At 60.9% G+C, this 44,509-nt stretch carries 49 protein-coding genes and 1 pseudogene; 34 read left to right on the forward strand and 16 right to left on the reverse strand.

The annotated features are described in order from the left end of the window. Nucleotides 1-383: 383 nt before the first annotated feature. The 3 genes from AC1DVM_RS09665 (at nt 384) to AC1DVM_RS09675 (ending at nt 5,198) form a co-directional block, all read left to right on the forward strand. Nucleotides 384-2,003 carry a tyrosine-type recombinase/integrase gene (locus AC1DVM_RS09665; RefSeq protein WP_477254037.1) on the forward strand — a complete coding sequence of 540 codons (1,620 nt, stop codon included), beginning with the start codon at nt 384-386 and terminating at the stop codon, nt 2,001-2,003. Beyond that, a complete protein-coding gene (locus AC1DVM_RS09670) occupies nt 2,003-3,052 on the forward strand; it encodes a tyrosine-type recombinase/integrase (RefSeq protein ID WP_477254106.1) in 1,050 nt (349 codons plus the stop codon). Before AC1DVM_RS09665 ends, AC1DVM_RS09670 begins: the two co-directional genes overlap by 1 nt. A 79-nt stretch (nt 3,053-3,131) precedes the next feature. Continuing rightward, nucleotides 3,132-5,198: an ATP-dependent helicase gene (locus AC1DVM_RS09675; protein ID WP_477254039.1), complete on the forward strand. Its 2,067-nt coding sequence runs from the start codon at nt 3,132-3,134 to the stop codon at nt 5,196-5,198. A 382-nt stretch (nt 5,199-5,580) separates the two neighbouring features. On the opposite strand, the gene AC1DVM_RS09680 is transcribed toward AC1DVM_RS09675, so the two are convergent. Continuing rightward, complete coding sequence (locus tag AC1DVM_RS09680) at nt 5,581-5,766, reverse strand: DUF3565 domain-containing protein (protein ID WP_477254040.1); 186 nt, start codon at nt 5,764-5,766, stop codon at nt 5,581-5,583. A 350-nt stretch (nt 5,767-6,116) separates the two neighbouring features. Between AC1DVM_RS09680 and AC1DVM_RS09685 the strand changes: the two genes are divergently transcribed. The 8 genes from AC1DVM_RS09685 (at nt 6,117) to AC1DVM_RS09720 (ending at nt 14,738) form a co-directional block, all read left to right on the forward strand. Continuing rightward, a complete protein-coding gene (locus AC1DVM_RS09685; protein ID WP_477254108.1) occupies nt 6,117-7,547 on the forward strand; it encodes a DUF5939 domain-containing protein in 1,431 nt (476 codons plus the stop codon). A 242-nt stretch (nt 7,548-7,789) separates the two neighbouring features. After that, the gene (locus AC1DVM_RS09690) at nt 7,790-8,422 is read left to right on the forward strand and encodes a tyrosine-type recombinase/integrase (protein ID WP_477254041.1); all 633 of its coding nucleotides are present in this window, start codon (nt 7,790-7,792) and stop codon (nt 8,420-8,422) included. A gap of 161 nt (nt 8,423-8,583) precedes the next feature. Continuing rightward, on the forward strand, nt 8,584-9,555 hold the full coding sequence (locus AC1DVM_RS09695; RefSeq protein WP_477254043.1) for a complex I NDUFA9 subunit family protein: 972 nt from the start codon (nt 8,584-8,586) through the stop codon (nt 9,553-9,555). A gap of 500 nt (nt 9,556-10,055) precedes the next feature. After that, complete coding sequence (locus tag AC1DVM_RS09700) at nt 10,056-10,709, forward strand: OsmC family protein (protein WP_477254045.1); 654 nt, start codon at nt 10,056-10,058, stop codon at nt 10,707-10,709. A gap of 1,079 nt (nt 10,710-11,788) precedes the next feature. Further along, nucleotides 11,789-12,178, forward strand: coding sequence for a hypothetical protein (locus tag AC1DVM_RS09705; protein WP_477254047.1), 390 nt, complete (start codon nt 11,789-11,791; stop codon nt 12,176-12,178). Nucleotides 12,179-12,691: 513 nt separating this feature from the next. After that, entirely contained in the window at nt 12,692-12,973 is a 282-nt protein-coding gene (locus AC1DVM_RS09710) for a DUF7768 domain-containing protein (protein ID WP_477254048.1), read from the forward strand. Nucleotides 12,974-13,641: 668 nt separating this feature from the next. Continuing rightward, nucleotides 13,642-13,854: a dodecin gene (locus AC1DVM_RS09715; protein WP_477254050.1), complete on the forward strand. Its 213-nt coding sequence runs from the start codon at nt 13,642-13,644 to the stop codon at nt 13,852-13,854. A gap of 731 nt (nt 13,855-14,585) precedes the next feature. Further along, nucleotides 14,586-14,738: a hypothetical protein gene (locus AC1DVM_RS09720; protein WP_477254052.1), complete on the forward strand. Its 153-nt coding sequence runs from the start codon at nt 14,586-14,588 to the stop codon at nt 14,736-14,738. A 359-nt stretch (nt 14,739-15,097) separates the two neighbouring features. Here the strand turns inward: AC1DVM_RS09720 and AC1DVM_RS09725 are convergent, their stop codons facing one another. From AC1DVM_RS09725 to AC1DVM_RS09745, 5 genes and pseudogenes are all read right to left on the reverse strand, one after another. After that, complete coding sequence (locus AC1DVM_RS09725) at nt 15,098-15,502, reverse strand: hypothetical protein (protein WP_477254053.1); 405 nt, start codon at nt 15,500-15,502, stop codon at nt 15,098-15,100. A 51-nt stretch (nt 15,503-15,553) separates the two neighbouring features. Beyond that, nucleotides 15,554-15,962 (reverse strand): annotated as a pseudogene (locus tag AC1DVM_RS09730) (recombinase family protein); the annotation flags it as partial. Nucleotides 15,963-16,067: 105 nt separating this feature from the next. After that, nucleotides 16,068-16,661 (reverse strand): cupin domain-containing protein, encoded by a 594-nt coding sequence (locus tag AC1DVM_RS09735; protein ID WP_477254055.1) that lies wholly within the window; start codon nt 16,659-16,661, stop codon nt 16,068-16,070. A 257-nt stretch (nt 16,662-16,918) separates the two neighbouring features. After that, a complete protein-coding gene (locus tag AC1DVM_RS09740; protein ID WP_477254057.1) occupies nt 16,919-17,329 on the reverse strand; it encodes a cupin domain-containing protein in 411 nt (136 codons plus the stop codon). A 129-nt stretch (nt 17,330-17,458) separates the two neighbouring features. Then, a complete protein-coding gene (locus tag AC1DVM_RS09745; RefSeq protein WP_477254059.1) occupies nt 17,459-18,424 on the reverse strand; it encodes an ABC transporter substrate-binding protein in 966 nt (321 codons plus the stop codon). A 181-nt stretch (nt 18,425-18,605) separates the two neighbouring features. On the opposite strand from AC1DVM_RS09745, the gene AC1DVM_RS09750 reads away from it, so the two are divergent. From AC1DVM_RS09750 to AC1DVM_RS09780, 7 genes are all read left to right on the forward strand, one after another. Next, complete coding sequence (locus tag AC1DVM_RS09750) at nt 18,606-18,782, forward strand: hypothetical protein (protein ID WP_477254061.1); 177 nt, start codon at nt 18,606-18,608, stop codon at nt 18,780-18,782. A gap of 154 nt (nt 18,783-18,936) precedes the next feature. Beyond that, the gene (locus tag AC1DVM_RS09755; RefSeq protein ID WP_477254063.1) at nt 18,937-19,317 is read left to right on the forward strand and encodes a PRC-barrel domain-containing protein; all 381 of its coding nucleotides are present in this window, start codon (nt 18,937-18,939) and stop codon (nt 19,315-19,317) included. Between the two features lie 309 nt (nt 19,318-19,626). After that, nucleotides 19,627-20,277, forward strand: coding sequence for an alpha/beta hydrolase family protein (locus AC1DVM_RS09760; RefSeq protein ID WP_477254109.1), 651 nt, complete (start codon nt 19,627-19,629; stop codon nt 20,275-20,277). After that, a complete protein-coding gene (gene xth, locus AC1DVM_RS09765) occupies nt 20,274-21,101 on the forward strand; it encodes an exodeoxyribonuclease III (RefSeq protein WP_477254065.1) in 828 nt (275 codons plus the stop codon). Before AC1DVM_RS09760 ends, xth begins: the two co-directional genes overlap by 4 nt. 1,302 nt (nt 21,102-22,403) lie before the next feature. Next, a complete protein-coding gene (locus AC1DVM_RS09770) occupies nt 22,404-22,817 on the forward strand; it encodes a hypothetical protein (protein ID WP_477254067.1) in 414 nt (137 codons plus the stop codon). A 370-nt stretch (nt 22,818-23,187) separates the two neighbouring features. Then, nucleotides 23,188-23,259 carry a hypothetical protein gene (locus AC1DVM_RS09775; RefSeq protein ID WP_477254111.1) on the forward strand — a complete coding sequence of 24 codons (72 nt, stop codon included), beginning with the start codon at nt 23,188-23,190 and terminating at the stop codon, nt 23,257-23,259. 295 nt (nt 23,260-23,554) lie between these two features. Next, a complete protein-coding gene (locus AC1DVM_RS09780; protein ID WP_477254113.1) occupies nt 23,555-24,085 on the forward strand; it encodes a YqhA family protein in 531 nt (176 codons plus the stop codon). A 74-nt stretch (nt 24,086-24,159) separates the two neighbouring features. On the opposite strand, the gene AC1DVM_RS09785 is transcribed toward AC1DVM_RS09780, so the two are convergent. Then, complete coding sequence (locus tag AC1DVM_RS09785) at nt 24,160-24,510, reverse strand: sunset domain-containing protein (RefSeq protein WP_477254069.1); 351 nt, start codon at nt 24,508-24,510, stop codon at nt 24,160-24,162. Nucleotides 24,511-24,825: 315 nt separating this feature from the next. On the opposite strand from AC1DVM_RS09785, the gene AC1DVM_RS09790 reads away from it, so the two are divergent. Both AC1DVM_RS09790 and AC1DVM_RS09795 read left to right on the forward strand, forming a co-directional pair. After that, nucleotides 24,826-25,317, forward strand: a complete 492-nt coding sequence (locus AC1DVM_RS09790; RefSeq protein WP_477254071.1) for a thermonuclease family protein — start codon at nt 24,826-24,828, stop codon at nt 25,315-25,317. After that, nucleotides 25,295-25,579: an excalibur calcium-binding domain-containing protein gene (locus AC1DVM_RS09795; protein ID WP_477254072.1), complete on the forward strand. Its 285-nt coding sequence runs from the start codon at nt 25,295-25,297 to the stop codon at nt 25,577-25,579. Before AC1DVM_RS09790 ends, AC1DVM_RS09795 begins: the two co-directional genes overlap by 23 nt. A 13-nt stretch (nt 25,580-25,592) precedes the next feature. On the opposite strand, the gene AC1DVM_RS09800 is transcribed toward AC1DVM_RS09795, so the two are convergent. After that, on the reverse strand, nt 25,593-25,784 hold the full coding sequence (locus AC1DVM_RS09800) for a hypothetical protein (RefSeq protein WP_477254073.1): 192 nt from the start codon (nt 25,782-25,784) through the stop codon (nt 25,593-25,595). Between the two features lie 133 nt (nt 25,785-25,917). On the opposite strand from AC1DVM_RS09800, the gene AC1DVM_RS09805 reads away from it, so the two are divergent. Both AC1DVM_RS09805 and AC1DVM_RS09810 read left to right on the forward strand, forming a co-directional pair. Then, nucleotides 25,918-26,067: a hypothetical protein gene (locus AC1DVM_RS09805; protein ID WP_477254074.1), complete on the forward strand. Its 150-nt coding sequence runs from the start codon at nt 25,918-25,920 to the stop codon at nt 26,065-26,067. Nucleotides 26,068-26,751: 684 nt separating this feature from the next. After that, a complete protein-coding gene (locus AC1DVM_RS09810) occupies nt 26,752-27,300 on the forward strand; it encodes a PilZ domain-containing protein (protein WP_477254114.1) in 549 nt (182 codons plus the stop codon). Nucleotides 27,301-27,365: 65 nt separating this feature from the next. Here AC1DVM_RS09810 and AC1DVM_RS09815 read toward each other — a convergent pair whose 3' ends face one another. Together AC1DVM_RS09815 and AC1DVM_RS09820 are read right to left on the reverse strand one after the other, a co-directional pair. Continuing rightward, nucleotides 27,366-28,178: a DUF72 domain-containing protein gene (locus tag AC1DVM_RS09815; RefSeq protein WP_477254075.1), complete on the reverse strand. Its 813-nt coding sequence runs from the start codon at nt 28,176-28,178 to the stop codon at nt 27,366-27,368. 12 nt (nt 28,179-28,190) lie between these two features. After that, nucleotides 28,191-28,670: a hypothetical protein gene (locus tag AC1DVM_RS09820; protein ID WP_477254076.1), complete on the reverse strand. Its 480-nt coding sequence runs from the start codon at nt 28,668-28,670 to the stop codon at nt 28,191-28,193. Between the two features lie 353 nt (nt 28,671-29,023). Here AC1DVM_RS09820 and AC1DVM_RS09825 point away from each other — a divergent pair, with 353 nt between their 5' ends. Together AC1DVM_RS09825 and AC1DVM_RS09830 are read left to right on the forward strand one after the other, a co-directional pair. Next, nucleotides 29,024-30,007 carry a phasin family protein gene (locus AC1DVM_RS09825; protein WP_477254077.1) on the forward strand — a complete coding sequence of 328 codons (984 nt, stop codon included), beginning with the start codon at nt 29,024-29,026 and terminating at the stop codon, nt 30,005-30,007. Between the two features lie 253 nt (nt 30,008-30,260). Next, entirely contained in the window at nt 30,261-30,731 is a 471-nt protein-coding gene (locus AC1DVM_RS09830) for a cupin domain-containing protein (protein WP_477254079.1), read from the forward strand. A gap of 214 nt (nt 30,732-30,945) precedes the next feature. Here AC1DVM_RS09830 and AC1DVM_RS09835 read toward each other — a convergent pair whose 3' ends face one another. Then, nucleotides 30,946-31,788, reverse strand: coding sequence for an FkbM family methyltransferase (locus AC1DVM_RS09835; RefSeq protein WP_477254081.1), 843 nt, complete (start codon nt 31,786-31,788; stop codon nt 30,946-30,948). A 192-nt stretch (nt 31,789-31,980) separates the two neighbouring features. Here AC1DVM_RS09835 and AC1DVM_RS09840 point away from each other — a divergent pair, with 192 nt between their 5' ends. After that, nucleotides 31,981-32,313, forward strand: coding sequence for a GYD domain-containing protein (locus AC1DVM_RS09840; RefSeq protein ID WP_477254082.1), 333 nt, complete (start codon nt 31,981-31,983; stop codon nt 32,311-32,313). Between the two features lie 1,389 nt (nt 32,314-33,702). On the opposite strand, the gene AC1DVM_RS09845 is transcribed toward AC1DVM_RS09840, so the two are convergent. After that, entirely contained in the window at nt 33,703-34,530 is an 828-nt protein-coding gene (locus AC1DVM_RS09845; RefSeq protein WP_477254084.1) for a class I SAM-dependent methyltransferase, read from the reverse strand. A 223-nt stretch (nt 34,531-34,753) separates the two neighbouring features. Here AC1DVM_RS09845 and AC1DVM_RS09850 point away from each other — a divergent pair, with 223 nt between their 5' ends. Next, a complete protein-coding gene (locus tag AC1DVM_RS09850) occupies nt 34,754-35,167 on the forward strand; it encodes a hypothetical protein (protein ID WP_477254086.1) in 414 nt (137 codons plus the stop codon). A gap of 21 nt (nt 35,168-35,188) precedes the next feature. Here AC1DVM_RS09850 and AC1DVM_RS09855 read toward each other — a convergent pair whose 3' ends face one another. Together AC1DVM_RS09855 and AC1DVM_RS09860 are read right to left on the reverse strand one after the other, a co-directional pair. Then, nucleotides 35,189-35,416 carry a hypothetical protein gene (locus tag AC1DVM_RS09855; RefSeq protein ID WP_477254087.1) on the reverse strand — a complete coding sequence of 76 codons (228 nt, stop codon included), beginning with the start codon at nt 35,414-35,416 and terminating at the stop codon, nt 35,189-35,191. A 115-nt stretch (nt 35,417-35,531) separates the two neighbouring features. Then, nucleotides 35,532-35,849, reverse strand: a complete 318-nt coding sequence (locus tag AC1DVM_RS09860; protein WP_477254088.1) for a hypothetical protein — start codon at nt 35,847-35,849, stop codon at nt 35,532-35,534. Nucleotides 35,850-36,062: 213 nt separating this feature from the next. Here AC1DVM_RS09860 and AC1DVM_RS09865 point away from each other — a divergent pair, with 213 nt between their 5' ends. The 3 genes from AC1DVM_RS09865 to AC1DVM_RS09875 all read left to right on the forward strand — a co-directional run bounded on the left by AC1DVM_RS09865 (nt 36,063) and on the right by AC1DVM_RS09875 (nt 40,450). Beyond that, nucleotides 36,063-37,868, forward strand: coding sequence for a PAS domain S-box protein (locus AC1DVM_RS09865; RefSeq protein ID WP_477254089.1), 1,806 nt, complete (start codon nt 36,063-36,065; stop codon nt 37,866-37,868). Nucleotides 37,869-38,577: 709 nt separating this feature from the next. Beyond that, a complete protein-coding gene (locus AC1DVM_RS09870; protein WP_477254090.1) occupies nt 38,578-39,372 on the forward strand; it encodes a TrmH family RNA methyltransferase in 795 nt (264 codons plus the stop codon). Between the two features lie 97 nt (nt 39,373-39,469). Further along, nucleotides 39,470-40,450 (forward strand): MBL fold metallo-hydrolase, encoded by a 981-nt coding sequence (locus tag AC1DVM_RS09875; protein ID WP_477254092.1) that lies wholly within the window; start codon nt 39,470-39,472, stop codon nt 40,448-40,450. 46 nt (nt 40,451-40,496) lie between these two features. Here the strand turns inward: AC1DVM_RS09875 and cutA are convergent, their stop codons facing one another. Continuing rightward, nucleotides 40,497-40,817 (reverse strand): divalent-cation tolerance protein CutA, encoded by a 321-nt coding sequence (cutA, locus tag AC1DVM_RS09880; protein WP_477254093.1) that lies wholly within the window; start codon nt 40,815-40,817, stop codon nt 40,497-40,499. A gap of 39 nt (nt 40,818-40,856) precedes the next feature. Here cutA and AC1DVM_RS09885 point away from each other — a divergent pair, with 39 nt between their 5' ends. From AC1DVM_RS09885 to AC1DVM_RS09900, 4 genes are all read left to right on the forward strand, one after another. Further along, nucleotides 40,857-41,630, forward strand: a complete 774-nt coding sequence (locus AC1DVM_RS09885) for an NAD kinase (RefSeq protein WP_477254095.1) — start codon at nt 40,857-40,859, stop codon at nt 41,628-41,630. A 17-nt stretch (nt 41,631-41,647) separates the two neighbouring features. Beyond that, complete coding sequence (locus AC1DVM_RS09890; protein WP_477254097.1) at nt 41,648-42,148, forward strand: MaoC family dehydratase; 501 nt, start codon at nt 41,648-41,650, stop codon at nt 42,146-42,148. Next, nucleotides 42,148-43,020, forward strand: coding sequence for an HpcH/HpaI aldolase/citrate lyase family protein (locus AC1DVM_RS09895; RefSeq protein ID WP_477254099.1), 873 nt, complete (start codon nt 42,148-42,150; stop codon nt 43,018-43,020). The genes AC1DVM_RS09890 and AC1DVM_RS09895 overlap by 1 nt, the downstream gene beginning before the upstream one ends. 188 nt (nt 43,021-43,208) lie before the next feature. Continuing rightward, nucleotides 43,209-43,382 carry a hypothetical protein gene (locus tag AC1DVM_RS09900; RefSeq protein ID WP_477254101.1) on the forward strand — a complete coding sequence of 58 codons (174 nt, stop codon included), beginning with the start codon at nt 43,209-43,211 and terminating at the stop codon, nt 43,380-43,382. Nucleotides 43,383-43,416: 34 nt separating this feature from the next. Here AC1DVM_RS09900 and AC1DVM_RS09905 read toward each other — a convergent pair whose 3' ends face one another. Then, nucleotides 43,417-43,587 carry a hypothetical protein gene (locus AC1DVM_RS09905; RefSeq protein ID WP_477254103.1) on the reverse strand — a complete coding sequence of 57 codons (171 nt, stop codon included), beginning with the start codon at nt 43,585-43,587 and terminating at the stop codon, nt 43,417-43,419. Nucleotides 43,588-44,282: 695 nt separating this feature from the next. Between AC1DVM_RS09905 and AC1DVM_RS09910 the strand changes: the two genes are divergently transcribed. After that, on the forward strand, nt 44,283-44,509 hold a 227-nt coding region (locus tag AC1DVM_RS09910), incomplete at its 3' end, for a hypothetical protein (protein WP_477254104.1).

Genomic DNA, 44,509 nt, shown 5'->3' on the forward strand with positions numbered 1-44,509 from the left:
GGAGACCGCCGGCGGTTGAACTCGTTGAACTCCGTAAGACCAAAAAGCTGCTATCTCCCGAATCGGACCCCCTGTCCGCCCCTGTCATCCCGAGACCCTGATTGTCCCAAGGAGACGGTCCCGATGTCCCAGATGAGCTTCGATTTCCTCAGCAGTGACAACGTTGAAGTTGATGCCGAGCCGGTGTCGGCGACTCCGCGTCGCAAGGCTGCCGTCACGATCCGGACCCGCGCCAAGCGGACCCGGCGCGACGCCGTCGTCTCTGTCACGTCGCCCATCGTCACGAGTGCGGACGCTTTCCTCTCCCCGGCGCCCCTGTCTCTCGTGATATCAAGGCCAAGGCGGAGGCCGATACGAGCCTCACCGCCACCCAGCGGCGAGACATGGTGTCCGGTCTAGCCCGGATCGAGAAGGTATTCGCCACCCCGCTGGATAAAATCGAGGCCAGTCCGCGCCGCCTGCGCACGCTGTTTGCCGCCAGGAGCGCGGCGCAACTCGGGCTGTCCGACAAGAGCTTCGCCAACATCCGCTCCCTCGYCATCCMGGCGCTGTCCCGTTACGGCGAGCCGGATCTGCCGGTCACCCGGCGCTTTGCGATGACGCCGGCCTGGCGCGAGCGGCTCGATCGYATCGASAAGCCCTACAATCGYCAGACCCTCCATCGTCTTGCCATYTATTGYTCGCGCGTCGGGCTCTCAATCGAGGACGTTTCGCCGGACATCCTGACCGGGTTCAAGGCGGCGCTCGAGGCCGAGGAGRTCGTGAAGGACCCGGCCGAGATCGTCAGCAATACGATCTCGAAGTGGAACGGCGCGGTGCGGGATGTTTTGGGCTGGCCGCAGCAGAAGCTTTGTGAACCGAACAAGGAGATCCCGCTCGCCCGCCCCTTGGGCGACTTTCCGGCGAGCTTCCAAGCTGATGTCGCGACCTGGCACCAGAAGATGTCCGATCCCGACCCGCTCGACGAGGATGCGCCCGTCAAACCCTTGCGCCCGGCGACCCTCGCGCACCGGCTCTATACCTTTCGCAGTTTTGCATCGGCGCTGGTGGCATCTGATCATTACGCTCTGGCGGAGATCACGTCGCTGGCTGTTCTGCTGCAGCCCGACGCCTTCAAGGCCGGCCTCCGCTTCTTCCATGACAGGAGTGGGGGCAAGACCCAGCGCATCCACAACCTGGCGCGCAATCTCCGGCTGATCGGCAAGAACCATTGCCGGTTCGACGCGGTGACGCTGGCGCAGCTCGAGGTAATCTGCCGGCGGCTCGATGCCGGCAAGCGCCATCAGACGACAGATCGCACCCGCCAGAGGCTCGCCCAGTTCGACAACAAAGCGAAGGTCGCAAGACTCCTGCACTTTCCCGAACGGGAAGCGGCATGGGCATTGTCGCAGTCCAACCCCTTCCGGAAAGCCAAGGGCATGGAGCGGGCGGTGGCGGTCGCGATCCTGATCTTCTGCGGCCTGCGAATCACGACGTTGCGGACGCTCGAGCTCTCGGATTTCCGCTTCATCGACAACGGCCGCTGCATTCTGTTCGTGCCGGCGGAGCGGACGAAGGGCGACCGGGCGCTCGAGCACGACCTCAATCCTCAGGTCACGGCGTTGCTTCGCCGCTTCATCGAGCATCACCGGCCGCTGTTGCCGGGCGCAAAGGGTCCGTGCCTGTTTCCGGGTGACGGTCGTCCGGCGCGTTCCCAGACGTCCATGGCGAAGGCGATCTACGAGGCGATGCGGCAACGAGCGGGCCTCGACATGAACGTCCACCTGTTCCGGCATGCGATCGCCAAGATCGCCGTCGAACGCGATCCCGGCGCTTATCTGTCGGTCTCGCGGGTGCTCGGCCATACCAGCCTCGACACCACCATGGCGCATTACCTCGGCACCGAATCGAAGGCCGCCGGCCGCCACCTCGATCGTCTCCTGACGGATACCAAGGCGGACATCAAGAACGTCCAGCCCAATCGTAACCGTCAAGGCAGGCGCACGCGCGGAGGGACTGCGTGATGGGCATCGTCGTCGATCCCGTTCGTCGGGCCCTGCCGCTCGATGAATGGCCCCCGGCCGATCAGGCGCTCTGGCGTGCCGCCCTCACCGCCGGCGATCTCTTCGATCATGGCGGCGGTGAGGCCCATTGGGCGGTCAGAACCCGGCAGACCAATCTCAAGCACTATGGTCGCTGGCTCGGGTTTCTCAGGTGGACCGGCACCCTTGACGCCGACGCCGCGCCGGCCGACCGCGTCACCCGCGACGCCGTGCGGGCTTACCACCGGCATCTCGCGACGCTCGTCGCCCCGATCACCCGCCTGTCGATGCTGGTCGGTCTCAAGGTCATGCTGCAGGCGATGGCCCCTGACCGCTCCTGGCGCTGGCTGCAGGATGTCTGCAACCGCATCCAGATCACCGCGCGACCGAGCAAGGACAAACGCTCGCGCATGCGGCCGACCGCCGAGATCGTCGCGGCGGCCCTCCGTGAGCTCGAGAGCCTCCCCTGCCCGGTCACGACGATCAAGCAGGCGCTCGCCTACCGCGACGCCTTCATGCTCGCCCTCATGGCGGCCCGTCCGTTGCGGGTGAAGAACTTCGCCGGCCTCGAGCTGGAGCGCCATCTTTTCCGCACCGAGCACACCTGGCTGATCACCATTCCGGCCGCCGAGACCAAGACCAGGCAACCGATCGCCTTCGACGTCCCTGAGATGCTCCTGCCCTGGCTGGAGCGTTACCTGTCGGAAGTGCGGGTGCTGTTTCCCGGGGCGGCCGAATCCTCAAGGCTCTGGATGGGCAAGGACGGCGCGCTGACCGATCAGCAATCGATTAGCGACCGCATCACCAGACTGACCAGGCGCCTCTTCGGCACGTCGATCAATCCGCATCTGTTGCGGGACTGCGCCGCCTCGAGCCTTGCCAACGACTCTGTCGAGATGGCGCAGGCAGCCCCGGCCCTCCTCGGACATCGCCACCGCTCGACGACTGAGAAGTACTACATCCAGGCCGACAATCTCGCGGCGAGCCGGACGCTCGGAACGCTGCTCGACTCCATCAGGAGCCGCAAGTGACGCTCGCCGCTGCAAACCGCGGGGTTTGCGAACAAACCCAGAATCTGAGACTCTYGACCATRCYYGGAAGGATTCGGCYTTGAACAGTACRGCGTCCTCACTYGAKACCCTCAATCYCCACCAACGRCAGGCAGTCGAACACGGCGTGGTCGAGGGTCGGTCCACCATGGCCTCGCCGCTTCTGATCATCGCCGGCGCGGGYTCGGGCAAAACCAACACCCTCGCCCATCGGGTGGCTCATATCATCGCCCATGGTGCAGACCCCCACCGCATTCTCCTGATGACCTTCTCCCGTCGAGCTGCCGCCGAGATGTCGCAAAGGGTGCAGCGCATCTKCCGGAAGACCCTGGGTGACGGAGCGGGTCATCACCTTCTTCCCTGGGCCGGCACCTTYCACGGCATCGGCGCAMGSCTTTTGCGTCATCACGCCGAGCAGATCGGGCTAAACCCTGATTTTACCATCCACGACGCGCGGGACTCCGAAGACCTGATGAACCTCGTTCGACATGAATTGGGGTTCTCAAAAACCCATGAGCGGTTTCCGAAGAAGGCGACTTGCCGTGCGATCTATTCCCGGGTCATCAACACCGAGGCACCGATCGAAGAGGCGGTGAAGCGGTTCTTTCCCCGGTGCGCGGGGCTCGAAGGCGATCTCAAGAARCTCTTTGCTGCCTACGTAGAGGCGAAGCAGGTCCAAAATGTCCTCGATTACGACGATCTSCTGCTCTACTGGGCGCAGGCCATGACCGACCCCTTGCTGGCGGCGGAATTCGGCGGACGCTTCGATTATGTCATGGTCGACGAATACCAGGATACGAACCGGCTCCAATCCTCCATCCTGCTCGGCCTCAAACCGCAAGGCCACGGGATGACGGTGGTCGGCGACGACGCCCAGTCGATCTATTCGTTTCGAGCGGCGACCGTCCGCAACATCCTCGACTTCCCGGACCAATTCCAACCMGCCGCTTCGATCATCACCCTCGACCAGAATTATCGTTCGAACCAACCGATCCTGAACGCCGCGAATGCGGTGATCGAACAGGCGAGCGAACGCTTCACCAAAAACCTCTGGTCCGACCGCATCTCCGCTGAGCGTCCGTATCTTGTGACCGTTCGCGACGAAGCGGATCAGGCGCATTATGTGGCCGATCAGGTTCTCGCCTATCGCGAAGAGGGTCTCGATCTCAAGCAGCAGGCCGTCCTGTTCCGCACCGCACACCACAGCGGTCCTTTGGAGGTCGAACTGACGCGCCGCAACATCCCGTTCAAGAAGTTCGGCGGGCTGAGGTTTCTCGACGCCGCCCATGTGAAGGATATGTTGGCCACCCTTCGCTTCGTGCAAAATCCCCGGGACAAAATTTCTTCCTTTCGGGTGCTGCTGCTCCTGCYCGGCATCGGACCGCGTTCGGCCAACGACATCATCAACACGATGACCGACGCGCCCGACCCTCTCGCAACGATCTCAACCTTGTCGCCACCGCAGCGCACAGGCGAGGCATGGGATCACTTTACCGCCCTGCTCCGCGACCTCAAACCGGGTGCGATTGGTTGGCCTGCCGAGATCGAGCTCGTCCGGGACTGGTACCAGCCCTATCTAGAGCGGACCTACGAGGATGCGATCGTGCGCAACGACGACCTTCTGCAACTGGTGCAGATCGCATCAGGCTACCCGTCGCGGGAACGCTTTCTGACGGARCTGACGCTCGATCCGCCGGACGCCACCAGCGACCAGGCCGGCATCCCCCATCTCGACGACGATTATCTCATCCTCTCGACCATTCATTCCGCCAAGGGCCAGGAATGGAAATCGGTCTTCATCCTCAACACTGTCGATGGCTGCATCCCCAGTGATCTTTCGACCGGGACAAAGACCGAGATCGATGAGGAACGCCGTGTTCTCTACGTCGCCATGACGCGGGCGAAGGATCATCTGCACCTCGTCATGCCGCAACGATTCTTCACTCACAACCAGCATCCGCGCGGCGACAGGCATGTCTATACGCCGCGGACGCGCTTCATTCCCTCAAAGCTCCTGAAGCTTTTTTCATGCACGAACTGGTCGAGCGAGGCGGCTGAAACTGCACCTCCGACCACGCGTGCTCCGCAAGTGGATGTCGCCGCGCGGATGCGAAAAATGTGGGCTTAAGCGAATGCGGAACTCCAATCTGGTGGTAGGAACCGCAGTCGTTGGAGGCATGGCACTTTCTGCCCTCTATGACCAATATCTGAGACCTGTTGTCACCGACAAGGCCGACGAGAAATTCGAACCAACCTCCGATTCACAAGCCAGTCCCAGTCTAAATCGCGGGACGTTGATCAACGGCGGTAGCGACGACGTGCTGCATGGTGGCCGAGGAAAGGACAAGACCAAGAGAATGCCGGGAACGATGACATGTGGGTGCGCCGCCAACGACATCCTGACCGGAACAAAGACAAGGATGCATTTTCTTCGAAGCCGATGATCCTGATCGGTTCGAGGGCCCATGACCGGGACGAGCGCTGGAGGGAAGAGCGGGCTCGCCCGCCGCTCAGACCGGCGGCGCGCCGACGTCGCATTTCTTGCATAGCGCCTTGTCACGGCCTTTCTGCGTAATAACCCACGGACGATTAGTCCATGGAGGGTTATGGCGCACATGCTGGTAGTGACCGCATTCAAGTTCAGCCACCCACTGTTGTTCTTCGTCTAAGTGAAAACCGACAATCCGTTTCTTCATGTTCCACTAAAACGTCAGGCGCCGCGGTCCGTCGTGGAGCTGGGGGAAGAAAACCAAGCGGCACAGTATACAGAAAAATCAATGAGATTGGGCGAGCGCCGAACCCGCTTTGGACCAGCTTTGTGTACCCAAAACCCTTCCGCAACTTGACTACAGCGCTTGGCACGCATGACTGCATTCGACCTCAGAGCGGAAGTTTGGCTTACTTCTGCTCCGTGCCAAGAGCGGTCATTGAGTTCAGTGCCGACAACCTCCTGCCTGACAATCCTTCGTACCTTCAACGACGGAAGCTTTGCGCCGTGCTAGAGTCACGTGCTGCAAGCGAGRAACTCGTGAGATCGGGCATGGCAATGATTGACGRAAAGCTCCTCGAGGAGCGGCTGGCGGCGCTTGAATCGGCGCGGAGCTGGAGYCCGCGGCTTGTCTCCAAGCTCGAGAGTYACATCCGATCCGCGAGCGACGTGGAGCTCCTGCGCATCAATCCAATCAAATTYGCGACCGACAAGAGCCTCAGGGAGGAAGAGGCGATCGATCTCTTTCTCCATGCCGCCGCGCTCGGTCTCTTCCAGATGACCTGGATCCTGATCTGCCCGATCTGCTCGTGCGTCATCGACAGTTTTCGGGCGCTCAAGAATCTCCGCAGTCACTGCCGCTGCACCCATTGCCATGTGGAATTGGTGGCGGCTCTCGATGACATGATCGCGATCACCTTCACCGTGAACCCGGCGATCCGCCGCATCGTCTATCATGATCCAGAGACGCTCTCGGCGGAGGATTAKCTTTACCGCTACAGGTCGGCGAATGAGGGTTTGATCCCGGACGGCACGCCTTTCATCAAGATGCGGGAGATGCTGAGCCGCGCCTTGGCCTATGTCGAGCCGGGCAAGACGACCGCCTTTGAGATCAGCGCGGAGGCCGGCGCCTTGCATGGCAGCAGYTCCGACAGCAATGCAGGAATCGATTTTATTGTCGATCCCGCGCTTCCGCCCGGCGAGCAACGCATTGCAGTCCGTCTTGACTTCGAGTCCAGCACCCCGAACACGGGCACCGTCGGGCGCGGCAAGGTGATCTTCGAGCTGACCAACGTCGCGGACAAACGCTTCGAGTTCGGGTTCCTCCAGCTGCCGCCCGGAGTCGACCGGCCGCCACCACTCCACTTCGCGCCCTTTCTTTCGGGCAAGCGGCTGCTCACAACGCAGACGTTCCGCGACCTCTTCCGCTCCGAGGTGACACGCGTCAGCGAGGGGCTCCGCGTCAAGGACATTGCTCTCCTATTCACCGATCTGAAGGGCTCGACCGCGCTTTATGATCGKATCGGAGACCTGAATGCCTTCGCGCTCGTGCAGCAGCATTTTGACCGCCTGCTGGACGTGACAGTCCGCCACAACGGCGCGATCATTAAGACGATCGGCGACGCGGTGATGGCGGCGTTCCTCGAGCCAGCTGACGCAGTGCAGGCGGCGCTCGACATGCGCCGCGAGATCGCCTCCTTCAACGAGCGGCAGCCCGACAAGGCGCTGATCCTCAAGATCGGKGTCCACACAGGCGCGGCTATCGCGGTGACGCTGAACGACCGGCTAGACTATTTCGGGCAGACGGTGAACATCGCCGCACGCGTACAGAACCTCGCCAACGCGGACGAAATCGTTGTGAGCCAAGACGTCTATGACGCGACCGGTGTTCGCGACGGGTTGGCGGGTTTTACGGTGGAGCCGCAGACGGCGCAGCTGCGTGGCGTGCAGCAGGCGCTGCCGGTGTTCCGGGTGGGGACGGCTGCCTAAAWCAGATGATCGCCTGCCTCGCAGGTGGGTAGGAAGCACCCTGTGCCAGGCAGATCGGCAGGACGATGCTCAGGACTGGTGACGACCGCAACGGGTCAAACCTTGGATTCGAGTGAAGGGAGCCGAAGTCCGGTTCGCCCTGGGGAGTTGCCGAATCCGTCCTGGAGCTTCGGCCCAAGTGGTTTTCCGGCGGGCTCGACAGCCAAGCTTTATCGCAGGGGCTTTGTTTCAGGAGCACTGCGATGCGAGACCGTTCTGTCATTCATATGAACCGAGCCAGAGCCCCGTGGAACCGCGGGAAAATGATCKGACCCAAACCACCCCTCAAAGTCAGGGAGATCTGGTCCATACGGATCAGGCTCCAAGTGTCAAAGCGGACCCGGGATTTGGCTTTGTTCAACTTAGCGATCGATRGCAAGCTGCGCGCCTGCGACCTAGTTGCGCTCCGAGTCGACGATGTGGCGCTCAATGGAAAGGTTCGCTCCCGCGCCACCGTGATACAGCGGAAGACGGGTCGGCCCGTGCAGTTCGAGATCACAGAGCAGACGCGCGAGGCGGTGGAGCGCTGGCTCGAGAAGAAGAACTTGCAACGGGGCGAGCCGCTCTTTCCAAGCAGAGTTGACCGCACGAGGCCGATGACGACGCGTCAGTATGCCCGTCTGCTGGGATCATGGGTTCAGATGGTCGGTCTAGATCCCCTCGCYTACGGCACGCACTCTCTGCGGCGTACGAAGGCCTCAATGATCTACCGACGAACGGGCAATCTCCGGGCAGTTCAACTCCTGCTAGGTCATACCAAGATAGAGAGTACCGTACGCTACCTCGGCATCGACGTCGACGATGCGCTCACGATCGCGGAACAGGTTGAAATCTGAACCCCAGGGGGCGGCTCAACGACGAGCCGCCTTCGTTGAGAGGGTCCGGATCSGAGGCTTAAGCGGACGCAGCAAGAACGACCGCCGCGTGCCACTTCCGGACCTTCGGAGCGAAAAACATGGTATTGAGGTGGCAGGGCTACGACGCCGACAGCATTCGAATGGCCACGGTGCGGCGCTCCGCCCAGGCGACGCCTGTCAAAGGCGACGCAGCGATGCAACAGGTCACGGTTTTCGGCGGGTCTGGATTTATCGGCCGGCATCTGGTCAACCATCTCGCCAGAACCGGGGCCTTAATATCGGTCGCGGCGCGCCATCCGCCCCAAAGGGCCGAGCCTCTGAGGCAAGCCCGGGTCCAACACATCGAGGCGGACATTCTCAATGACGAAGGCGTCTGGGCGGCAATCCAGGGGGCCGACACGGTTATCAATCTGGTAGGCATTCTCTCGCAGGCGGCGCCGCAAACCTTCACGGCCATCCATGAGGACGGGGCTCGCCGTGTGGCCGCCACTTGCAAGCGCTTGGGCGTAACGCAACTCGTTCACATCTCAGCGCTGGGGGCCAGCCGCACCGCACCGGCGCTTGCGGATCGCTCCAAGGCGGCCGGCGAAGAGGCAGTGCGCGCCGCTTTCCCCGAGGTGACGGTTATCCGGCCCAGCTTGGTCTTTGGACCTGACGATCACTTTTTCAACGGCTTCGCCGCGCTGGCGCGACGGCTGCCGGCGTTGCCTCTGATTGGCGGCGGCCAAACGAAGTTTCAGCCCGTCTATGTCGGGGACGTCGTCACTGGGCTCGCCGCCATTCTTGCGAGCCCTGCCAGCCGCGGGAACACCTACGAGTTCGGGGGGCCCCGGGTCTATACCTTTAAAGATCTGCTCGCGTTTATCTGTGCCACGATCAGCGCCCGACCCCTGCTGGTGCCTATACCGTTCTGGGCCGCTGAAGTGTTGGGCGGGCTGCTGCAAGTGTTTCCCGACGCGCCCTTCACCCGCGATCAGGTCCGGCTGCTGCGAACGCACAAGGTGGTCAGCGGCTCAGCGCCGACGCTTGGTGACCTTGGTGTCGAGCCTCAAGCGCTGGAGACCATCGTCCCTGAGTATCTTGCGGCCTATCGACAGGGAGGACGGGGCTGACGTTTCAGGCCCAAACAAGGCAGACCCTCATATGCGTGACAGGCTTACCGAAGCTCTGGACCATCATGTGATCCGGCGCTCCGGCCGGAGCCGACGACTGAAATTCGCGCGGGTGCGGCATGGCAAGGCAGGTGAATAGATGCAAGCTCATGCACAGAGGGCCGCGCTCACTAGGCGCCGGACGGTCCGGCCCCACCCAACGTCCTGATACTGCTGCGCTTCTTTGCCCGAGGCCTGCTGCTGGTCTAATCCGGCCACGCTGTCATGAGAGTTCGTCTTACCCGTCAAGCGAGGCAACTGGCGCGACGCGCTCGATTTTCTGAAAACCAAACCAAAGACTTTTGTCTAATGTGACAGCGCCTGCGAAATCTCTTGTAGCGGCTGCCAAACAAAGGCGCGAAACCGCGAGAAGTGGTATGGTATTTAACTAGGCATGCTGCCGAGACCGCTCACAGTTTGAAAGTACCGAAGCGATGTTTTCGCATTGAAGGAGGTCGCAGATGCAGATCACTCCATTGGGCCCACTCGAGCGCGAGGCAGAAGGTAGCAGCAATAGGGCCATCGTAACGAACCTGGAGCACACTGCGTTCGGACAAGTGATCTTCGTCGGTGACTATACCCTGCATGCCGATCAGCCCTTGAGCGCTGGCGGACAAGCCTCCGGTCCTGATCCCTATCAGTACCTTCTGGCGGCGCTCGGGGCGTGTACGTCAATGATTGTGGGAGCCTTCGCTCGGCGAAAGTCGTGGCCTCTCGAACAAGTAGTTGTGCGGCTCACCCATTCTCAAACTTACCCGAAAGGTGCGGACGGGCACCCATCGGAAAAGATCTCCGACCGCATCGAGCGCAGCGTTGAACTTGTCGGGCCACTCACGGACGCCCAACGCGACCTCCTCCTCAAGGTTGCAGACATGTGCCCGCTGGTTGGAATGCTTACCTCGGGGATCGACATCGTCACGACCTTGACCGCACACGCCCCCGGTGAGAGCTATGATCCGGTCGACCGCGACTCTGACCAGAGCTTCCCGGCAAGTGACCCTCCGGGCTGGATCAGGATGGGTGGAGCAGGAAGTCCCCTCCACATCAACGCGCTCACCCGTTTAGTTGAGCAAGCAGATAACACTCTAGCACAATCAGAACTTCGAGCGCGTTAACCTGCAGGGGCGTGATCTGCGGATTCATCAGAACAGGTGCTTACATGAGCCGCATTAACAGGGCGCACATGTGACTGCACCCGATGTGAGAGGCAAACAATCAGGCGCCCGATCGTCGCACGCTGATTCCGACAAGGCATTATCGGGCTTGCGCAGCGATGCCCACTACATCGCGCTCGTCGTGAGGAGATCCACCTATGGCGAGAGCTCGCCACCGTTGCGTCGGCGAACTTCGATGGATCAGGCGAGACACTTCCCACCTTCGGAGCCGAAGCTCATTATGATGTGCAATCTCCGCGCCGATGCGTGAGAAGCGAGATGATCGTGGCTAAGCCGAAAAGGCCAAATATATCTGCGGCGGGGCTCTCGCGAGGACCGGCGTGGGCAGGCGATACCAAAGCGCAAAGCCGGCTTAGGACGATGCGATCACCACGGCAACGGCAAGTATGCCCTTCAATGCGCATTTGAGGCCAAAGCATAAAGCGTCAGTAATCAGAACAGCTCGAACGAGCGATCCGCCCAAGACGTGCGATGAACTGTCCATCGTCTCAATGTCCGCCGAACACGGGAGTCTGGATCGGCAGCAGCAACGCCCGCATCCGCATGATCGCAGGTGAACAATTCCAACCGCATCCACCGCATGGAGCGCCAGACCCCTCACAGCGTCGATTTTCCCTAAGTCGATCAGATTTTGATTGATCCTATAGGCATTGGCGATGCAGGACCTGCCGGTCGTCACCCCTTCGAGGCCGCCCTCAGATAGGGGCTCGAGCGTGACCAGAATGGTGCGGGCTCGCAGAACCTGCTCGGCGTCTTCGAGTTGCCCGCCGCCGTGGAGCAGAGGCAAGAGGCAAGAGGTAACAGGCAAGGCAGCTAGGCGGTAGGCTGTCGGTTCACAAATGCCTGCCACGAGCAACCGCACGGCCCCCACGACCCCATCGAAGGTGGAGGGGTAGGTCGAGTCTCCACGGCGGTGGGGCAGTTAACCGGTCTTGGGGGTGAAGCTTTTGCGCAACCAAAATGAGGAATTGCAATAATGGCACGTCCGAGGACGCCGACGGCGACCTTGGAACTCCGAGGTGGCTTCAAGAATCGCCCGCAGCGCGACGCTGCGCGGGCAAACAGAACCCGAGCCCGAGACGAAAGTCGGCGAGCCCCCGGAGCATCTGAAGGAAGACGCGCAAGTCGTGTGGGCAGAGATGACCCGCGAAGGCAGACTCCGGCTAACCGGCGCCGACCGTCTGCAGGTCGAGATTGTGGCGCAACTGATGGCGGAATTTCGGGCGGGCGACATGCCGTCGAGCAAGGTGTCGATTCTTGTCGGAGCATTGAACAAGTTGGGCTTCGGCCCGACCGAGCGTTCGAAGATCAAAGCCCCGCAGGCGAAAGAACCACAGAGAAGCCCATTTGAGGGCTTCAATCAGCAGACGTGCGTTGCCCGGAGCGCCAGGCACCGCCTACGCCTCTGACACAAGGACCACAATGCAGATTCGTATCACTGACTTCGACGTGTGGCAGCACCCTGTTGCAAACGACACCGGCCTTGTTGTTCTCGGTCAATTCTCTGCGGTTCTACGCGGAATCCGGCTCGCGGGCTGCGCGCAGATGTGGAGCCCGCGAGGATGGTCCGTAGCGCCACCGAAAGTCCTCAGAGAAAGCTACCATATCGAGTTCGAAAATCGCGCCTTGCGCGAGCATGGCGCGGGCCGCTGACTATGCGTTCGGCGGGGATTTTCAACCGCCCGCCTATCCCTCACCAACCGCACACGATGAGGCAGGGCTGCGGCGTTTTATACGCTGCGGTTGAAGAAACCATGAAACAGGGGTGAGCACCGCAGGCAAGGCCACGATGCCCGCCGTGGGCCCGGCTCGCGCTAATACCTCCCACAAAGAGTAAGGCGGAGTCTCCCCCCAAATATGCTATTATTGCGGCGAGTAAAGGGAGTCACTGCAAACTACAACGAGCCCATGAGGGCAGTAACATGAGACTGGTAATAGTTGAGTCACCTTACGCGTGCGATCAAGAAGCAAATATTGATTATGCGCGAGCTGCTGTGCAAGACAGTCTACGACGCGGCGAGGCCCCGCTTGCGAGCCACCTCCTCTACACAGAAAATGGCATTCCTGACGACAACGTGCCCGAGCGGCAGCAGAGCATTGACGTAGCTCTCGTCTGGGGGCGCGTCGCCGATGCGACTGTCGTGTACACGGATCGCGGCATCAGCAAGGGCATGAAACACGGGATTGCAGCAGCGTCCGCTTAGGTCTTCCGGTGGAATATCGGAGCATTGGTGCATGACCAGTCGGCGGACGCAAACCCACGGCGGCTGCAAGAGGAGGGGTTCTGTATCTCCCGAGTGCCGGTGCATTGGGTCGGCCTGCCAAGGCAACCTCATGAAAAACCTGACTAACAATCGGCGCAGTTGCTCCGTCTGCGACCCTGAAGTTGAACTGCAGCGACTCAAGCATCGCTTCGGGGACATATCGAATCGCTATTTCCTGGCCGTGAACTCTGTCACTTCTTGGCAAGCCTACCTGCCAGCATTGGCGGCGCTAGGCGCCTTTGCCCTTTATTTGGGACACATGAGCTTAAGCCCTTGGCCGCAGGGCACGACGCACAACATCTTGCCTCCTTTTCCGAACTGCGCCGGTGCTGCATTAGTTGGCCTAGCTCCCGCATGTAAGGGCGGGACCGGGCTGTTATCAGCGCCATGACCGGGACCGCTACGGTAGGTCCTGCGAGGCTTGGCAGTCCCGGTAGCAGCTGTTGCAGATTCGGGTATTCCGGACGCGGTCCGGCACCAGCCGCACGCCACCTTGTGCAGACACCACTTAAGTCCGATGGCAGGCCTAAGTTTCTCTAGGCTGCTCATTCGCCTTGTTGGCTAACTGCGCTATTTCCCAGTCATGACGAGCCACGCGGGAGTGCGCGATGAGCAACCATGTCTACAAAATCGTTGAAATTGTCGGCTCATCCGAGACCAGCATCGAAGACGCTATTCAAACTGCGATCAATCGCGCGAGTACGACCTTGAATAACCTGCGATGGTTCGAGGTTGTTCAAACCCGCGGTCATATCGAAGATGGCAAGGTTCAGTACTACCAAGTGACGATCAAGGCTGGCTTCACCTTGGAAGGTGGCTAGTCCGGCCGTCAAGCAACCCGCCGGACCTCGGACAGTGCACCAGATTCGTAATCTGGTTATCAACTGACCTTCCCGTTGACGCTCATCCTGAGGCTTTGACCGTCTGGTCCCGCGCGGTGGCAGACGGGAGATCAAGGGCAATAGCGGAGTCCGCCGAAGGGAAGTTGCGCCTGCCAGGGCTTGCGGAGGCGGTTGAAAGGGAGACTGGCACGTGGACAAGAAACACACCTGGAATGTCGTGTTGTGATGGCATAGCGCGGTCCACGAGGCACGATTACTTCCTCGGAAACAGTGTATGGCACGTATGTTGTTTGCCGAAAGTCCGCCGCGAGAGCCCCTGATGCTGTTGCGCCTGCCAGCGCTAATTCGATGACCATCCTCATCATACGACCCTTCTTTGCCGGTTAGAAACGGCTGCGGCTAAGGTCCGGTTCCGGGAGCGCATTCACCACTCCGGGATTGGCCGGGTCGCTCCGCGTGCGTGGAGTCACTGCACCCGCGTGTATCAAATATGCGGACGGGGAGTTCCGGAGGGTGCGCGAGGGCTTGAGCTTGGCTGTCGCTCGGTTCAGTGCAGTCTCTACTCCGTCACTAAAAGTCATCAAGCGATTCGCGATTTGTTTCGGGTCGCCCCGATACCACCGGCAACCTTCCACCATTTCCCGACATCTTCCCCGACTACTCGGCGCCAGTCTTGCGAAAACACGCCGCACGGTCGTGAGCTGACGTTGATGCGATGGGGTATGCCCTCGTCGCAGAAAGCTCTTCTAGAGGCTACCCAGCGCCGGGCTCAGAAGATCGAGGCCAAGGGCAAGGCGGTCGACTTCAAGGCGCTGCTCAGGACGGAGCCTGACAAGGGCGCGAGGAATATCCGCAGCGTCTAAAGCCAGCATTGGCAACGGTGGCTCAATCCGGAGAGCAGGTGCCTCGCATTGTTGACGAGCTTCTCCGAGGTCAACGCCAGCGCCGGCGGCGATAGCCGACTATCACCTGCTAACGAGCTTGAGATCGCGGCTGAGGTCTCTTGTGTCGTTGAGCCCCGATCCCCGGGTTGAGCATGGCCCTCTCTCCGTTGAGTTCGGCCACTTTGGAATCCTCATTCCGACACCACAGGCCAGCATTGCGATCCCAGATCGTTCCGGATTACGCGCGATTCGACTGCGGCGACGGCCGTCCGGAACGCTTCTGACGCCGCGAACTGACAAGGATGCGAGGCGCTCTTGGGATAATAGCGAGTAAGGCTCTAGAAGATCTCGCTTGCGCCGTATGCCCGCCGTTTGAGCTTCTTGGGTTGTGACATTCTCTCATAGACGATTGCTGCTATTCCAAGTCCAACCAAGCCTGCAATTGCCGCTACCACAAGCGGGTTGGCCCTCAATGTCTTTTCGGCCCTTACAAGGCCCTCACCGACCACTGGTCTCGCCTCGGCGAACGCCTCACCCGCAACGCTGGCCATATGGCTCAAGGGACTCGGATCGGCAGCTTTATCGGCACCCGTCTTGCTATTATTTCCTGGACCGTCGCCGGGAGCATACTTGCTGACTTCGACAGAGACCGGATCACTCGCCGGGAATGACTCTTYAACGCCGCGGTCGAGTTGCTTCTCAGTCGGCAATTCGAATTCAGGGTTGATCGGCTCTTTTGGCATGGTTTAGCTCCCGCGAGATATCGGGGTTAACCGTTCCCATCAAGTCGCGTTCCTGCGGCCCTTGTAGACGCCCGCGGTTTTAGCATTCGCAAGCCCCTCCATCTGGCGGTCCCGATGCAGGTTGGTCTCGAATTCGGCGAACACCCCGAGCACATCCAGGAATGCTTTGCCGGCCGCGGTGCTGGTGTTGATCGGCTGCTCGAGCAATTTCAAGTGGGCGCCTTTAGCTTTTTCAGCTCGTGAACTATGTCCTGACGATCCCCGATTGAGCGAGCCAAGCGATCCGTTCTTGTTACGACCAGAATGTCGCCCTTCCGGATGAAAGCAAGTAGGACTCGTCGCGGCCCGATCTCGAAGAGCCGCTGCGCTTCTCAGCGCGAATCGGGTCACATTCTGCTGCTTTTAACGCCTCCAGCTGCGTGATGAGGTCTTGGCCAGTGGTTGAGACACGTCTCGGCATAGGCTGAACCCGCTACAAGCATCCCGACGACTTGTAAGTCTGTCACATGGGCTCGTCACTCGTATTGTGGGATGCCCAACCAAGGACTGCAGCAAAAACAGCACGTCAGGGCAACTGTGCCGGTGATGAAAATGGCCTGTCCGCGTCCACGACGAACAGGGCAAACTCTTGCAAGTCGATTGAGCCGCTGCTCGACACCTGCATCGGAATATCGCCACCATGCCCGACCGTGGTCTGGCCAGCGGCGACACGGACGACACCGTGTGGCGTCTTTTGCGTCAACTCCCCACTGATGACGTAAAACGCCTCCGACCCGGGATGGGTGTGTACGGCCGTGACGCTGCCCGAAGGACCGCCTGCTTCGTTGACCCGCAAGAGGTATTGCGTTGCATGGGTCTGAGGGAGCGGTCCAATTTCTGCAACCCGCGTGCCACCCTTCGAGGCTTCTCCCACGAGGCCGAGCGTGAAGAGCCAAACCTTGCCTTTAGCCTCTGCCACCAGTCCCATCGGACCGGCGGCCGCCTGAGCCTGCTCCTTGGTTTCGAAATTATCGATGCGCCAAAACAAGTCGCCAGACGGCAGTGCCATCACTTTTTTCTCGACCAGAGGCTTAACGACGAAGGTTTGCTGCGCCATCGCGAGCGAGGGTAAGACGAACAATCCTGGTATCAGTGCTGTGATGAGCTTGAGTTTCACCATACAACCTCTCCAATGCTGGACGTGCTGCTGCACGAGCTTGCGGATTCCCGCTTAGGGGCCGTTTGACTAAGTCGTACGCCACCGCCTGTCGTGGTGGGGCAGCGGCCGCACTGCTCCCACGATGCGCTGATCACGTCCGGAATTCCAGACGAAACAAAGGGTGGACCATACCAACCTCGCCTCGAAGCTTGGCTGCCGCGGGTGAGGATTATTCTATCCAAAGTCAGACAGAAGCTGCGCTTCTACGGGGCTTGATGCTATGCGGGTAGCAGGTCGATGATCCGCATGATCGCAGCCGTGCTGCCGGTGTTTTTGCTGCGCTCCGGCATCCCTTTGGCGCACGACCATACGTCACCCTTTTTGTAGACATTGTCCCCCGAACCCGTGTCGACGGTCAGCTCGCCCTCCAGCATGTGGCAGACCATATCGTTGGGCATTGTATTGCCGCTCGTGGTCGCGCCGGGTTGGTAGACATGGTCCCGCATCGACACCGTTTTGTAGCCTTGGATCATCGTGTCGCGTTTCGTATGATCAATGCGCCGGACACCGGGGGCAATTTCCTTTCCCTCGGTTGGGCCAGGCGTTTGAGCGGCGGCTCGCGCCACTGGGCCAAGTGCGGCGGCAACAACCAGACTGAGAAGCGCACGGCGACGGTCAAGGTGTTCCATCGCTTCCTCCCGTCCAAGAAGCCACCCCAGCACCACAAGTATGCGCCCGATCCCGCGCGCCGACCACGTAATTCGGAGAACCCATATATGCAACCAGCGAACCCCAGCGAAGCGGAACCACACTGGCGATCACTCAATCACCTCGTCGGCGCCGACTAGAACGCTTGTCGGGATCTCGAACCCGAGCGCCTGCGCGGTCTTGCCGTTGAGAACAAGCTCAAACATTGTCGGCTGCTCGATTGGAAGGTCGCCGGGACTCTCACCCCTCAGCAACCTGTCCGCATAGGCTGCAAGTCGCACATAGGTGGCGCGCTGGTTCGCCCCATAGCTCGCAAGGCCTCCCACCTCGCAGTGCTCGCGCGAGCCGAACATGGACGGCAAGCCATGCTCCTTCGCAAACTCAGCAATCTTTACCTTGTGCACCCTTGTGGCTCCGCCGGGGAAGGCGAGTATCGCATCAGGACGCGAGGCCCGCACGTGCTCCAGGGCAGCGTCGATGTCCGCGCCGGAAACGAAGGGCGCATAGACGAGGCGCAAGGAAAGAGCCTCCGCTGCCCTCTTGGTGGCGTCATACTCAAGCTGTTCGCCGGGATGGGTGGTGTTGGACAGGACGGCGATGGTTCGCAGACGGGGCATCAGCGCCTTGAGGAGCTCGACGCGCTTCTGCGCTACATCGAGCGACAGGAAGGTGATGCCGGTGAAGTTGCGTCCGGGACGAGCGAGGCTCTCGGCAATGCCAAGGACGACCGGATCGCTGCTGATCGCGAACAGGACGGGCTTTGTCGCCACGGCACTCGTCGCGATGATGGCGGGCCCACTCGATACGATCAGATCTGCTGGGAGGGCGAGGAGCTCCGGCAGCATCGCGCGAAGTGCACCCGGGTTGCCAGGAGCATAGCGGAGTGTGAACGCGAGGGTCTGGTCACTGTAGCCGTGCTCTCGCATGCCTTCTCTGAAGCCGTCGATGAAGGGATCAGGCTGGGCTTCCGTAGACACCCAAAGAATGGTGCGAACTTCGCCGGGCTGTGCTCCGACGGCCAGCGGCCATGCAGCGATCGCACCACCGAGACTCCCGAGGAAAGTCGGCCGCTTCATAGAATCACCTCGCGTGCGATATATCTTAGCTTGGAGCTAAGCATAACCTGCTGGCAGAGCAGTGGGAGGAACAGCATCGCGCAAAAATGGCGCTGTTCAGTTTCGCGGAAGCATCTTTACGGAACCTTGAACCTTCCACGCTTCAGCTTGTTGAGGCAACGGGGTTGTGATGGATTTCAGCATGGACAACAAAGCGGCCGAGTATCGTCGACTGGCCCAGGACGCCAGAGCAACGGCGAACCAGATTTCGCTCTGGGACGTGCGGGAGAAGCTATTGGTCAAAGCCCGGCAGTGGGAGGCCTGGGCCGAGATTGCCGAGCGCCACGGGGAGAAAGCGCCGGACCAGGGCTCGGAGTAGCGGCTCACAAGGTGCCTCCGCACACCTCAACGTGAGCCTGACCGCGACCCTGCGCACACCCCACGTCGCGCAAGCTACCGGAAGTGCAACTTGTTGATAAGGCGCTTCTGCCATAATCTAGGTCAGTTTCTCCGCCTGCCGTGGAGAATTTGCGATGAGCGAACAAGCAACACCAGCTGGTACGACACCATCTTCACATCCGCTCATTGAGAGCAGTCGGGTGGAAGGCACGCGCGTCTACGAACCATCTGGCAAGCACATCGGCACGATCCATCACCTTATCATCGAAAAGGTAAGTGGCCGTGTCGTCTACGTTGTCATGACGTTCGGTGGCTTTCTGAGGCTCGGAGCCCAAGCGCACACCATTCCTTGGGAGAAACTCGACTATGACCCGAGCCTGGGCGGGTACCGCACCGACATCACACCGACACAACTGAACAGTGCTCCCGCCAGCCACGAAAAACTCTGGCGCGACCGCAAGCGTGAGAAGGAGATGCGTGAGCACTGGAACGTACCGCCTCACTACGGATTCTAGCATTCTGATCAAACGTAACCTCGCCTCATAGTCCGATTCGACTCACGCCAGGAGCGGAGTCACGCTCGACGGATGGTCAAGACACCCCGCCGCCCGATCCTGCGTGCCACCGTCTCCAGCACAAGGGCGGTGAGTCGGCCGCTCGTCGGGAGCGCCGCCGATCCGCGGCAGGCGACCCTGGCTGTATCCTTTAGAATACCGAGGCACATTGCGTTGATCGTATCGCGGCACGCACCACAACCGGGGCGTACGGGAAATGCGCGAGCCGATTGGCCCGGCTCGGCGATTACCAAATGGCAATTTGAAAAAATGACTGAGTTTCTGTTCAACGGTCCCGACGAAGCGAAGCTCACCATACTGCTGGCTCATGGAGCTGGCTCGCCGATGGATTCGGCGTCGCTGAAGGCGGCTACAACTGCCCTCGCCACCGCGGGTCTGCGCGTCGCCCGCTTCGAATTCGGCTACATGGCGTCCCGCCGCAGCTCTTTCGGCAGGAAACCACCTCCACGGGCGGAGACACTCAAATCGGAGTACATCGCTGCAATCGACGCGCTGGACCCGATGGGCGAGCTGGTGATCGGCGGAAAATCAATGGGTGGCCGCGTTGCCAGCATGGTAGCTGACCAGCTCCACGCCTCCAGCAGGATCGCCGGGCTGTTGTGCCTCGGCTATCCGTTCCATCCGCTCGGCAAACCTGATCAGCTGCGTACAGCGCATCTCGTCGAAATGCAGACTCCAACCCTCATTGTGCAGGGGACACGCGATCCCTTCGGCACGCGTGAGGAGGTCGCCACCTACGCGCTCTCCAAGGCAATCGAGATCGCCTGGCTCGAAGACGGTAACCATGAACTCAAGCCTCGCAAGACGGTCTCTGGCTTCACCGCTGCCGACCACCTCGTCACCATGGCAAATCGCGTCGCGACCTGGACCATCGGGCTCATCGGTCAGGGCCGGCGATGAAAATTGCGACCTTCAATGTCAACGGAATCAACGGCCGTCTTCCGGTCCTCCTCCGTTGGCTCGAGGAAAGCAGTCCCGACATTGTCTGCCTGCAGGAATTGAAAGCACCCGACGACCGATTCCCCATTCGAGAAATCGAGAAGGCTGGCTACGCCGCAATCTGGCATGGCCAGAAGAGTTGGAATGGCGTTGCCATTCTATCGCGCGGCAAGGCGCCGTTGGAAACCCGGCGCGGCCTGCCGGGCGATCCGGATGACACCCACAGCCGCTACATCGAGGCGGCGGTCGACGGCATGATCATCGCTTGCCTTTATCTACCGAACGGCAATCCTGCTCCGGGCCCGAAATTCGACTACAAGCTCCGCTGGTTGCAGCGGCTATCCGATCATGCCACATCTCTCTTGGAACTCGAAGTCCCCGTCGTTCTGGCTGGAGACTTCAACGTCATCCCCACCGACCTTGACGTCTACGCTCCCGACCGATGGCAGGACGACGCCTTATTCCGGCCAGAGGTCCGCGCCGCGTATCGGAATCTGGTCGAGCAAGGCTGGACAGACGCGCTTCGACAGCTTTACCCGGATCAACGCATCTACACGTTCTGGAAATATTTTCGAAACGCCTTCGCTCGCGACGCCGGGTTGCGCATTGACCATTTTCTGCTCGCGCCAGCCGTCGCTGACCGTCTCGTTCGGGCCGGGGTCGATCGCCCGGTACGGGGGTGGGATCACGCAAGCGATCATGCTCCCGCGTGGATAGAGTTTGCGGATGTAAATCGTCCCCGCCGTCGGAAGGCTAGCGGTAGGGTGGGATCATCAGCTCGTTGACATCGACAACAACGGCGGGGCCTTGAATCAACCTCTTCCTGACGGCGGAAAACGGAAGTTCCCTTGGAGACATTCGATGAGCTCTCTGGACTGATGTCGCGATCCACGACCGGCTCGTTCGCCCTCTCCGCAGTGCCGGCCGTATCGGAGATCCCGGCTACATCTGGGAGCACTCGCGAGGAATTTCGTCCACAAACTCGGCGTTGTTTTCGTATTGATTGTCCGACAAGCTTCGTCAGAGACAGGGCCGCTGTCACACATGCTGTTTTTTCGAGGGCGCGTGGCGGTCCTTCATCGACCTTGAGTTCGACCATCACCCCGTGGCTTCGGATGAAGTCAGCGATGTTTGTTGCCAACCCGCAGTCGGGAGTCGAGTCCGCCGTCCGGCTCCAATGGCGCTCATTCATCCCCGGTTTATCGGCACCCGCGTAATAATCTCGCTGAAGCGCAGGTTCTATCATGGACAGTTTTGGGTTTGATTTCCTGTTACTCGGTGCGGCCTTTGTTATGATGGCCGCGGTGTGTGCGTTCGAAGGGTGGACGCAGTAACTCGTTAACCGGAGGGGAACACAAGCGGCCTCCGCGGCTTCTAGGTTGTATCTACGGAGCTTTTCATGTCCGATTTATCCCAGCCTGACGGGCCGGCGCCCACGCAACCGGATGTGCCCGCACCTAGCCCCGAGCCGGTAGTGCCGCCTCCTGTGCCGCCCGGGTTACCAAGTAACGATGAGCCGGCAGGTATCCCTCCGGGATCTCCGAGTGAGGTGCCCGGTCAGAGTGAGCCGCTAGATGTGCCTCCACTTATGCCTGATGAAGTTTCGGATATACCGCGCCTCTAAACTGCTGAGCGAGGCGCGTATGCCCTGCTTTCCCGTCCGGTTTGGCCGATCCGGCGGCTTCGACGTTCGATCACTCCCGGGCCCCTCGATCGGTGCTCATTCCGGGAGATACGCCGCGAACTAAGTTTGGCGGCAGCGGACCGGCTCGCAACGCCGCTGGCCTTACCTCTTCTTACCGCATGCCCATGAGACTGGCGGCAATCTCGACCTATCCAGTCGGACGTGATCAACCGCATCGCCTTCGACGAAAGGCGAGTACCATCCCAATGCAAGGCCTGGTTCGTGGACCTTGGTGGTCACGATCCACCGGACGATCCTCCCGGCCTCCACCTCCTGGAGGTCATCCGGGGTGGCCGCAGCTGACGGTCGACGGCATGTGATTCGGAACCCGAGTTTCGCGGCTGAGTTCTTTTTGTTACGAAGATTCAAAAGCAGATCGCGAACCTGCAGCTCGGAGGGCGTAATGACCGCCATGTATTTTGTTCAGGCCGTGGGCCCGAAGGGTGAGCATTTCATCTACGAAACCACGCTCGACGGGGCAAACCGCTCGGCGCTCGTGGGCGACCTCGCAAGCGGTCAATACGATGTTGGCTCTATAGAGCGAGTGATCGAGATAGACATTTCGATGGGATACAGCCGGGATGCTTCCGCCAGCATCGCATTTGACGTGGCTGACTATTCACGGTGCCACGAGCGAGAATTGCATGATCCGGTGAAGTCTTTTGTCGAGGCCCAAGGATTTAAGACACACTCAGAACCGGACCCGAAATACCTTGGCCCACGCCTTTGGCGCACGCGTATTCACGCAGCTGCTTTGCATTCGAGACCAAGAGCCCCGGGATCGCACTCAACCCCAAAAAAGGACGTCACGAGGTGATGACTGTGCCGTCAGGCGGCAGCGTGTGGAGACGTAGATCCAGTACTCCTCCGGATGGCTTTCGGCGTGGCAGTTGTGGTCGAATGGGATGCAGCCACCCGAACCCGCGCTGAAAAGATTAGCAAGATTTGCGTTTGGGAGCGTTAGACGGTCGAAATTGGACTAAGCCCGTCCTGCTTTCCACTCTCAAGACAATCTGCAAGGCTCCGTCAGGCAACGGGCGATGCGATCCCAGGGCCTCGTCTGCCGGCGCCCGCGCCCACACGTCGCGTTCTTCCTCTGTCGCGAGGAGAACCGGCATGGCCTTCGGGTGAATCGCTCCGACCTCTTGGTTGGGATCCGTGGAAGGAAGCCGTAGAGGTTCGTCGAGGTGGAATACCGCGGCCGGACTACGGAAGGCATCCTTCGACACCCATCATTCAAGCGCGTTCGCGAGGACTAGGGTAGGTGTGTAATGTTCGCGTGCTTGGCCGAAAAGAACGAGTCCAAAATTCTGCTTGGCAATAGCGACAGAATTGCGCTCGATTGTCCTCGAACGACCCTGCTGCCGTGGGAGGACCTCCGAATCAATCCGATCCCAAGCATGAGCCTCGGTTCGCCGACCTAGAGGCTTGACGGGCCGGATGGGCACCATTTTGAAGGTGATCGCAATTTCCGGCAGAGCGTCCTTCTGCTAGACTCATCCTGTCGGGCCAAGACTGACGAGACGATGGCCCAGTCGGAGCCATGTGACCAGAATGCTCCATTTCGTCCTGTCCCTACGTTGGGTCACGCTTCTTGCGGCACTTGGGGCTGCCGTTGGGTCCATCCTGATGTTCATTGAGGGCGGCGCGAAGCTGGCCCGTGCCTTGGGCCTGGCTTTTCTGTTGACCGAAACGGAAGGCCTATCGGTCGTCGCTTCGGTGATGCAAGCTACCGATGCGTTTCTGTTCGGGCTCGTGCTGATCGTCTTTGCCTATGCCATCACGTTCGGCTTTGCCATCGACCTTCCCGAGACGGCCCGGGCCAAGCTGCCCCAGTGGATGCGGGTGGACGGGATCAGCGAACTGAAGATCACCCTGATCGAGGTCACCCTGGTTTACTTGGTCGTGGACTTCGCCACCGACATGGTGGAGGTCGAGACACACGTCACCTGGGACATGCTGATGAAACCGGTCGCCATCCTCCTCATCGCGGGAGCCTTGCGACTCGTCGAGATTGGCCGCTCCGAAAGCGCGACCAATGTCAAAGAGGAGCCTGGGAAGCCAACTCACCTAAGGCCGCTATAGGAGCAATGGGTGAGCCCCGTCCCGCTTCCAGAGGGTTCCGCACCCACCCGCCGCGTCGCGAAGCAAGGAGCATGTTACCGCCTCGCCCTTCGCCAACCGGCATTGCTAGCAGCTGCCTCCGAACAGAACCAACGCTCCCCGGCGAACCAATTGATCCTTGTCGTCAGATAGTCCTCTTGCCCTGGCACGTGATAGATCCGTGCACCCGTATTGCGGCTAATATTTCCCTTCACCGAGCAGCCGGCGAGCGGAAAGCCAAATTCGAATGCACATAGACCTATTAGCAGGGAGGTGCCGAGAAGCGTGGAGAGCCAACGGCGACGGCCACGCCTCACTCTAGCAACACGTTTTTTCGGACGACTGGGTTGACGTTGGGCGAATTGACGCCTTCCGAACTGGTGTACTTCGCCCATGACGCCCCGCATCTCGCCATAGGAAAAATTAGCATAAGGRTACTGCGTCGAAGAGCAAGCTCGTTTTGGAGTTGACGTTGCTCCCGGCGTAATCCCCCACGGTCGTACTTCGACGCTATCGAACCTTAACCGGATGCACGATAGAGGCTGCTTATGGCTGCAGAGATACGCCTATTGCGGCGCTCTGATGTGCAATTTCCAGTGAGTCACCAAAGGCCAGCAGGCAACTCGCGATCTCTTTCGGATCACGCGACGCCGATGGTGAGAACGAGCCTAGTCCGGACAGCTTGACCTTGTGGAAAGACAAAAATCAGGCGATCAAGTTCTATGCGCTATCTCGTATGTTTCGTCTTCGCCCTCCTGCTCCCGTCGATCGCGATCGCACAATCCTTCAGGGGGCGCGCACAGGTCATCGACGGTGACACGATCGCGCTGGAGGGACTGGAAGCCCGCATTAGACTCTACGGGATCGATGCTCCTGAAGGTCGGCAAACCTGCCAGACCGAGGCGAGCCAGAAATACTTATTCGGTCCTAAATCCGCCCAAGCACTCCAGGAGCTGATAACCCGAAATGGTCACGCGGTTTGCGAGCAGACCGATCGGGATCGGTATGGGCGCGTGGTTGCGGTTTGTATGGTCAACGGCCGTGATTTGAGCGCCGGACTGGTTCGTCAGGGTTGGGCGGTCGAATATGGGCGCTACTCGGATGGCCGCTATATGGCAAACCAGACGGCCGCGCGAACCGGCAAGCGAGGTCTTTGGGCCGGGCGGTTCGTAATGCCGTGGGATTGGCGCCGTGGCACACGAGATCCCGCATGAAACGCAGTGTTCCCTTCTTGCAGTAGTCATTCTCGCCCTCGGCCTCCTGTCAGCAAGCGCGCAAGTGCAATGGGTTCCCGGCCGCCTCGTGGTCGCTCAGGCCGGCCGAACCTGCAAGGCCGCAAGCACTTGTCGAGAGGCGGTCGAAATGTGGTGCGGCGGCTATAAGCGGGCTGATGCGGACAGCGATGGGATCCCGTGCGAGAACGTCTGCCGCTCGCTGAATCAGGTGGAAGCCATCAAGGAAGAGATCGGCTGTTGATCGGAAGCCYGACCTACGCATTGCCTCGGGGCTTTGCGTGCTCGAGTTCCGACGCCTCGAGCGACGGCAGCAGATCCCGAAGGTGCTCAATCGCTTCGGCTGCCTCAATGAACAGCGCCTGAGCTTCGGCAGGGTCGATACCCTCTTCCTGTTCCGCAGCGGCCTTGAGGCGATCGACAATGTCAGTTCCAGCGGTGAAGGTCATGTCGAATTTTTCCCTTGCGAGCGTCAGGCGGTGTTGATGCAGGTGTGGCATCGAGCGGAGGAAACATTAACCCAGCCATACAATCCAATTCGACTCATGCGAGGAGCGGGGTCAGTGAAACGAGTCCCGAACGGTGCCCGAAACGCCCGCGACCGGCTATAGCCCTTTTTACGGCGCGCTCGACGACGTGGATCAGTGCGACCACAGCGACGGCGAGTACATCCTGGTACTCATCCGCGAGAACTCACCCGCTGAACACGGCTGGCATTGGATGTCGGTCTAGAATCCTCGAAGCCTTCAGCCTGCGCGAACTGGATACGAATCCGGATACGAACCGTGTGCCTGCGAGGCCGGCCTGCGCATAGCAATTTGAGGAACCGAGGAAACGACACCACCCGCCTGCAGAACTCTCCTGATCAGCTATGCCGCACAATTACGAAACTCGTCACAAGGCTGCATCAGTCGGGAAACGAAGTCATTGTTCGCACGGCGTTTTGAATCGTCTGCTACCTCTTCCGATTCCTTGTAAAAGGCACAAAAAACGCTTCTAATTTTGCAACGCCAGACAAATCCTCGCATGATTCGCAACGACGAGTCAGAGCGCAAAAGGTAGTGCTGGCGAAGGCGTTTCTTGTGGCCGGGGGGCTTCATTGGATCCAGTTGAGAACGTTGCGCGTGCCTTCTACGAGGCGCAGGACGACGCACATTCGTGGGAATCGGAACGACTGTTCATCAAACATATTTTCTTCCTCTACGCACGTGAAGCGATAGCTTTTCTAAACCAGGATTCACATGTTCCATCTGCGCGGGAGACAGCCTTGGGGGCGCCGCAACGGTCGTTCCCGCCAAAGAAGTGTTTCCACTAAGTAGCTAAGGCTCATTCCTGAACGGCTACCGATTGTTTACCTTGGCTGTGCAAAGGTTCTAACCGAACCACAGCAATCGAGAGACAACATCGATGGATGAGATGGATGAGCGTCGTTCGAGTCCGCGCCGGCGCACCCTTCTGGCGGGACGGATCTTGTTCAATAATCGTTCTTCGGTTCGCGATTGCACCGTACGAGATCTGTCTGACACAGGGGCCCAAATCTATTTCGCCGATGCCTCCGCACCTCCGCCTGAGTTCGAGTTGGAGATTCCAAACAGAGGTCTGCGAATGAGGTCGCGTGTGGCGTGGAGTCAAGGAGCCAATCACGGCGCCCAATTCGTTGAAGTGGCAAAAGAGAAGGCATATCCCACATCTTCATGGGTCGAGCACACCAACCTCCCGGGACGGATCTTGTTCAATAATCGCTCTTCGGTCCTCAATTGCACCGTGCGAGATCTGTCTGGCACAGGAGCCCGAATCTACTTCGCCGATGTCTCTGCCTTACCGCCTGAGTTCGAGTTGGAAATTCCGAGCAGGGGTTTGAGGGTCAGGTCGCGTGTAGCTTGGAGCCAAGGAGCCAATCACGGCGCCCAGTTCCTCGAGGAAATCAAAGTGTCGGCCGATCCCAGACGCACGATGGCCGCGTAAGCCAAGTGCAAAAGCCGCGCTCACCTCGATCGCCGGACACCGGATCGCTATCGGGCAGGCTCGTCTCAGACATCAAGGATGGTCCGGAGCGCTACTGCGTTGGCGGTAGCTGCGCCGGAGGCCGTGTTGTCGAATATACACCACTGCGAGGAGGTTACGCTGTCTTGCGCGCGCAGAGATCTCGCTAGATCTCGTAGGCAGGGCTCGTCGTAAGAGGAATGATACAGGCGCGGAGCACCGTGCAGCCGGTGGTAGCGCAATCCCAACCAGCCTCCCGGCCGATCCCCGCCTCCCGCCAACACTGGGTGAGCCGCCACGCGGGCAACGCGGTGGCTCGCTAGACAAGCCTCCGCCTCTCCCGTGAACCAGGTCGCGTTTCTCGGTTCGCACGCGATTACCACATCCATGCGCTGTGCGAGCGCAGCGAAGAAAGCGTTCGCGACCTTCACGTCGAACGAGAAGCTCGGAGGCAGCTGGACCAGCACGACCTCCAACTTCGCGCCTAGCCCCGCTGTTTCAGCGGCGAACGTGTCTAGCAGATCGTTCACCTCGACCAACCGGTGGGTATGCGAGATCGTCTTGGGAAGCTTAACCGCAAAGCGGAAGTCGCTGGGCACCGCCTCCGCCCACCGCCGGTAGGTGCTGAATCGGTGTGGCCGGTGGAACGACGAATTTATCYCAACGGCCGACATCACGCGTGCGTAACGCACCAGGTGCGAGCCCTCGGCTGGAAAACCTCCAGCCGATGCGGACGGAATGGACCAACCGGCGGTCCCCACCATGACGCGTCGCCCGATCGAGCTGTCCGGCTCTAGGGTGATGACTTCTTCCTCAATTTGATGAACGCGGCAGCGGGGCCGGACGACCTTGTCGGTCAAGTTTTTTCAGTTTTAGCCGTGTCGAGGCCGACGCTGTTTCTTGGCCGCAATGATTTCATAGGCAATTAAACCGACGCCGCATCCGATTAGCGCTGCGATTACGGCCACCCCCACCGGATGCTGCCGAATTGTATCGCCCGCTGCGGTTCTCCCCCGCTGAATCCTGCCCTCTAACCACATGGCGTATTCATCGCGTTTGGAGAGCAGATCGTCGGCGGTGGCCCGGGCTCCTTGCGACAGAGCGCCTGCGGCCTCTCGGGCTTGCTTCACAACACCCGGTATAACACCCTCCTCTTCCGGCGCCGTTTTACCCTCGCCAGCTAAATCGCCGGGAGCATACTTGCTCACCTTCACGGATACCGGATCACTACCGGGGAAGGATTCTTTGATCCCGTGGTCGAGTCGCGCGTCCTCGCGCTCTTCGGAGTTTTCAGCAGCATCGCTCTTCATATCGGGCTTGTTCTCCTGATCGCTGGCTTTCAGTGTGGTCATCGACGGCCTCCCATTCGTGGAAGGAAACGCCCGCTGCTCGGTGCTCGTTCCRGGCGACAGGGCTCGCGCGAATTGAAGACGAGGTACCTGGCCTCCGCGGATTGGGGCGCCCATCTCCATACCGCCGCTTCGATGAATCAGAGGCTGACAGAAGCTCTGACTCTGGGTTGATGGCCAAGGGCTTTCAATCGGAAGGCAACAGAGAAGGTCAGCCTGGGCCCCCTCCTACCCTGTCGCGCGACGGGCAGCGAGAAGGGAACGTAACGGGCGTCAGCGGTTTCCCCATAGGGTCGCAGCATATTAGCTGCCCTGTCTCGCCCCGCTGGGGCAAAGTTTATATTTTGTGAGGGAATATGACCAGCACTCGAAAATTCAGCCAATCGCCGCCGGATAAGGCGAACGAGCTCATTGAGCAGCTCCTCGCCACATCCAGCAACGCCGTCAAAGCTCGTGAGCGGCTGCTCACAGACCTCAAGGAGGAGTTGGAGCTCCTGGCCAGCCTCCAGGAACAGCACCTCTTTCCGGTCTTAACGAAGCACGGGATGCCGGACCTGGTGCGAGATGCCAGAAGCGACAATCAAGAAACGGGCGCACTCATCTCGGAGCTGGAGCGCATGCCCAAGAACAATGGCGAGTTCCTCGGAAAGGTCGCAGAGCTCCGTAAAGTCTTCCAGCAGCACATCCGCGACGACAAGAAACAACTGCTTCCGGCGGTCCTCAAAGTGTTGAGCGACGAGGAGGCCGAAGCCGTTGTCGAAAAGGTCGAAGATGAAATGGCGAGCATCCAGGAGTCCAAGCGGGCCGAGACTGGCCGTGCTCAGGACCAGGTTGAACTCGTACGGCAGGTCGCCGGGGATGTGACAGAAACCGTGCGCGCCGGAGCGGAAGGAGTGCGAACAGTGGCTTCAACCGCGCAAGAGGCGGTGCAGACTGGTCTCAGTACGGTATCGGAGATGGCTCGTCTTTCCACCGAACAGGCGATGAACCTGTTCAGAAATCCGCAGGGCCTCGGAGATCAAACCTCGCAACAGCTCCAAGCCGTCGCTCAATCCGGCACGGTTGTGGCCCGCAGCGTCCAGAAAACGTCCTTCGAATGGTTCGCATTGGGCCAGATGCGGCTGCAGAAGAACATCGAGGGCTTCAGCAGACTGGCACAATGCCGATCGGTTCCAGAACTCATGGAAGTTCAGACGTCTCTCTTCCGCGACAACTTGCTGCAGACGTTCGACAACAGCAGACGTATCGTCGAGCTAACGGGTGAACTGGCGGAGGAGGCAACCCGAACCATGCGTGCCCAGACGAAAACACCGGCACAACCCGTCCACCGCGCGGCTTGAAAGCTCTGAGTTACGCGTGCTGAATGCGCCCGGCTTACGAGCCGGGCGTGGCTATTGTTTTCCTTGACAGCCTATCCCCTCAGGCAGACCCTTCCCATGCTGGCTTGAACGCGTTTGCCACTCCTGTTGCGTTGGCGTGGCCCGGAAAGCCTGGGATCGACGAGAAACCCATCCCGTGGCAACTAGAGACCTCCGGGCGCTTCTCACGGATGCATTGACCCCGTCTTTTCGGGCCAGCGTTAAGGAGGCAGCCATGCGTACCGGTATTATTGCCCTCGCAACGAGTTTTTTCTTAGCTGCTCCCGGCATTTTGCTAGCGCAAGACCACAAGGTAGGGCGGGCTATGCGGGGAGACGATCTGCAATGGATGCCCGCACCTAACGTCCTGCCGAAAGGGGCACAGATGTCCGTCCTGTCGGGTGACCCGAACAAGGCGGGACCCTTCACTATCAGGCTGAAGGCGTCAGCGGGCTACAAGATCCCAGCGCATCAGCACCCGACTGCCGAGCGCGTGACGGTCATCTCCGGCGATTTTCACTTCGGGATGGGGGACAAGCTCGACGAAGCCAAGGCGGCTAAATTGGGGAGTGGCGGATTTGTCGATCTGCCCGCGGCCATGAACCACTTCGCATTCATGGGTACAGAAACGGTGGTGCAGATCGATTCAGAGGGGCCGTTCGCGATTACTTACGTCAATCCCGCGGACGACCCGAGCAAAAACTAGTGAGTTGAGGCTGCGCTGTTGCACGCGCTTCGCATAGCCTGCGCCATCGTTCCAGTGCGCGTCGCGGAGCAGATGCGCTCTCTGAGCTTACCGTCCGAACATTGCGCCGCCAACGTCACGATCTTCGACGGGAAGACCGCAACGCTATCTGTTCCGTCCGGCGTCCCGGTACGAGGTAAGGCGATCAAGCACATTTCTGCGAGCCGGGCTCGGCTCATGCGGAAACGAGCAGGCTTTCATAATAATGTCTCTGCGCATCAGCCGGGACCAGGCCCCTTGTATGGAGCTCGATGATGCATCTGGCGGCGAGATCGGGAGACGCGTAGCAATAGTGAGCGACGACAGCCAATTTTTTCAGGGCAAGATCATCGATTTCGCCATGCAGAAAATCCCGCATATAGACGATGTCCGCTTCGAGGAGTTGATTGAAGGGCATGCGGGTATCATCCGCCAGCCGCGTCGGCGCGATCGACCATTTTTTCAATTCTGAAAAACAATGCGGGATAAAACCGCGCTGCCGCACATAACAATCAATATCGCCAAAGGCAGGTTGGTGTTTGTATAGAGTGATAAACGACACCTCAATCTGCATCATGGAGCATGATGACAGCTTGGTCTCACCATTCTTAAGGATCATCAACTCTGACCCCTGCACGTCCATCTTGAGGTAATCTATCTCGTCGACGTCGCTACAATCATCGAGCCTGATGGTTTCGATTTCCACTTTCCTTTCGACCGCACCCCACGCCCCGAAGTTGTTGAAAAAATTCAGGTTGATCGGGTCCGGTTCGAACAAGGAGTGCATACCAAGCCCCGCTGGACAGATATGCATCGTGTGGGGTCGTCCATCCCCCACAGCATATGGCAGCACCTTGGCTTGCGACCCAAGATGCCTCTGCAGCTTCTCCCTCTCTTCCGCGTCCGGTTCAAAAGCCAAAAGCGTTGCCAAGCCACGATCGAGCAACTTCTGATACGGCTGCGCCTGACCGAAAAAGGCAGCCCCGATATCGACGATCCTGATCGACATCTTCGGAAGGTTGACAATATCTTCAATCATTCATCGCTCCCAACCTTCCCGCGAAAGAAACTGTAAGTACTTTGACATCCGCTGCAACCTGGACTGACGGGCTATTAAGGGTCCCGTCGACGAGAGATGGCCCTCCAGCTGTTGACGAGCGGGTTGAGGAGGACCACCCTCGAACCCGTTAGGGACGCTCGAGAGCCCCGGTCAAAACCAGGAGGAAATCGGATGCCGATCTACATCACCCGCGGCCGCTATTCGGCAGAATCCATCAAGAACCTCGTCGCCAACCCTGAGGATCGCATGCCGGCCATTCGAAATCTCGTCGAGGCCGCCGGTGCAAAGCTCTTGAACTTCTATGTCACTCTTGGCCGGTATGACTTCCTGGTTATCACGGAGGCGCCCAGCGCCAAGCAGGCTACAGCGGCCATTCTGGCGGCGGCCGCCGCCGGCAGCATCACTGACAATGAGACGACGGAAGCGTTCACAACCTCAGAGGCCAAGGAGGTTTTTGCGGGCGCCGGCAAGGCAGCGGCAAAATACAGACTACCAGGCAAGTAGCGTCATCATCTTCCGGCAGCAGGCCGCATATCGTGTCGAAAACACGGGTTGCCGATTGAGGCGAAAAGGCCGGGTGTGTGTCAAACATCCGGCCTCCAACCTGAGGGAGATCGAAAAGCCGGAGGAATGTCTCCTATACCTACTGGCGGCGCTCCGGCCGGCCACCGCGCCCATCACCGCWCGTTATGCCACTGAGAACGCCCGGAGCGCCCTGGCGTCGGCATCTGCTGTCGCGCTGGTCGGTACCGGGGCGGCACGAAATGCGGCCGCTGGCGATGGTATCCCGGGACGTAGATCGGCAAGGCGACCGTCGGCTCTACAGCCGGCGCCGCTTGGTTGATGACGACGTTAGGCGGCGGAGGCGACGCTACGACAACAGGCGCGGGCGGGGGCGGGAATGGCCTCCATACCCGCACGCCGTTGATTGTGTTCGTCCGAAAGCCGCCATTGATTTCGGTTCGCGGCGGTGTGCTGCCGGTTGGCTCTTCCGATAAAGCGGGCGCTCCCAGGAGGCACAAGATGCCGATGATCGAGAGCCGCATGGAAATTCCAGTCGAGTCGGGGAAAACCTTGCCGATTATACCCTAGAAGCTGCCTCCAATAGCGATCGAGCAATGGAGGTTCCACATCGAATCAGTTCTTTTTGCGCGCCACGATGTTGGTTACGGCTCTCGAAGTATGTCTCGGGGCTGGTGGGAGTTCCCTGCGCAGCGGTAGTAGCCGCTGACGCTTCGGATTCCCCGCCGCCTTGACGCGTCGAAACCCAAGGGAGTTTCCCAGCTAAATCTGATATCATCCGCGTCGGGGCGGGTGCCTGCCCTGCCGGCCCCTGAGTAGGTGCGCAGATGGTTGATCCTGACGATAAGAACCGACCCATTACGTTCACGGATCCATCGCGGGATTCTGGTAACAGCTTGCTCCCGATGTTAATTGGCGGCCTTGTCATGGTGGTGGTCGGTGGTCTCATAGTTGTGGCGTTCGTCTTCTTCTAACTCTCGAGAGCGTATTGGCAACGTCGTTCAAGCTTTTGCGGAGCGCGGCCGTTCCTGGATGCCACCTGAAGTGCAAAAATCAGACCGTCCATCCTGATCCAGAAGACTGGCTCTCCGTCTAATATGAGGTGTGGCTGGTCGAACAGCGTGGGTTGTCGCGGATCGGCAGCCTTTCCGACGACGGGTTTACTCGCTTCTCAGCTAGGCCGTATGGCGCGCTTGATCGGGCAGCGGGGCGGTTTGAGCGTAAGCCGCCAGTCGGTTTACGCTTTCCTATCTGCCGCTTCCCAGTGAACTGCAGGTGACCGACCTGACGGTTGCCTATGACACGCAGCTTCGCCCGGTGATATTTGGACAGGACCGCCGGTGATCGGACGAGGTCGCCGCTCGACCCATCTCAAGCGGCCACCGCGATGATCTCGACGGGCGCGATGGAGCCGCGGGACAGGCTGCTCATCACGTTCATCAGACGTTCCTTGCTGGCGGGGCCCATGAGAACGTGCATCCCCAGCGGCGGCGCACCGTAGCGCTCGGTGTTCTCGCGCATCTCCCGGCCGAGCCTCAGGGCCAGCTCACTGCGGTCCCGTTCTTTCTCGATCCGGAATCCGGCACGGGTGAGCAGCTCGCGGTAGGTGCCGATGGGTTCGACGAAGCTCGTGTCTGCCGTGGCGGCCCACGGCATCGGATAGGGCAGCTCGCTGTCGTCGTTGCGCATGATGTCGTAGACGCCGAAGCGACCGGCGGGCTTCAGCACCCGCCGCGCCTCGGCAAACAGGGTGGCCTTGTCGGCGATGTTCATGCCCACGTGGATGAGCGTCGCCACGTCGAAGCTTTGATCCGCAAAAGGCAGCGCAAGGCCGCTGCCCTGCTGGAAGTCGATCAGATCATCGAGCCCGCAGCGGCGCGTGAGGGATTTGGCGACCTTGACGAAGTCGTCGGTCAGATCCACCCCCGTCACCGGCGAGCGAAAGGTTTCGGCGAAATAACGCGCCGGTCCGCCGATGCCGGCACCGATATCGAGAACCCGGGTATTCGGCGAGAGGCCGAGGTCTTTCGCGAGCTCGATGGTGGCGGCGCGCCAACCGAGGTGAAATTCGTCGGCCGCCGAGAGATCGGAGGGGGTAAGCTTGTCGACGTCCTTGCCGCTCTCCGTCAACGCCTTGAGGATTATCTGCTCGAGCGAACCGTGGCTGTAATGCGCGGCAACCTTCTGCTCGACGTCCATGACAGAACCCCTCCCGTTTCGCCGGGCATGCGTCACCGCTCGGACAATCCGCCGGCGGAAACACAGAATAGCTCATCGGGCGGAGGCCGGTTCGGCAATTCCGATCTACGACCTCGCGGGGGAGATTCCGGCGCGGTGCGCGCCTGCCCGCCGGCCTCCCCGGTCCGGGAGCACCGCAAAGTCACCACACTCCGCGTTTAGCCCGGCCGCAAAGGAGACTTTCATGACGGAATTGATGACCGACCTTGCGCCTAGGGCCGCCATGGCTTTCGTGGCCCTTTGCGTGGTCTGGCTCGCGTGGCGCGCGATCCGCAGCCTGTTCGGTTCGCGTGTCCGTGATCCCCACGAGCTGCCGCGAGCCGCGCCCGACATGTCCCGGCGCGAGCCGGTGCTCGTCGCAGCGACGGCACCGCCCTCCCCCTCGGCCGTTCCGGATGCGGCGGATGTCCTTGCGCTCAAGGCCAGCATCGACGGTCTTGCCCGGCAGATAGCCCTTCTGGAAAAACGCCTGTCGCCCGCCAACACGAACGTGCCCGCCGCCTTCCCGCCTCGTCCCGCGCGGGAAGAAGCGGGCGCGCCCGATGCGCGACCGGCCATCTCCGACGAGCCGGTCATCGTGCCCGAGCGTCGGATCTGATTCGTCGAAGCCTTACAGGCCTCAATCGTCGATGGAGATGGAGAAGAGTTCGTAGCCGGCCCCGTTGGTCACGCGGACCATGGCGACCGCCGGGCCGGCGGCATGGGGACGTCTTGCGAGGGCAAAGGTCCGCTGGGCCATGGCCTTGGCGGCATCGAAGGAATCCACCCGCACCATGCGGCGGCGGATGAGCCCGCCTCCTTCGGATTCGGGGGCGACGGTTTCGATGCGGTAGATTTCCTGGGACACGTCTCTGCTCCGTGGAGCAGGCTTTTAGGCGATCGCCGAACCGCCGCCAATATGTTTGTGGCAGGCAACAAAACGCCGCGCCCCTGATCGGGCGCGGCGCGGCTGCTCGGTTGGCTCAGCGGTAGTAACCCCGCCGTCCGTAATAAGGATAGGGCCGGTAATAGACCGGTGGCGGATAATAGACCCGCGGGGCGTAGTAGCGGCGAGCATAATAGGGGCGTCCGTAATAGCGCCGACCGTAGTAGCGCGGCGGCACGTAATAGCGGGGACGAACATACCGTCGCCTCGGGCCATAATAATATTGCGCGTAAGCGATGGATGGGCCGGCTGCGAGCTCGACGGTCGTCCGGAGAGGCGAGGCCGAAGCCGTCGGTGCCTGCAGCGCCACAGCACCGATGAGCAACGAAGTCGCCAAGAGCAGTCGTTTGAACATGCTGATTTCTCCTTCTGCGACAAAGGCTGCCTTACGTTGCGTGAATAATAACTGAATACTCAAATAGACCGCCGCGGCACCCAGCTATTGCGACTTTCGATTGTGGATGCTGCACCGGAGCGGCGGATTTGTTGACAGACAAGCTTTAGGAGGGAACTCCTTGGCAATCGCGGCGTTTCCGGTTTCAGGCGTAGTCCATTTTCAGGAAACTTTATGATCGGCAGCAAGCAGGTTCTCGAAGCGTTGCCGGTGCCGGTGTACATGACGAACGGCGATGGAGACCTGACCTACTACAATCAGGCGGCGGCGGATTTCTGGGGACATCGACCGGAACTGAACAGCAGCCGCTGGTGCGGCTCATGGCGGCTTTTCTGGCCGGATGGGCGGCCTATGCGCCACGACGAATGTCCGATGGCGATCGCGCTCACCGAAGGCCGCGAGATGCGGGGGGTCGAGGCCGTGGCGGAGCGACCCGACGGCAGCCGGGTGCCGTTCATGCCCTACCCGACCCTATTGCGGGATGATGACGGCCGGATCGTCGGCGCGATCAATATGCTGGTCGATATCGCGGAGCGGAAAAACGGTCACGTGGAATCGGCCCAGTTGGCTGCCATCGTGGCAGGATCCGACGATGCCATCGTCAGCAAGACCCTCGACGGCATCATCACCTCTTGGAACGCCGGCGCATCGCGAATCCTGGGCTACAGCGCCGATGAGATGGTCGGACAGCCGATTCTCCGCATCATTCCGCCCGAATTGCTGGACGAAGAGCGATCGATTCTCGCACGCTTGAGGAAGGGCGAGCGCATCGACCATTTCGACACGGTGCGGCTGACGAAGGACGGTCGCCGGGTGAATGTTTCCCTCACCGTGTCGCCCTTGCGCGATGCCCGGGGAACGATCGTCGGCGCGTCGAAGATCGCGCGCGACATCACGGATCGAAAGCAGTCGGAATCGCTGCAGACCCTGCTCTTCGAGGAGCTCAATCACCGGGTCAAGAACACGCTCGCCACCATCCAGGCAATCGCCAGTCAATCCTTGCGCCGCGCAGCAAGCCCTCGGGATTTTGTGACGAGTTTCAACGGTCGCGTGCAAGCGCTGGCGCGTGCTCACGATCTCCTCGTGCAGAGCAAAATGAAAGGCGCGCCGATCTCGGAAATTCTTCGCGAGCAGGTGCTGCTGGAAAACTCGACCGACCTGCGGATTTCCTGCGTGGGTCCTTTCGTAATGCTCGATGCACGCTCCGCCGTGCAGCTCGCGCTGGTGGTGCACGAACTCGCGACGAATGCGCGAAAGTATGGCGCCTTGTCGGTTCCCGAAGGTCGCCTGACGATAAGCTGGACATTGAAAGCCGATATTCCCCGAGAGCTATCTCTCGATTGGATTGAAACGAATGTGCCGGACGTCAGCGTGCCGACCTCGCACGGGTTCGGCTCGACGCTGATTCAACGAACGCTCGAAGCCAATGGGGGAGACGTATCGACCCGCTACGAGGCCGATGGTGTGAAGTGCGCGATCCGGTTGCCGCTGCCGGAGACTGAGAATTATCTGCCCGAGAGCTTGGCGAGCGCCTCATCGGGAATGCGCAATCCGCTTCCATGCTCCCCTTCCGACGGTGTCCGATTGCAGGGAAAGCGGATTCTCGTCGTCGAGGATGAGCCATTGGTCGGCCTTGAGGTCTCGGCGGATCTCGCCGCCGCCGGCTGCGACGTGATCGGTCCTGCGTCCAATCTGACGAGCGCGAGGCGGCTTATCGCCGAAGCCGAATTCGACGCGGCGCTTCTCGACGCCAACCTCGCGGGCGACCCTGTCGACGAGATCGCCGCCAAGCTGGCGCGACGCGGGATCCCGTTCGCCTTCGCCACCGGATATGGTCGCCAAGCGCTCCCGGCGGATTTCAAGGATGCGCCCGTCCTGACGAAACCGTTCAACCGCGAGCAACTCCTCGGCATCGTCGAAGGGCTGATCGGCGAGCCCGAGACCGCGACGGTCGTTCGGCTGAAACGCCGACGGGTTTGAGCCTGCGGAACAGGCAGGGGAGGCCTTGAGCGGATTGCCCCATGATCGGTCGCGATCAGTATTCGTCGCAGTGTTGCTTGGCTGGGATCACGACGTCACGTATTGCCAAAAAAACCCCGCCGAGAATGGCGGGGTAGAGGTGCTTCTCTCGCTCGGACACCCGTCCGACACAAGCAGTCAGGCACAGGGACCAATATTTGTCAATTCTCGTCGGAAACGACATAAATATTCATTACCATACGATCCATATATTCATCAGTATTCGAGTATTTAGGTTATTTTTCTTAAAACAATTTCCCTGTGTGTGTTGCGCTAAAGCCATATCTTTCCCCGCCCCAACTCTCGTATTCTTCCCCGCATGAGATCCTGCGGACAGAGATGCTACCCATCGGATGGTATCTCGTGAGGATGTAAAGGCGCCTTAATGGGCACGGCAGCCATCCCCTTCGCGCGCGATGGCAGTGACCCTTCCCGACAACCGGGACAGCGACACGCAACGATCGTCGCTCGCGCCATACCGGACTGCTCGTTCGGCACCTCGTAGACCAGTCTCTCCCCGAGACGGACAGGCCCAGGGAAACCTGGGCCTTTTTTTGCGCTGCCGGCAGGCGGAGGCAGCCTTAGAGAAATGGGCCTGGATTTACGGCGGTGGCGCTTGCCGTCACGACCTTCCTCCGTCATAGGCGTCGCCATCGGTACCGAGGTTTCCATGACGATAGCGATCAGCCATCCCGACGATTCCCGGATCGAAGCCTACCGCGCCATCCGCGAACGCGATCTCGTCGGGCGCGAGAACCGCTTCATCGTCGAGGGTGAGGTCGTGCTGCGCGTGCTGGCGCGGCAGCGGCGCTTTCCGATCGAATCCGTTCTCCTGTCGGAAAACCGCACCGATCCGCTGCGGGACATTACCGACAGGCTCCCGCCGCATGTCCCGGTCTATTCGGCCAACCGCGCCGTGATGGACGCGATCGTCGGATTTCCCATCCATCGGGGCGTGCTCGCGGTCGCCCGCCGGCCGGCCGGCCTCACCGTCGCGGAATGTCTGGATGCCCTTCCGGCCCGCGCGCTGGTACTGGGGCTCGTCGGTCTTGCCAACCACGACAATGTCGGCGGCATCTTTCGCAACGCGGCGGCGTTCGGGGCGGACGCGGTGCTCCTCGACGAGACCTGCTGCGACCCGCTCTATCGCAAGGCGATCCGCGTCTCGGTCGGCGGCGTCCTGGTGGTGCCTTTCGCGAGATGTCCTTCGGCGGACGCGATGGTGACGGAACTCGAAGCTGCCGGTTTCGACGTGATGGCGCTGTCGCCCTCGGGAAGGGAAATGCTCGATGCCGTAAAGCCCGCGCCGCGGACCGCGCTGCTTCTCGGCGCCGAAGGCCCGGGCCTTCCGGAAGACACCCTCGCCCGCGTGCGCACCCTCTCGATCCCCATGAGGGGCGGCTTCGACAGTCTCAACGTGGCAACCACAAGCGGTATCGCCCTTCACCAGCTCTCCCGCGCCTAAAAACCGCTCGCCCTCGCCGTTTCGTGAAAGGCCAAGCTCTTGCCTCCCGCTGACGTCCCACTAGCGTTCTCACCACCACAACCGGGAGAACGACCTTATGACGTTTACGCGCCGCGCCATTCTCGCCAGCTCCGCCCTCGCCGCCACTCCCCTCATCAGCCCCGCAATCGCCCAATCACCGTCGACCCCCGCCCCGGGAGCGGCGACGGGCGCGCAGGCGCCGGGCTTCTACCGCTACAAGATCGGCGACATCGAAGTGACGGCCATCAATGACGGCTTCGCGAAGCGTCCGCTCGAAGGCTTCGTCAAGAATGCCGAACTGGCGCAGGTGCAGGAGGCCGCGAAGGCAGCCTTTCTGCCGGGCGACGCCCTGCCCATCACCTTCAACACGCTGGTGCTGAAACAGAACGGCCGGGTGACGCTCATCGATACCGGCAACGGCGATTCCGGTGCGCCGACCTCCGGCACGTGGATGAAGAATTTCAAGGCCGCGGGCTTCGACCCGGCGCAGGTCGACACCGTGGTGTTCAGCCATTTCCACGGCGACCACATCAACGGATTCCGCCTGAAGGACGGCACCACTGTGTTCCCCAAGGCGGAGGCCATGGTGCCTGCCGCCGAATGGGATTTCTGGATGGACGACGCCCGGATGGCGCAGGCGCCGGATGGCATGAAGGGGGCCTTCCAGGGCGCCCGCCGCGTCTTCGCGCCGATCGCCAAGGAGGTGAAGCGCTACGATTCCGKCAAGGAGATCCTGCCCGGCCTCACCGCGGTGGCGGCGCCCGGCCATACGCCGGGCCATACCGCCTACATGCTCTCCTCCGGCAACGGCAAGCTGATGATCATGTCGGACCTGACGAACCATCCCGCGCTGTTCGTGCGCAATCCGGATTGGTCGGCGGTGTTCGACATGGATGCGGACCAGGCCCGCGCGACCCGTCGCCGGATGCTCGACATGGCGGCGAGCKAGCGGGCGCAGGTGGCCTTCTACCACGCCCCCTTCCCCGCCACCGGCTTCATCGCCCGGGACGGAAACGGCTTCGCGTTCGTGCCCGTCCAGTGGAGCGCGGCCGTCTGACGAGCACACATTCCCTCCCCGCAAGGGGGAGGAGGGCTCCGGCGCCTCACCCGCCCGTCTCGGTGAGTAGCCACGCCAGGGTCGCGGGGTCGGCGTCGTCCGGCCGGATGAAAAGGATGATCGGCGTCTCGTAGGGATGCCGGTCGCGCAGCGCCGCGCCGACCTGCGCCTCGAGGCCGGTGCGGGTCTTGAGGATCGCCACGGCCTCATCCCCGCGCTCGACCGCCCCCTTCCACGCATAGACCGAGCGCATCCCCGGCAGCACGTTGGCGCAGGCGATGAGGCGGTCGCGCACCAGGCTCTCGCCCACGGCAAGCGCGATGTCCGCATCCGGAAAGGTCGTATAGACGAGCAGGGACTTGTTCATGCTATGCCTTTTCGTGCACCGAGTGAGGTTATTGACAGCATGGCCCGCCGTTTCAACCATGTGGCGTTCGTCGCGAGTCCGGCGCCCGAGGCGCAGAATGCGCTTCAGGTCCTTCTGGCGCGCTATCCGTCCGTCGACCCGGCCGAGGCGGATGTCATCGTGGCCCTGGGCGGCGACGGCCTGATGCTGCGCTCCCTCCACCGTTTCATGGGCACCGCCAAACCGATCTACGGCATGAACAAGGGCACGGTCGGCTTTCTCATGAACGAGTACCGCGAGGACGATCTGTTCGAGCGGCTCGAGAACTCCCTGCGCAGCGTGGTCCACCCCCTCTTGATGGTGGCGCGGGACGTACACGGACAATCGCATACGGCCCGCGCCATCAACGAGGTATCGATGCTGCGCCAGACCTATCAGGCCGCGAAGCTGCGCGTCAGCATCGACTCGCAGGTGCGCATGCGGGAGCTGAGCGCGGACGGCATCCTGGTCGCGACGCCGGCGGGCTCGACCGCCTACAATCTTTCGGTCAACGGCCCTATTCTTCCGCTCAACGCGCCCCTGCTGGCGCTGACGCCGATCTCGGCCTTTCGGCCCCGGCACTGGCGCGGCGCGCTGCTGCCGGATTACGCGCGGATCGAGATCGAGGTGCTGGAGCCGGAGGAGCGGCAGGTCAGCGCGGTCGCGGACCACACGGAGTTTCGCGACGTGGCGAACGTCAAAGTGGCGATGGACCGCAGCGTGGATCTGGTGCTGCTGCACGATCCCGGCCACGGCCTCGACGAACGCATTTTGCGCGAACAATTCGGCCACTGAATTCGGGGAGGATAGCGATGAACGACGACGCAAGACGGCACCCCCGCGGCGGTTTGTATTTCGAGGATTTCGCCGTCGGCGCGACCATCGCGCACCGGCTGACGCGCACCGTCACGCAGATGGACAACATGCTGTTTTCCAACATGACGCTCAACCCTCAGCCGCTGCATATCGATGCGCATTTCTGCGCCACCGAGACCGAATGGGGAAAGCCCCTCATGAACTCGCTCTTCACCCTCGGCCTGATGATCGGCATCTCGGTCAATGACACGACGGTCGGCACCACCATCGCCAATCTGGGCATGACCGACGTGACGTTTCCCAACCCGCTCTTCGAGGGCGACACGGTGAACGTCACCACCGAGATCGCGTCGAAACGCGAGTCGAAATCGCGGCCCGATGCGGGCATCGTCGACTTCATCCACCGCGCCTACAAGCAGGATGGCACATTGGTGGCGCAATGCCGGCGGCAGGCCTTCATGCGCAGGCGCCCCGCCTCTCATGAAGGGGTTGCGTGATGCGCTCGCTCCTTTTCGTTCCCGGCGACAGCCGGCGCAAGCTCGACAAGGCGCTGGAATCCGGCGCCGACGCGCTGCTCATCGACCTCGAGGATTCGGTGGCGCTGACCGCCAAGGAGGCCGCCCGGCAAGTGAGCGCGGATTTCCTCCGTGAGACTAAGGACACGCCGCATCGCCCGCGCCTCTATGTGCGCCTCAATGGACTGACGACCGGTCTCATCGAGGCCGATCTCGACGCCGTCATGAAGGCCGGCCCCGACGGCGTGGTGCTGCCGAAGACGGTGGGCGGCGTGGACGTTTCGCATCTCGGCGCGAAGCTCGCCGTGCGCGAGGCCGAATACGGCCTGCCCGACGGCGACACCCGCATCCTCGCCATCGCCACCGAGAACGCCGCCGGCGTATTCGCCCTCGGCACGTTCACGGGCGCGAGCCACCGCCTGATGGGCATCGCCTGGGGCGGCGAGGACCTCTCCGCCGATCTCGGCGCCGAGGCGAACCGCCGCGACGACGGCACCTACACCGACCCCTACCGCATCGCCCGCGCCTTCACGCTGCTGGGCGCAGCCTCAGCCTCGGTCGACGCCATCGATTCCGTCTACACCAACTTCCGCGATCACGAAGGTCTTCGCGCCGAATGCCGCGATGCCCGCCGCGACGGATTCGTCGCCAAGATGGCGATCCACCCCGGCCAGATCCCCATCATCAACGAGAGCTTCACCCCTTCGCCCGAGGCGATCGCGCGGGCGCAGGCGGTGGTGGATGCATTTGCGGCGAACCCCGGCGCGGGGGTGGTGGGGGTGGAAGGCGAGATGCTGGACCGGCCGCATTTGGTGCGGGCGGAGCGGGTGTTGCGGCGGGTGGGGCAAGACTGACATGCTCGCAACAGATCCGTTCACAGCGAAGATTATTCTTCGACTTGGCTGAATGTAACCGGTGATCTTTCTATTCGGGGATTGAAGCGCCTTCTCCGTCCAAGTCTATCTGGGCCTCGTCTTTCTCGACGCCTTGCTCGACTAGTCGCTGGGGCGCGGCGACGGCCTAGGAGCCGTCCTTTGACAGTATGATGCTCAACTCCAAGGGCAGCACCAGCACCGGCGACACCAACCAGGGCGGCAACATTGGCGAGGTGGCCAACGTCGAAAGCCAAAGCCTCGCAGCTCAACCACACCGTCCATACGACCGCAGGCAAGAAATTGCCGCAGCCGGCCGCCTAGGTCAGGAAGGAAGAGGATAAGCTCTATAAGAGGCCCGACAGCACGGCCGAACCCCTATGAGAAGAGGTATTTCCAGATACGCTCGGCGACTAGCATGAACGTTACCAAGGCAGCTATTCGAAACATTTTCGCCTCGCCTTCGAGGTCCACGACCTTGACCTGCAATTCCGCGATCATGTCCTGAACATCCTCCGGCAGGTAGCCATAGTCCTCTAATCGCACCATAGGTTGCCCCCTCTAAAGTCCTTCCAGCCCCGGTTTTGGTACGGGCGGCGGCTCTCTGCTAAGCTTCGGTCTGAAACCGGAAGGCTGAGGCGGTCATGCTGGGCTTGTCATTCGAGGACGTAAAGACCATCGGGTCGTTCGGCGGGCTCGTTTCCGCTGCCATCCTTCTCTGGGACCGGTTTTCGAAGAGCCGTCCCGAGGTTCAATTCCATAGGACCTGCCTGATGGGGCGCGGACAACCCTTCATCTCTCTTTCAGTTACAAACAGAGCAAAGGGCCAGATCTTGATAGATGTACAGGTGGCGGGCGGCGGTGAAGGTCTCCAAGGCAGCCACGATCGACGGCTTCACGTCGGTTCCAGGCTTTACTCGCGTTCTCGAACCTGAGACCTCGGAGAACTTTCCGATCACCCTGAGAGGTCCGGCTTGGAATCTGATCTGGGTGTTCTGGCGCAATTCTGCACGCCCCGGCAGGTGGCAGGTGCCCTTCATCCGGCTCGCCCGGCCTTCCGTTCTACGTCGCTTGAGGGATGCCGGTTGACGCGCGGCCTCTCATAGGTCTGAGGGGGCTCTGAGAGCCCTTTTGAAGTGATGCAAGATCAAGTGATAAACTCTGCAAACTCAGCCCGCCCGCTTCATCGGACCCCCCTACCCCCCACTCCCCTCCCCATGCTATTCCCACCGTAGAGCCGCCCCATGCGGCTCCGGGGCGTAGAAACCTCGCACGAAGCGGCCTGCATCGGCCGCAAATCGATGCCTCCTCACCTTACGGTCGGGGAGGTGCTGCCGTATGTCCAGGGCGCAAGCCTAAAGGGCAGCGCGGTCGTCTTCGTGCGACTTTCTAACTCCCCGACCACCAGCGGCGCTGGTGGTCGTTCTCGTTTCGGGGGGGTGCGCGTGGAGCCGTCTTACAGCGTGTGGGC

This window comes from Microvirga sp. P4_A5 (assembly GCF_056402495.1).

Bases quoted from the DNA above. Each gene is read 5' to 3' on its own strand.
- AC1DVM_RS09670 (WP_477254106.1), top strand. From the start codon at position 2,003: ATGGGCATCGTCGTCGATCCCGTTCGTCGGGCCCTGCCGCTCGATGAA.
- AC1DVM_RS09680 (WP_477254040.1), bottom strand. From the start codon at position 5,766: ATGAAGAAACGGATTGTCGGTTTTCACTTAGACGAAGAACAACAGTGG.
- AC1DVM_RS09695 (WP_477254043.1), top strand. From the start codon at position 8,584: ATGGCCACGGTGCGGCGCTCCGCCCAGGCGACGCCTGTCAAAGGCGAC.
- AC1DVM_RS09700 (WP_477254045.1), top strand. From the start codon at position 10,056: ATGCAGATCACTCCATTGGGCCCACTCGAGCGCGAGGCAGAAGGTAGC.
- AC1DVM_RS09710 (WP_477254048.1), top strand. From the start codon at position 12,692: ATGAGACTGGTAATAGTTGAGTCACCTTACGCGTGCGATCAAGAAGCA.
- AC1DVM_RS09715 (WP_477254050.1), top strand. From the start codon at position 13,642: ATGAGCAACCATGTCTACAAAATCGTTGAAATTGTCGGCTCATCCGAG.
- AC1DVM_RS09720 (WP_477254052.1), top strand. From the start codon at position 14,586: ATGCGATGGGGTATGCCCTCGTCGCAGAAAGCTCTTCTAGAGGCTACC.
- AC1DVM_RS09735 (WP_477254055.1), bottom strand. From the start codon at position 16,661: ATGGTGAAACTCAAGCTCATCACAGCACTGATACCAGGATTGTTCGTC.
- AC1DVM_RS09740 (WP_477254057.1), bottom strand. From the start codon at position 17,329: ATGGAACACCTTGACCGTCGCCGTGCGCTTCTCAGTCTGGTTGTTGCC.
- AC1DVM_RS09745 (WP_477254059.1), bottom strand. From the start codon at position 18,424: ATGAAGCGGCCGACTTTCCTCGGGAGTCTCGGTGGTGCGATCGCTGCA.
- AC1DVM_RS09750 (WP_477254061.1), top strand. From the start codon at position 18,606: ATGGACAACAAAGCGGCCGAGTATCGTCGACTGGCCCAGGACGCCAGA.
- AC1DVM_RS09755 (WP_477254063.1), top strand. From the start codon at position 18,937: ATGAGCGAACAAGCAACACCAGCTGGTACGACACCATCTTCACATCCG.
- AC1DVM_RS09760 (WP_477254109.1), top strand. From the start codon at position 19,627: ATGACTGAGTTTCTGTTCAACGGTCCCGACGAAGCGAAGCTCACCATA.
- xth (WP_477254065.1), top strand. From the start codon at position 20,274: ATGAAAATTGCGACCTTCAATGTCAACGGAATCAACGGCCGTCTTCCG.
- AC1DVM_RS09770 (WP_477254067.1), top strand. From the start codon at position 22,404: ATGACCGCCATGTATTTTGTTCAGGCCGTGGGCCCGAAGGGTGAGCAT.
- AC1DVM_RS09780 (WP_477254113.1), top strand. From the start codon at position 23,555: ATGCTCCATTTCGTCCTGTCCCTACGTTGGGTCACGCTTCTTGCGGCA.
- AC1DVM_RS09785 (WP_477254069.1), bottom strand. From the start codon at position 24,510: ATGCGGGGCGTCATGGGCGAAGTACACCAGTTCGGAAGGCGTCAATTC.
- AC1DVM_RS09790 (WP_477254071.1), top strand. From the start codon at position 24,826: ATGCGCTATCTCGTATGTTTCGTCTTCGCCCTCCTGCTCCCGTCGATC.
- AC1DVM_RS09800 (WP_477254073.1), bottom strand. From the start codon at position 25,784: ATGACCTTCACCGCTGGAACTGACATTGTCGATCGCCTCAAGGCCGCT.
- AC1DVM_RS09810 (WP_477254114.1), top strand. From the start codon at position 26,752: ATGGATGAGCGTCGTTCGAGTCCGCGCCGGCGCACCCTTCTGGCGGGA.
- AC1DVM_RS09820 (WP_477254076.1), bottom strand. From the start codon at position 28,670: ATGACCACACTGAAAGCCAGCGATCAGGAGAACAAGCCCGATATGAAG.
- AC1DVM_RS09825 (WP_477254077.1), top strand. From the start codon at position 29,024: ATGACCAGCACTCGAAAATTCAGCCAATCGCCGCCGGATAAGGCGAAC.
- AC1DVM_RS09830 (WP_477254079.1), top strand. From the start codon at position 30,261: ATGCGTACCGGTATTATTGCCCTCGCAACGAGTTTTTTCTTAGCTGCT.
- AC1DVM_RS09835 (WP_477254081.1), bottom strand. From the start codon at position 31,788: ATGATTGAAGATATTGTCAACCTTCCGAAGATGTCGATCAGGATCGTC.
- AC1DVM_RS09840 (WP_477254082.1), top strand. From the start codon at position 31,981: ATGCCGATCTACATCACCCGCGGCCGCTATTCGGCAGAATCCATCAAG.
- AC1DVM_RS09845 (WP_477254084.1), bottom strand. From the start codon at position 34,530: ATGGACGTCGAGCAGAAGGTTGCCGCGCATTACAGCCACGGTTCGCTC.
- AC1DVM_RS09850 (WP_477254086.1), top strand. From the start codon at position 34,754: ATGACGGAATTGATGACCGACCTTGCGCCTAGGGCCGCCATGGCTTTC.
- AC1DVM_RS09860 (WP_477254088.1), bottom strand. From the start codon at position 35,849: ATGTTCAAACGACTGCTCTTGGCGACTTCGTTGCTCATCGGTGCTGTG.
- AC1DVM_RS09865 (WP_477254089.1), top strand. From the start codon at position 36,063: ATGATCGGCAGCAAGCAGGTTCTCGAAGCGTTGCCGGTGCCGGTGTAC.
- AC1DVM_RS09870 (WP_477254090.1), top strand. From the start codon at position 38,578: ATGACGATAGCGATCAGCCATCCCGACGATTCCCGGATCGAAGCCTAC.
- cutA (WP_477254093.1), bottom strand. From the start codon at position 40,817: ATGAACAAGTCCCTGCTCGTCTATACGACCTTTCCGGATGCGGACATC.
- AC1DVM_RS09885 (WP_477254095.1), top strand. From the start codon at position 40,857: ATGGCCCGCCGTTTCAACCATGTGGCGTTCGTCGCGAGTCCGGCGCCC.
- AC1DVM_RS09890 (WP_477254097.1), top strand. From the start codon at position 41,648: ATGAACGACGACGCAAGACGGCACCCCCGCGGCGGTTTGTATTTCGAG.
- AC1DVM_RS09895 (WP_477254099.1), top strand. From the start codon at position 42,148: ATGCGCTCGCTCCTTTTCGTTCCCGGCGACAGCCGGCGCAAGCTCGAC.
- AC1DVM_RS09900 (WP_477254101.1), top strand. From the start codon at position 43,209: ATGATGCTCAACTCCAAGGGCAGCACCAGCACCGGCGACACCAACCAG.
- AC1DVM_RS09905 (WP_477254103.1), bottom strand. From the start codon at position 43,587: ATGGTGCGATTAGAGGACTATGGCTACCTGCCGGAGGATGTTCAGGAC.